Here is a 54,504-nt window from a genome sequence, read left to right as displayed (position 1 = left end):
AGAATGAAAGCAAATCACAACCTGCAATGCCTTTGCCCTGTCGCTAGGATTGTTGTTGTAAATATCAGTAGTTCAAAGAATGAAAGCAAATCACAACCGGCTCCGGTTTATGGTAAACAGGACGGCGGTTGTTGTAAATATCAGTAGTTCAAAGAACCGAGCTTGCGAGTTCATTCATACCTATAAAAATAAATAAAACATGAATAATGAAAGCAAATCACAACTTAAATACGGAACACGACCATCCTTAATTCGTTGTTGTAAATATCAGTAGTTCAAAGAACCGAGCTTGCGAGTTCATTCATACCTATAAAATAAATAAAAACATGAATAATGAAAGCAAATCACAACGGTAGAGTATAGCCATCACTATTAAATCCTGTTGTTGTAAATATCAGTAGTTCAAAGAACCGAGCTTGCGAGTTGATTCATACCTATAAAAATAAATAAAACATGAATAATGAAAGCTCCATAAAGCTTGTGGCCTTTAGCCAACAAAACATACAAAAAACTGCAGCAAATTAAGGTTAGCTTTCTGGTCTATTTTAATCAAAGGTTTCTTCATACTTTGTTTTATATTCACTCGGTCTTTACTCGGTGTTCACTCGCTACTCACTCGCTACTTACTCGCTAAACAAGTAAGTAAGTAATGAGTTAAATTTGAGTAAGCTTCTTCTAAATTACCTATAAGTTACAGAAAATGATTAACTTAGAATAACAGCATCAATTAACTCTTAAAAAAACTTTATCATGGCACGTATTATTAATGGCATTTTAGGTGGCTTTTCTGGCAAAGTAGGTACTGTGGTTGGCTATGCTTCAGGCAACCGTTATCACATGAGAGCGGCTCCAAGCGTTCCTAAAAAATTCACCTCGAAAGAACTGCTAAATCAACAAAAATTTAAAACGGTAAACGAGGCCTTAAAATCATTTAGAGCCTTGCTAAAGGTTGGCTTTAAAAATTATTATACAGCAACAGGTGGTTTAAGAGCAGCAGTTTCGTACACTTATAAAAATGCGCTAATACAGCAAGAAGGGAGTTTTATAATAGAGCCAACACTCCTTAAAATTAGCGGAGGCAAATTACCACAAGCGCTTAACCCTAAAATAAGCGCATTCACAAAAGACACTTTAACCATTACCTGGGAAAACCATGGACGTACCAACTTAAACGACCAATTGATTTTACTGGCTTACGATGCTGAAAAATTACAGGGCATGAGTTTAGTTTATGATGGTCCCCTAAGAAAAGTAGCGCAACTGAAGCTTACACTGCCTTTAGATTTACAGCACACATTGCTCCACGTATATATTGGATTCATTGCTGCCGATCGCTCTCAGCAATCTGACAGTCAATACTTGGGCAGCATTAATACATTTACTGGCTAAATCAGTTTATTCAAAAGGCAATTTAGCTTAAAACTGCGAAACTTATAAAAAAGGGCTAAAAAAAAATTCCGGTAGGAAACTACGCCTACCGGAAAATAAACCAAACAAACTATTTATGAAGAATACCCTCTTGCGAGGATGCTTTAGATCAATTTTATATTATTGTTATCACCATCTGTTTTAACAACATTTATATAACTGTATTTGTTTGCCTTTATTACAACATTGCTGCCAATATTTTACAATTATATCTTTCATGACGCTAACATGACCTTTTTGGCTGATAACAATAAAAAAGTGGCTGAAATTAATTATTAAACACTGCTGCTTTTACAAAAACAAGCCCATTCTTTAAGCCATTTTAACAACATAAAACTGACAAACAGCACTATTTAACAGACAGTGTACTATTTTTTAAACAAACACAAACAACTGAAAGTAAGATAGATAAAAAACACACCCCTATACTACCACACCTTTTTCAACACAAAGAACCAGTGTTGAAATTGGGTTTTAAAAATTTAATTGCTTGGCAAGCATGGGATGTGCTTAACCCGGTATGCAAGGCCCGGTAAAAAATCAACAAATTAAGAAACGGATATTTTTTAAAATAAACCTCAAAAATTTGAGCAGCAAATTGTATCTTTGCATCCCGACAGAGATGTTGGGATTTTTCGTTTTATAGCACAGGAATTCTCCCAGCTATCGGTCAATTTAGACTATCACTTTAGACTTTTTTTTAAAAACCCCACATGCCTAAAGACACTTCCATCAATTCAGTATTGATTATCGGATCTGGCCCTATTATTATCGGACAAGCCTGCGAATTTGATTACTCTGGTTCTCAAGCCGCTCTTTCTTTAAAAGAAGAAGGAATTAAGGTTTCGATTATTAACTCCAATCCGGCCACCATTATGACCGACAAGGTTATTGGTGACCATGTTTATTTAAAACCTTTGACATTAGATTCGATTGAAGAGATTTTAATTGAGCACAAAAACAACCCTGATTTACCTACTATTGATGCTGTATTGCCTACCATGGGCGGACAAACGGCATTAAACCTTTGCGTTGACGCCGAAGAAAGGGGTTTGTGGAAAAAGCACCAGGTTAGAATTATTGGCGTTGACGTTGCTGCCATTGACAAAACTGAAAACAGAGAATCGTTTCGTCAATTAATGGTTGATATAGGCGTAGGTGTTGCACCTTCGAAAATTGCCAACTCTTTCTTAGAAGGCAAAGAAGCGGCACAAGAAATAGGGTTTCCATTGGTAATTCGTCCTTCTTACACCCTTGGTGGTTCTGGCGGTGGTTTCGTTCACAAAAAAGAAGATTTTGATGCAGCCCTTAAACGCGGCTTAGAAGCTTCGCCAACCCACGAGGTTTTGGTAGAGCAAGCGGTTTTAGGCTGGAAAGAATACGAATTGGAGTTATTGCGTGATAGCAACGACAACGTGATTATCATTTGTTCTATCGAGAACTTTGATCCAATGGGTATCCACACCGGAGACTCGATCACTGTTGCACCTGCAATGACTTTATCTGATCGTTGCTACCAGGAAATGCGTAACCAAGCCATCAAAATGATGCGTGCCATTGGTAATTTTGCAGGTGGTTGTAACGTACAGTTTTCGGTAAACCCAGATAACGACGACATCATCGCTATCGAGATTAACCCACGTGTATCTCGTTCATCGGCCTTAGCGAGTAAAGCAACTGGTTATCCAATTGCTAAAATTGCCGCTAAATTGGCTATCGGTTACAACTTAGACGAAATCGAAAACCAAATTACCAAAACTACTTCGGCCTACTTTGAGCCAACTTTAGATTACGTAATTGTAAAAATCCCTCGTTTTAACTTCGATAAATTTAAAGGCGCTAACCTAGAACTAGGCTTACAGATGAAAGCTGTAGGCGAGGTAATGGGTATTGGCCGCAGCTTTATCGAGGCATTGCAAAAAGCTTGTCAGAGTTTAGAGATTGGCCGTGCCGGCATTGGTGCAGATGGCCGTCAAAAACGCGACATCGAAGAGATTATGCATGGCTTGCAGCATCCAAGCTGGAACCGTGTATTCTTGGTTAAAGATGCCATGAGTATGGGCGTGCCACTAGAATCTATCCGTAAGGTAACCAAGATTGACAAGTGGTTCTTAAATCAGATACAAGAACTGGTGGCTTTAGAAACAGAGTTGAAACGCTACTCGTTAACCAATATTCCAAGAGATTTCTTCTTCAATTTAAAGCAAAAAGGTTTCTCTGATATACAAATTGCCTACGTTTTAGGCAATGTAACCGAAGATGAGGTTTACAACCGCCGTAAAGAGCTAAATATTAGAAGAGCTTACAAAATGGTGGACACTTGTGCGGCAGAATTTGCTGCTCAAACCCCTTACTTCTACTCTACTTTTGAAGAAGCGCCACAACAAATTTCGTTGGTAACTGGCGAAGTTTTAGCTGATGGAGAGGAATTGGGCACTAACGAATCTGTTGTTTCTGATAAGAAAAAAGTAATTGTATTGGGTTCGGGCCCTAACCGTATTGGTCAGGGTATAGAGTTCGATTACTCGTGTGTACACGGCTTATTGGCAGCCAAAGAGAATGGTTTCGAGTCAATCATGATTAACTGTAACCCAGAAACGGTAAGTACCGATTTTAACATGGCCGATAAACTTTATTTCGAGCCTGTTTTCTGGGAGCACGTACGCGAAATTATCGATTTAGAGAACCCAATTGGTGTAATTGTTCAGTTAGGTGGTCAAACCGCCTTAAAAATGGCTGAAAAGCTGCATGAAAACAATATCCGCATCATTGGTACTTCTTACGAGAACATGGATATTGCCGAAGATCGTGGTAGTTTCTCAGATTTATTGAAAGAATTAGATATTCCTTATCCAAAATATGGTGTTGCCGAAAACGCTGAGGAAGCAATTAAAGTAGCTAACGAAGTGGGTTATCCGGTATTGGTACGCCCTAGTTATGTATTGGGCGGACAGGGCATGAGCATTGTAATTAACGACGAAGACTTAGAAAAAGCGGTAGTTAATTTATTAGGCGACCTACCTGGCAACCGTGTGTTAATTGACCACTTCTTAGACAGGGCCGAAGAAACTGAATCTGACTCGATTTGCGATGGCGATGACGTACACATTGTTGGTTTAATGGAACACATTGAGCCTGCGGGTATCCACTCGGGAGATTCAAGTGCCGTGTTACCTCCGTTCAGCTTATCTAACAAGGTAATTGCCGATATGGAAAACTACTCGAAAAAAATTGCAAAAGCTTTGAATGTAATTGGTTTATTAAATATCCAATTTGCGGTTAAAGACGAAAAAGTATATGTAATTGAGGCTAACCCACGTGCTTCGCGTACGGTGCCTTTTATTGCTAAGGCTTACGATGTACCTTACATTAATATTGCGGCCAGGGTAATGTTAGGCGTAAATAAACTGAAAGATTTCAATATTGAGCGCAAGCTAACTGGCTATGCCATTAAAGAGCCTGTGTTCTCTTATGAGAAATTCCCAGAGGTTGCCAAAGAATTAGGTCCAGAAATGAAATCTACTGGCGAAGCGATCCGTTTCATCAAAGATTTGGAAGATCCTTACTTCCGCAGCTTAGTGAAGGTTAAATCGCTGTATTTGTCGAAATAAGCGAAAAGCCCAAAGCTTAAATAGTATAAAAAAAGTCCCTTAGCGTAATGTTAAGGGACTTTTTTTATTGTTTTTTTGCCAAATACCGATCTATAATATTCCCGATATCTTCTACTTCATCATTTTCTTCTACAATGGGCAAATCGGTTTTATAATCAATACGCATCCATTTGTTATTCTTGTTCTTCAAAATTTGAAGATATTCATCGCCCATTCTAAAAATAGTGTAGGTATCATCCTCTTCGGGTATTACTTCGTAAATAAGTCCACGAAGTTTAAAGTGAAATGATTCTTCCATTGTTAAACCTCCTCTTCGTTATCTTCATCTTCTTCGGGCTCTTCTTTGTAGGCCACAATTAACCTCCCCAAGGCATTTACTTCTTCATCTTGTTCAAAAACTGGCGTACCCGTTTCTGCATCAAATTTAATCCATTGTTCGCCCTCATCTTTTTGAATTTGAACGTACTCTTTGCCGTCTTTATAAATGGTATAAATTTCATTTCCCTCTGGGAAAACTGCGTAATTGCTATTGTTAAGCTCTAAATCGAAAGGCTGCATTTTAAGTTAAAATTTAAGGTCAAAAATAAAAATATTTATCCTCGTAGGCATCGGCAAGGCTTTCCCTTTGGGCAGTATTTGGGCTTTTACGCCAAAAGATCTCTAATATCGTCTTTACTTAACGATTTAAAGAAGCTTTCTTCGGTGGTAATTAACGAGCTTGCCAACGATTTCTTACGTCGTTGCAGCGCTAAAATCTTTTCTTCTACGGTATCTTTTGATATAAATTTGTAGATGAATACCTTCTTATCTTGCCCAATACGATGTGTACGGTCAATGGCTTGTTGCTCTATGGCGGGGTTCCACCACGGGTCTAGAATAAACACATAATCGGCTTGGGTTAAGTTTAAACCTACCCCGCCTGCTTTCAACGAAATTAAAAACACCCTTAATGCTTCGTTTTGCTGAAAATCTGTAACCACCTCCCCTCTGTTTTTTGTGGCGCCATCTAAATAAGCGTAGCTAATTTGTTCTTTTTCGAGATGTTTCCTAAAAACAGCCAAATGCTTTACAAACTGTGAAAAAATGAGCACCTTATGTCCGCCTTTTAGCACGTTATCTAAAGTGTGCATTACATTTTCGAATTTACCAGAATCGGAAGTATATTCTTCGTCGATCATTACCGGGTGGTTGGCCAATTGGCGCAAGGCAGTTAAACCTTGCAAGAGCTGGATTTGTTTTTTTGCATAGGTACCGTTGTCCATGCTACTTAGCAAATCGTTACGGTAAGCAGATTTGGTTTTTTCGTAATACGCCGCTTGGTCTTCACTCATATCACAATAAAAAATGTGTTCGGTTTTAGGGGGCAGCTCAGAGGCTACTTGCTCTTTGGTTCTACGCAATACAAAGGGTTTAATAATGGCCTGTAATTTCTTCGCCTTCTCTTCGTCCTTACGTTTTTCTATAGCTTGCACGTATTCTTCATTAAAAAAAGCTTGCGTACCCAACAAACCGGGGTTTAGGAAAGTAAGCTGTGTCCATAAATCGCTTACAGAGTTTTCTATCGGCGTACCACTTAGCACCAACTTGTGCCTCGATTTTAATAGCCGTACTGCTTTAAAAGACTTAGAAGAGGGGTTTTTAATATTCTGGCTCTCATCAAGAATAATGTAGTTGAAATAAAACCCCTGCAACACATCGGCATCTACCCTAGTAATGCCATAAGTAGTAATTACCACATCGTACTTGCTAAAATGCGCTACGTCTTTATTTCTATTTGTTCCGGTATGGGCCAAAATTTTTAGTGATGGCGTAAATTTTTTTGCTTCGTTAAACCAGTTGTAAATTAAGGAAGTGGGCATAACAATGAGCGAGGTACTATTGCTCCCTTGCTGCGCCTCTTCTTCTTTCATTTTTTGTAGCATTGCCAAGGTTTGTATGGTTTTACCCAAACCCATATCGTCGGCTAGGCAGCCACCAAAATTATATTCGCGTAAAAAACTAAACCAATTGTAACCAGCTTTTTGGTAGTGGCGCAAATCGCCTTTAAAATTCACCGGCATCGAAAAATCATCGATCTGTTCAAAATCGTTCAGTTTTTGCAGTTTTCTATCAAGCGTAACGTTGGTAATGCTATCTTCTGCCAAATCATTAATTAAGCCAATATGGTATTTTTTAAGTTTTAGATTTTTTCCACCATCGGCCAAGCTAAATAAGCTGCTGTATTGTGTAAACCATTTTTCGGGAATAATGGCTATTTCGCCATCAGGCAAAACAAATTCTCTTTTTTTATGGAGTATATGCTGCTTTAGGGCAATAAATGGGATGGGATGAATACCAAAGTAAACAATGGCGTTAATGTCAAACCAATCATTATCCTGCTTAATTTCGAAATCTATTTTATTACTGCCCAACACAAACCGTTTGGCACTGTTAGCTTGTTCTACTTCAAAACCTTGCGCTGTTAATATATCAATATGCTCGTTTACCCAACTAATAATGGCGTAAGAAGCATCGTGGTTTTCTGCTAAAACTGGTAATTCTAAATGATGAAAAAGCGCACTGACTTTTTTTAACCCCAAATTGGTTAGAAAGTTAAATTGTTCTTTTTCCCAAGCTAGGTTTCGCTTAACACGGGCAAAGGTATAATTATCACCATTTTTATGCAGCCTAACGGTAACTTTATGTTCATTGCCCATGGCAAAGGAGTATTCGCCATAGTTAAAATAAAGCTGTATTTGCGATACGCCACTTTCTACGTAAATTACTTTTATGGTTGCTTTTGGCTCGTGTTTTTCGGTCTTAATGTCAAAACCTTCGGCATAAACGTGGTATTTTTCTATGAGCGGCGCTACAAACTTCTCAAAATAGGTTTCCTCAGTCGCTTTGGGTATGGTAATGTATCTTTTGTTGAGGAAAGGTGTCAGTTTTTTACCTTCAAAATCTTGCTCAAAAAAATACATTACATCGTTTAACAGCAACCAAGCTGGTTGGTTACAAATTACTTGTGCTTCTTTAAACATAAAATCTATACGCAGCCCCTGATACTTAAGGGTTGGAAAGTAACGGGTTTCCACTTCGTTTCTACGAAAATGAAACAAAATGGTCGTAGCTTCGGTAGCCAATTCTATTTTTCTTTCTGCGGGCCAGCCATCCTTATCCATTAAATATAAGCCGTCTTTGGTTTTCAGTATTTCTAAAACCTCTACCAGTTTTTTCTCTATTTTTGGCCTTACGCTATCGTAAAACTTCTGGTCGTAAAACTTGCTAAAAAACTCAAATGGCCTAATGGCTTTTTTGTAATATTTCTTAATGATGAAATCCTGCTCGGTTTCGTCCAAAATTTTAATGAGTTTAAAATCTAAATCGGTAAGATGTTTTGCAAACTCTTGCGCCGTGTGTGTAAACAAGCGCTGGTAGGTTAAGGAGAAATCGCCCTGCGGATTGAGCTGAACAATATGTGGTTCGATTAAATAGCCCAAATAATCGTGTTTACATAATGAATACACGATTTTGCAGGGTGCTGAACTATTTACTCGTAACATTGCTTAAAGAAAAAATTTATTAAAAGGTACGCTGATAAAAATCTTTAAACTTACGCCAAATAGTTGTTTTTTCAAAGCAAAAGCTAAGGCAATTTAGAGGTGTGCCAGTGTGTTTTAGTTGAAAAGAAGCTACGCTACATCTATCTAAGCAAGTCCCGCCATTGCCCATAGTCCTCATTTCGCTACGCTACTTTGCGGGCTATTTGGCGCTGTCGGGTTTAGCCGGCAAGTTTGCTACAAAAATTTACGGCATACCTTCTATATCAAAGGTTCCATTGGTGGCAGCAAAAACCGAAACTGCATTTACCAAGAAGCAACTCACAAATTTTCAAGAAAACGAGTAGCCACTACCCAATTACCCGAAAAAAGGGTGCCCGTTGGTCGAAAAATTACAGGCGTTGGTCTAAGGTTAACTGCTTGTGGTATAAAACGCTAAGTATGCATGCAACCTTTTTGTTTTCACACAGTCTTATATCCGTAAACATCCTGAAAAGGTTGACAATTAACAGAATATAAAAAGATAAAAATATTAAAATCATGAAAACTGCTATTAAAAATTTATTCGCCGTAGTACTAAGTGTAGCAAGCCTAACTACTTCGGCATTTGCAACAGATGCAAAAGAAAATGTTAAAAACACCAAAGAAAATAATTTCACCATATTGAAAGAGGTGAAAGGTATCAACAAGATTGTAGTATCGGGCAATGTGGAAGTGTTTGTAATGCAAGCACCAACCGAAAGTGTTAAAGTGTACGATAACTATTATGCTAAAAACGCGTTGGTACAGCAAAAAGAAGGCGTATTGCGCATCAGTTCTTTCGAAGCTACGCCTTTAACAGTAACCGTTTATGTACGCAACATCGCAGCTATTGAGGCTAGCGATAACGCAACAGTAAAAACTTACGGAAAAATTAACTTTTTAAGTTTAGAGGTGTTATTAAAAGACAAAGCAACTGCCGACATTAATGCCAACACCGTAAATCTTTTCACTTCGGTAAAAGACCAAGCAAGCTTAAAGCTAAGCGGCACTACAGAAGAGCTCTATGCTTTAATGGGTACTTCGGCAAAAATGACTACAGGCAACTTTGTAGCTGGCCATTCTGATGTTAAATCTATTGCTCCTGCTTATAGGGCACAAGCAAAGGTAGTGGCTAATACTTTAGCGGCAATTGCCACAAATAATGATATGTTTTTGACCAGATAGCACCACAACCCTCCGATATATCGGAACAAGCTCTAAAGGGGCTTTTGAAAAAATTAAAATAACAACTCCATCATATATTTAAAAAGAGCGCCCATATCAACGGGCGCTCTTTTATGCAACTTCGCAAGTCCCCTTTAGAGGATTTAGAGCCTGCTCCGATAAATCGGAGGGTTACAAATCAAACTTAATGCCCTGTGCTAACGGCAAAGTATCCGAATAATTAATGGTATTGGTTTGTCTGCGCATGTAAGCACGCCACGCGTCAGAGCCACTTTCTCTACCACCACCAGTTTCTTTTTCGCCACCAAAAGCGCCACCAATTTCTGCACCAGAAGTGCCTATGTTTACATTGGCAATACCACAATCAGAGCCTTGAGCCGATAAAAATAATTCGGCTTCACGCAAGTTTAAGGTCATAATAGCCGAAGATAAACCTTGTGGAACACCATTTTGCAAGGCAATTGCCTCTTCCAAATCATTGTACTTAATTAAATAAAGAATTGGGGCAAAAGTTTCGTGCTGTACAATTTCGTAATGATTTTCTACCTCGGCAATGCAAGGTTTAACGTAACAGCCAGAGCTATATTCATTGCCTGCTAACACACCACCTTCAACCACAAATCTACCGCCTTCGGCTTTGCATTTTTCTATAGCAGCTAAATAGGCTTTTACCGCATCTTTATCAATTAGCGGCCCTACATGGTTATTTTGGTCTAACGGATTACCAATGCGCAATTGCCCGTAAGCTTTTACCAATTTGGCTTTAAAAGTTTCGTAAACACTTTCGTGGATGATTAAACGGCGAGTGGTGGTACAACGTTGCCCAGCAGTGCCCACGGCGCCAAAAACCGCCCCAATTAACGACATGTCTAAATCAGCATCTTTAGAGATGATGATGGCATTGTTACCGCCCAACTCTAAAATAGTTTTGCCCAAACGGTTGGCCACTTGCATAGCCACAGCTTTGCCCATTCGGGTAGATCCCGTAGCCGAAATTAATGGCACACGCGTATCGGCACTTAACAGTTTACCAATTTCGGCATCGCCAATAATTAAGTTAGAAACTCCCTCTGGGATATCGTTTGCGGCAAAAACTTCTTCTGCTATGCGTTGGCAGGCAATGGCGGTAATGGGTGTTTTTTCTGATGGTTTCCAAATGCAAACATTGCCACACACCCAAGCTAATGCAGCATTCCAGCTCCAAACGGCAACAGGAAAGTTAAAGGCAGAAATAATGCCTACCACACCAAGCGGATGCCATTGTTCGTACATGCGGTGGCTAGGGCGTTCGCTGTGCATAGTTAGCCCATACAACTGTCTCGATAAACCTACTGCAAAATCGCAAATGTCTATCATTTCCTGCACTTCGCCCAAGCCTTCCTGCAAGCTTTTGCCCATTTCGTACGAAACTAAAGTACCCAGCGCATTTTTCTGTTTACGCAGCGCATCGCCAAACTGACGCACAATTTCTCCTCGCTTAGGTGCCGGCACTTTGCTCCAGTATGGATAGGCTTCTTGAGCAGTGCTAACTACATGGTCGTATTCTTTGGTCGAAGCCGCAAAAACCGAGGCTATTTTTTCGCCATCAACTGGCGACATGCTGTGAATGTGCGCACCATCGGCCGCGTGGCTCCATTTGCTGCCGGTACTGTACGAAGGGTTAAAGCCTGCAATACCTAATTGCGCTAAAATTGAACTAATATCTGGTTTCATATTTTTTTAAGCTGGTATATACAAATCAACAAAAAATAAAATTGAAAAAGAGTTTTTTCGATTGTTTTTTACCACAGCAACTGTTGCCTTTGTGGGATACATAGCAACTGTTAAAAATGGAGGGCTTATTTTACAGGAGGTGTTTGGCAAGGGTGTCAAAATATATTATGCGCAACCCATGGTCTATGTGCTTTCTTTATATGAAATTTAAACAGGCGTTTAAAATTTATGAAAATCCGAGAAAACCATCCAACAATTTAACCTACCAGTACAAGAGAAAAGAATTTTGCTATCTTTAATTGCAGTTTTCTTTTCTCCTTGTATCTATCAAATAAACAATTTTCCAAGTGTCACCAATTTTTACCAACTGAAAAGAGTTAACGCCGCAGTGGCTAAACTTGTCGCCAATAAAAAACCGATAATCTGTCCAAACACTGGCCAATTTATCGTCTATTAGAATTTTGGTAAAAACTATACGCTCATCTAAAACTACGTTACGTACTTGCGCAATGCTGGCAACAAAATCATTTAGCTTTTCTGTCCTTAACAAAGTTTTCCCTTCCTTATTCTTGGCAATGGTCTGTAAAATTGCGCCTTCATTAAAAACGGCTTTTATCAATGTGCTATCCGCTTTTCTCATCCCATCGAACAGTTGATTAATTGCCTTTTTAATAGCTTCTTCTTCATTATTTTGTTGTGCATGCAGTGTATTTACCGCTGTCGCCAACAGCATTAACAAAATGATACGTATTTTTTTCATGACTTTAGTCTTACCTTTTTAAAACTAAATATATCGAAATTTGTAATCATTAAAGAACATCCCTGTAAATTAGGGCTATCTCCATCCACACACTAATCTGCCTAAATCTTTTATTTATAAATATTTGAGTTGCCCATTGTGTGTATGTTGATAATTATTTTATTGCCCTATTTATAAATTAGCGTAAACTTATAGTGTAATACTAAGCAATTAGGGCTGTTCTTTTAAAGATGCGAAAAGATGGAAGAAGAATTTGATTTTGATTTTAATGAAGATGCGGAAAATTCTGTAAAGCGTTACGAAGAGATGATCCGTAACGAAGACCAGTACTTTTTTGATGCGCAGGCTTTTGAGTATATCATAGATAACTATATAGAAAAGAACGATCCGGTAAAGGCGTTGCAAGTAATTGATTTTGCGCTCAATCAGCACCCTTATGCTGCTGTTTTTTTAATTAAGCAGGCACAATTGCTGCTGTTTACCAACGAGATAAACAAGGCATTTGCCGCCCTCGATAAGGCAGAGATGTTAGAAGCTTCTGAAGCCGACATTTATGTACTTAGGGGCAATATCTACCAAAACATGGATCGCCACTCGGAAGCTTTGGAGAACTACGAAAGAGCCTTGGGCCTGGCAGAAACTACGGATGAGATTTTATTGCAAATGGCCTATGTTTACCAAAACATGCACGATTATGAGAATGCCATTGTCTATATCAAGCGCAGCTTAGAGCAAAATATGGAAAACAAAGACGGGCTTTACGAGCTGGCTTTTTGTTATGACATTTTAGATAAACAGGAAGAAAGCATTAAGTTTTATCAAGAATACATAGACAGCGACCCCTACTCTTATGCGGCTTGGTACAACTTAGCAAACTCTTTCCACAAGCTAGAACTTTACGAGAAATCTATCGACGCTTATGACTATGCCATTCTAATTAAAGAAAATTTTTCATCAGCCTATTTTAACAAAGGAAACGCTTTAGTACAGCTAGACAAATACGAAGAGGCCATTGAGGTTTACAAACAAACTTTTGAATACGAACCACCAAATGCAGACACCTATTGCGCCATTGGCGAATGCTACGAAAAGCTAGAGCAAATGGACGAAGCAAGGGCGTATTATAAAAAATCGGTTAAAATGGATCCTAAAATGGCCGATGCTTGGTTTGGTATTGGCGTTACCTTAAATTTTGAGGAGCGGTTTTTCGAATCACTGCATTTCTACAAAAAAGCACTAGAACTTGAAGATGAAAATGCCGATTTTTGGTTTGCCATGGCCGATGCCCATTATAAACTAGGCCAAATAAACGATTCGATTGAAGCTTACCACAAAGTGTTGGAATTTAACCCTTTAGACATAGAAGCTTGGCTAGATTTCTGTACCGTTTTGTATGAGCAGGGCAGACTGGTAGAAGCTGCCGAAACCATGTTAGAGGCAATTAAGAACAATCCGGATGCGGCAGAGCTTTACTACAGAACAGTTGCCTATTTATTTGCGCTGGGCAAGCCACAAGAGGGTATAGATTACCTACAAACTGCTTTACAAATAGACCCTGATAAACACTACATTTTATTTGAGTATTTGCCACAACTACAAAGCAATAGCGCTATTGTAGCCATAATTAACAATTACATTAAATAAAACGAAACTTAACCGCAATAAGTACCTAAAAAAAGGTAGAGTTTTTTAACTTTGCACCCGTTAAGACGCCCTCTGAGTAGGCTAACAATTATTCGAAAATGCCAACTTAACAATGAAAGCATAATATTGAAATAGATGAATTATACTTTAAACAACATTCCTGAACGTACAAGCAAACCACGCCAAAAAGGATTAACCATGGTGATGGACAAAGGCTTAAGTTTAAGGCAGGTTGAAGATTTTATAGAGGTTGCAGGAGTGCATACAGATATCGTGAAATTAGGTTGGGCAACATCGTTCGTAACCCCTAACTTAAAAGAAAAATTAGCATTATACCGCAGCGCAGGTATTCCCGTTTATTTTGGGGGCACTTTATTCGAAGCTTTCACCATTAGAAACCAATTTGAAGACTACCAAAGAGTATTGGAAAAATTTGGAATGGAATACGCCGAAGTTTCTGACGGCTCTATGGATATTAACCACGAAGAAAAGTGCGAATATATTGCCAAATTGGCCAAACAAGTAACCGTAATTTCTGAAGTTGGCTCTAAAGATGCCGCCAAGATTTTTGCGCCATACAAGTGGATACAGCTCATGAAAGCCGAAATAGAAGCAGGCTCCTGGAAAGTAATTGCCGAAGCAAGGGAAGGCGGAAATGTGGGCATTTACCGTGGTACTGGAGAGGTTAGAGAAGGCTTGGTTGACGAAATTTTAACACAAATACCAGATGAACGGATCATTTGGGAAGCCCCACAAAAAGAACAACAAGTGTGGTTCATCAAATTAATTGGATCTAATGTAAACTTAGGTAACATTGCCCCAGCAGAAGTAATTCCTTTAGAAACCATTCGCTTAGGCTTACGTGGCGACACCTTCGATTATTTCTTAAATAAATAAATTTAATACACCTTTGTTCAAATTTACGGGAGAGGTTCTTCAACCTATCCCCACAGAACAAAATTGGCTCTTCCAATAAGAACTGGAAGAGCAACGACTATATTTCTTTTATGAGAACTTTTGGTTTAATTGGCTTTCCGCTTTCCGCATCTTTTTCTAAACAATTTTTTGCAGATAAGTTTAAGAAAGAAAACATAGCAAATTGCAGGTACGAGCTTCACCCCATACCGCAGGCAAAAGATGTACTTGATTTAATTGAGGCAGATCCACTACTTTGCGGACTAAATGTAACTATACCCCACAAGGTAGCCGTAATGCCCTACTTAAGCGAACTAGATGAGGCCGCCGAGAAAATTGGTGCCGTAAACTGTATCCGTATAGACCAATCTGGAGAAAAACCAATTTTAAAAGGCTACAACACCGATGCCTACGGTTTTAAAGAATCGTTAAAACCACTATTAAAACCTCACCATATCAAGGCCTTAATATTTGGCGATGGCGGTGCGGCACAGGCCGTAAAATACATCTTTAACCAGCTGCAAATTCCTTTTATCTCGGTAGTTAGAAATGTACAGCCCAATGCCGTACTTTACTCTAGCGTAACTAAAGAAGTACTAGAAGAATATACCATTTTGGTAAACACTACTCCGTTGGGCATGCTTCCAAATACCGAATCGTTTCCCCCTATCCCGTACCAACACCTTAACCAAAAACATTTGGCCTACGATTTAGTTTATAACCCCGAAGAAACTGCATTTTTAACGAAAGCAAAAGCACAGGGCGCAACTATAAAGAACGGCTTAGAAATGCTACATTTACAAGCCGAGCGTTCTTGGGAAATTTGGAATGAGCAAATTTGATCATTAGCAGATGGCGATGATTAGACCATGTAAAGCACAAAGCCTATAATACAATACCGTATTTTCACATCATCACATAAGTATGAGTTTATTACTTCGTCTTTTTTGTTTGATATTGCTGGCAGCAACATTAGCCTCATGTAGTAATGAGAAAGTTGCTATGCCCAAGCCCAAAGGCTATTTCCGCATTAACTTTCCCGAAAAAAAATACCAACTTTTTGAGGGTGCCTGCCCTTATACTTTTAGTTATCCTACTTATACTCAAATAGCTGCCGATACCGATAAAAACGCACAACCTTGCTGGAAAAACTTAAACTTCACCCAGTTTAACGGGGTATTGCACCTTACTTACTACGATGTTTTTTCGGCAAAAACCTACAACGAGATGACCGAGAATGCCCGTAGCTTGGCCATGAAACATACCATTAAGGCCGATGCCATTGACCAACGCATCATCAACTATCCAGACAAGAAAGTTTATGGCATTTATTACAGTATAGAAGGCAATACGGCATCGTCAGTTCAGTTTTTTTTAACCGATAGCGTAAACCATTACTTGCGTGGTGCACTGTATTTCAACGAGCGTCCGCAATACGATTCCATACAGCCTGTTATTAAATTTATTAAACAAGATATTGATAAGCTGATCGAAACGTTTCAGTGGAAGAGGTAATTTAGGTTGAAATGTTGTAACGTTGTAAAATTGAAACGTTATAACTTTACAACTCTTTTAACGTTTCAACCTTAAAACAACATGATAAACATACAACAATTCACTTTTAACCCTTACCAAGAAAACACGTACGTTTTATTTGACGAAACTGGCGAGTGTGTAATTATAGATCCGGGAATGTACGAGGGTAGCGAACAAAATCGGTTGGTAAATTTTATTGCCGAAAAAGGATTAAAACCTGTTTTGTTGTTAAATACACATTGCCATATCGATCATGTGCTGGGCAACAAGTTTGTTTTCGACCAATGGGGTTTAAAACCGCAGTTTCATAAAGGCGAATTGCCCTTGTTGCACAGCGTGGTGAGCTATGCCCCACAAATGGGCTTTAAATACGAAGTATCGCCAGAGCCAGAAGTTTTTTTAGCAGAAACCGGAACAGTTACTTTTGGTAACAGTGAATTGGAGTTGGTTTTTGCGCCAGGCCATTCACCAGCACATTTATGCTTCTATGCCAAAGCAGAAAATTTTTTAATAGGTGGCGATGTGTTGTTCTTCCGCAGTATTGGCCGTACAGATTTGCCAGGCGGCAACCACCAGCAGTTAATAGAAAGCATTAAAACCAATGTATTTGCTTTGCCAGATGATTGTGAAGTATTCCCTGGACATGGTCCAAGCACCACCATTGGCTACGAAAAAGTGAATAACCCGTTTTTGGTGGGGTAGTTTATCGCTCCTCTATAATTTTAGCCTGGAGCTGATATTCGTCATTTTTATATAAAATCCATTTTTTGTTGTCTCTCTTAATAATCGAATAATTATCTTTATTATAAGCTTTGGGGAAAGTAGTTGCACCGAAATTAGGAATTTGGTTTACGTACCAGCCGAATGACTTTACCAATTTACCACTGTAATATTCTTTACCTAATATTTCAACAACAATAAAAAAGCCCTCTTCTGGTAGCCTAATACCTAGGTAAGAAATATCAACAGTAAACCATCGCTTCTTTTTAACATTTTGCACAATCATTGGCTCCATTAGTTCTAATCTTGGAAAGGTTTCTCCAGATTCTTTTTTATATAACCTTAACCTAAATGGCATTTCTATACCATCAGCACGGTCAAACATCCTAATATTAACCGCTTTGATGAAGCCCGTTTTTTTTATCTTTATTATTGATGTAAAGACCAAAGCTACTATTGTAATAAACCCCTACACTGGTAATAGTAAAGGCTTGTGTGCCAACAGTTATTTCTTTAAATTTATTTTTACTCTTTGAAATTTCAACCTCTTTAAGCCCATAACTCACTGGTGTAAGTTCAATTGTATTGCGTAAGTTTTTCTTGTTTTGAACGTAAAAACTGGATGTTTGATATCCCATACAACTCACAAAAATGCTGTCTCCTTCGTTAATTTTGTTTAGTGGAATATTGGCTAAACCATTGTTGCCAATTGGGTAATCTACTTTTTTGTTAATAGAAATGTTGGCCGTTTCTAAAGGTGTACCAGTGGTGAAGTCTATGATTTTTGGTTTCCAGTAAGCAATATTACCGTCTTGAGCAAAAGCGTAACTAATACTTACTAAAAGTATAAAAGCAACATGGCAGATACTGCATTTTTTCATGGGACAGGAATAAATAAACTTTAAAGAAAATACATGTTGACCATATTAGCAAATTTTATTCTTTAAGAACCTTGCGCCTTTAAACCTAAAGCATAACTCCCCTTTAGGGGTTGGGGGTTTTTCCCTATCTTTACCCACAGTGAACACCGCTATCTATATTGCCCGCAGGTACCTTTTTGCAAAAAAATCTACCAATGCCATCAACATCATTTCGGCAATTTCTATGCTGGGCGTAATGGTGGGCAGTGCGGCCTTAGTTATCATTCTATCTGTATTCAACGGTTTTGAGGAAACGGTGCTTAAAATGTTCAACAGCATTACGCCCCAAATTTTAGTGGCACCGGCCAAAGGCAAAACCTTTGATCCCAATACCACTTATTTTAACCAATTAAAAAAGGATAAAAAAATTTATTCTTTTACAGAAGTATTGGCAGAAAATGCCCTAGTAAGATATAATACCAAACAAACCCCAGCAGTTATAAAAGGTGTAAGCAGCGATTTTTTAAAAAACAAAAGTCTAGACACCATTATGCTCGATGGCACTTTTGTACTAGCAAACAAAATTGGCCAGCCCCAAGCGGTAGTAGGCTCGGCACTGCAAGCTTTTTTAGATACCAACCCTGCCGATCCGTTTGAGCAGCTGCAAGTTTTTTCTCCAAAAAAAGGTGCTACCGGAAATGCGGTTAACCCCATGGATGACTTTACCATGCTAAGCATTGCGCCCGCAGGTGTTTTTGAAGTACAGCAAGATTTTGATAACTTGTTAATTGTTCCGTTAAGCTTTGCCCGGGAGTTGTTGGGCGAGCCTAAAAATATATCGGCCATAGAAATTAATGTACAGCCAAACATAGACACCGAAAAGCTAAAAGCGAAAATGTCTGCAGATTTAGGCAGTAACTATGTAGTAAAAAACAGAATTGAACAAAACCAAACGCTCTACAACCTGCTCGGCTCAGAAAAATGGATGGTTTACATCATCCTTACCTTTATTTTAATTATTGCAATTTTTAACATTATTGGCTCGCTAACCATGTTGGTGATCGATAAACAAAAAGATATATCGGTATTAAGCAGTTTAGGAGCAGGAAAACGTTTAATTAGGCGAATTTTTTTAGCCGAAGGCATGATGATCACACTTATTGGTTGTATCTTTGGCATATTAATAGGATTAACTTTTTGCCTGCTACAACAAAAGTTTGGTTGGGTAAAAATGGGCGATGCAAATTTTATGTTTTCAAACGCTTACCCCATTGCTTTAAAATGGAAAGATTTTGTACTAGTTTTTGTTACTGTTGCCTTTTTTTCTTTCATCGCTTCAAGTTTGGCATCAAATTTAAGCATTAAGAAGATAGATCGTATTAATCAAGATCTTTAGCCTATGTATAGTGGTAGTAAATTAGTTGGTGTGTTATTATTTGCTATGGCCTTAATTTGGTCTTGTAGCAACAATAAAAATTCGGAGCAAGAAAAAGGCAAGTCTGTTACCTTAAAAGGCCTATATAGCTTTGGTCCAGAAGTAAAATCATTTACCGACTGCGATGAAAGCCGTGAGTATTGGGTAATAGACAGTGCTAAAAACTTAGAGCTAGCGTATAACAATTTAGGCTTCGAAAAACCATATACCCCTGTATATATAGAGGTAGAAGCACACTTGGTAAAATCAGATACTGCTACCATAACTGGTGGTTACGACTCTACAATGGTGGTCACTAAATTGCTCAAAATAAGCAAAGAAATCCCCGAAGGCCCTTGTAACCAGTAACTAAACCCAAGCTTTTACGCTCTTGAAAATCAATCATCGTGCTTTAACCAAACTTTTACAGCAAGCTTATTCGGCAGAAAAAGCAGCGGCCTTTGCCTACATTGGCCATGCCGAAAATGTAAATACTGCCGAACAAAAAGCAGCGGTAAAGCAAATTGAAATAGATGAATGGGAACACCGAAAAGAGGTACTAGAAATCATGAGGGAATACGAAATTCCTATCTCTAAATTTTACGAATTTAAATACCACATTATAGGCAAAACTATTTCGGGCCTATGTTATGTAATTGGTAGGTTTATGCCTTTTTTCTTTGCCGGAAAGCTAGAAAGCGGCAACGTATGCGAGTATTTTAGAATGCGCCAATACTTTAACAGCATTGGCATTTACAAACACGACCTTATTTTGTACGAAATGGGAATTAAGGAAAAAGAACATGAAGTTTACTTTTTAGCACAGGTAAAGGACGATAAATTGCTTCCTTTTTTTGAGAAAATATTTTCTTGGGGCGCAAATACCAGCTACAACAATGTTGATTTAAACCACAAGAAAGCGCCCGAAAACTCTGGCGATTATTGCAAAAAATAAGCCTATATTAACGTGAGTTTTAGATATTTTGCACTGTAAATCAAACGCTTAAGGCTATGTTGATTAAAAAAATAATTAGATAGAACCTTAAAAGCTAGTCCCGAATTAATTTCGGGAGACGAAACGCCAATTTACCGTCACCTCCGATACTCCGAGCAAGCGCTGAATTTATTTTGCTTCGCAGCTACTTCGTGGTCAGGGTCTGTTTAGCTAAATTAAGACCCAAAACTCACGTTAACTTAATGACATTGAGCGATAGTCTCAGTAAAAACTACTAAATTGACTTAAAATCGGCCTTTGTGGTAGCGATGTAATTGCATTAACTCTGGCTTCAAAGCAAAGGCGCAACCTATACCAATTGGTAGGTAGCCAATAATTTTCCCTTCATTTTGGTCGCTCACTTTTCAATAAAAAACGACCATAAATCACGTTAAATATCCTGTCCGTTAACCAAACAAATCACTGCTTAAATACCTATCTCCCCTATCGCATGCAATAAACACAATTAGGCCACTTGCTAATTCTTCAGCTAACTGCAAGGCACAATGAAAAGCACCGCCACTACTCATCCCGGCAAAAACACCCTCTCTTTTTGCCAATGCCCTTGCGGCAAATGTGGCATCTTGCTGCGAAACATCCATAATTCGATCTACCCTTTCAGGTTCATAAATTTTTGGCAAATATTCGATAGGCCAACGACGAATACCAGGAATAGACGAGTCCTCCGTAGGCTGACAACCTACAATTTGAATAGCGGGATTCTTTTCCTTTAAATACCTAGAATTGCCCATAATGCTGCCAGTAGTTCCCATACTACTTACAAAATGCGTAATTTTCCCTTCGGTTTCGCCCCAAATTTCTGGACCTGTGGTTTTATAATGCGCTAAATAATTATCAGGGTTAGCAAATTGATTTAACAAAAAATAGCCAGGCTTAGCACCTTTTTCCTCGGCATAATCTCTACAAATTTCTATAGAATCTAGTAAAGTTACCTTTGCGCCAAAGGCTTCCATGGTTAAAGTACGTTCTCTTGTAGAACTTGATGGCATGACCAATTCAATTTCAATACCGTAAATCGAGGCAATCATAGCTAAAGCAATGCCTGTATTTCCGCTGGTTGCTTCAATTAATTTCGTGTTTTGAGCCACTTCTCCCCGCTCCATTGCACTGCGTATCATATTTAACGCAGCCCTATCCTTTACACTTCCACCCGGATTATTCCCTTCTAGCTTAGCATAAATTTTAACATTGGGGTTGGTATTCAAATACCTTATTTCTGCCAAAGGGGTATTTCCAATACAATCTATAATGGTTTTCATATTTTTTTATAGTTTTACAGGTAATAACTGATTTAAGACGCTCCAACTTTTTTAACCATCGTCTAGTAAACTATCAACTATTCTTTTCCTTAATTTTAATTTCTGCCTGATGGTAAACTGTTGAGCCTTCTGGAATACTTTTAGTTAGCCAAACATTGCCACCAATAACACTATAATCGCCAACAAAAGTTTCTCCACCTAAAATGGTGGCACCAGAATAAATAATTACATGGTTGCCAATGGTGGGATGCCTTTTAGAACTAGATTTGGATTTATCTACACTTAGCGCACCTAAGGTAACGCCTTGATATAATTTCACATAATTTCCAATTACCGTGGTCTCACCTATTACCAAGCCTGTGCCATGGTCTATATACAAATATTCACCTATTTTGGCTGCCGGATGAATATCAATTCCCGTAGTAGTATGTGCATATTCGGTAATGATACGAGGAATATGCGGCACGCCCAACAAATGTAATTGATGCGCAAAACGATACATGGCAATGGCAAAAAATCCCGGATAGCACCTAATAATCTCGAACTCGCTTTTTGCCGCAGGGTCTCCCTCTACAATGGCCGTTAAATCTGTGGTTAGTTTCCTGTAAATTTCGGGTAAACAATCAAAAAAAGTCTCCGCAATCTCTCTATGCTCATTTTTACCACAACCTTTTGTAAATTTTAATATCAACTGCAACTCTTCTTTTAATTCAAAGAAAACGCCTTTTAATGCTTCTTGGTCATAATTGGTAGAAGCACCTCTCTCCGGAAAAATTAAGTTGAGCAGCGTTTGGGCCCAATGCGCAATAGTTTGGTTTGACGGTACTACTTGCTGCTGGTTTTGCCGTTGTATAATTGTATTTAAAAAATTTGTTTTCAAGGTTTTAAAAAAATAATATAGTAAGCTTACAAAGTTAGTATTTTATTCTGCTACAGTTGACATGCTAATATCAAATATATTACCGCTCCGATGGGTTATTTTAATACCGTATTTAAAAGTTGTTTAAATTTCACTCAACTCAAACACCTCCAAAAAAGCAAACCAAACAACACAAAAAACAACTGAAAATCAGATATATAAAAAAATATCAAAATATTATTTTGCATTAAAATAAAAAACTACCTATATTTGAAATATTATTTGGAAAGCCAAATAAAAATCAATTACCAATAGGTGTTGATTTATAAAGAAGTGGCGAGAGACAGGCTCACTGACCCACTGGCAACCCTCACAAAGAGAAGGTGCCAATTCCTGACCAACTAGCATGGTGCTTTTTGGAAATATAAATTAATAAGATGAAACTAATTAATTCAATTTCTTCAAGAAATACGTTTCCCCAATCGGTAGGTAAAAATACCTTTTACACTGCTATTAATTGTATTAGCATGCAATTTACCATGTGCATGTGCTACGGCATATAATTAATATCAAAATCTTCCATTTTGCAGCTTTATCCAAACTCGGAAGGTCCCACTAAAACGGGATACGCATTCTTACTATTATACAGCCAAAAGGCAAATCATAATTATATAAATCATTACCCCTAACTAAAAAAGAAAGAAACATGTCACAACAACATAAATTCGAAACATTACAAGTACACGCAGGCCAAGAAATAGATCCAGTAACAGGCTCTAGGGCAGTTCCTTTATATCAAACTACTTCGTACGGTTTTAAAAACTCTGAACACGGCGCTAATCTTTTTGCATTAAAAGAGTTTGGCAACATTTATACCCGCATCATGAACCCTACTACCGATGTTTTTGAAAAGCGTATTGCGGCCCTAGAAGGCGGTGTAGCAGCTTTGGCAGTAGCTTCTGGACAGGCAGCACAATTTATTGCACTAAACAACATTTTGCAAGCAGGCGATAATTTTGTTTCGTCGAGCCACTTGTACGGCGGTTCTTACAACCAGTTCAAGGTAGCTTTTAAGCGCTTGGGCATTACCGTAAAGTTTGCTGATGGCGACAACCCAGCAGATTTTGAGGCAAACATTGATGAAAACACTAAAGCTATTTATTTAGAAACCATTGGAAACCCATCGTTTAGCGTAATAGATTTCGAGCAAATTGCAACTATTGCGAAAAAGCACGACCTACCTTTAATTGTGGACAATACCTTCGGTGCTGCTGGCTTTCTATTTAAACCTATTGAACATGGTGCAAATGTGGTGGTAGAGTCGGCCACAAAATGGATTGGCGGGCATGGCACCAGCATTGGCGGTGTAATTGTTGATGGGGGCAACTACAATTGGGGCAATGGTAAATTCAGTCAATTCACCGAGCCATCAGAAGGCTACCATGGTTTAATTTTCAACGATGTTTTTGGACAAAATGGCCCATTTGGAAACATTCAGTTCATTATTAGAGCCCGTGTAGAAGGTTTAAGAGATTTTGGTGCCTCACAATCTCCATTTAATTCGTTTTTACTATTACAAGGTTTAGAAACCCTTTCGTTAAGAGTACAGCGCCATGTAGAAAATACTTTAGCACTAGCCAAATGGTTAGAAAACCATCCGGCAGTTGCCAAAGTAAATTACCCAGGTTTAGAGAGCAGCCCATACCATGCCAATGCTAAAAAATATTTATCTAATGGCTTTGGTGCTGTGCTAAGTTTCGAACTAAAAGGCAGTAAAGAAAACGCCATTAAAGTAGTAGATAACTTAAAGTTAGTAAGCCATTTAGCCAACCTAGGCGATGCTAAAACGTTAATTATACAACCAGCAGCTACTACGCACCAACAATTAAGCGATGCAGAACAATTGGCAGCCGGCGTTACACCTAGCTTATTAAGGGTAGCCGTAGGCATTGAGCACATCGACGACATTAAGGCAGATTTTGAACAAGCATTTGCTGCTTTAAATTAATTAACACATCTACCTATAGAAAAACACCAACATAACTACGCAAATGAGTACTTCATCAACATATAAACACCCTAAAATACTCAAATTAGAAAACGGAAAAAAACTTCGTAATCTCGAAATTGCATACCAAACTTTTGGCAAACTCAATGCAAAGAAAGACAACGTAGTTTGGGTTTGTCATGCCCTGACGGCAAATGCAGACGTACTAGATTGGTGGAAAGGTTTATTTGGCACCAAAGATTTGTTTAATCCCGATGAACATTTTATTATTTGCGCCAATATTTTGGGCTCTAACTACGGCACAACAAATCCATTAAGTACAAACCCTGTTACTGGCCAACCTTACTATTTGGCTTTCCCAGAGTTTACCATTAGAGATTTGGCCACCTTGCACCAACTATTGGCAGATCATTTAGGTATCGATAAAATTAAGGCGTTAATTGGTGGCTCCTTGGGCGGCCAACAAGCACTAGAATGGAGCATTAGCGGTAAAACCGAAATAGAAAATTTGATTTTAGTAGCTACCAATGCGGCCCATTCGCCTTGGGGAATTGCCTTTAACGAAAGCCAGCGTTTGGCTATTGCCACCGATAGAACTTTTTATGCCAATAAACCCGATGGCGGCCTAAAAGGACTAAAAACAGCCAGAAGCATTGCGCTATTGTCTTACAGAACTTACGAAGCCTACAACGAAACTCAACTAGAAAGTGTAAACGATAAAGTAACCGATTTTAGGGCTTCGTCTTATCAAAACTATCAAGGCGAAAAACTTTGTAAACGCTTTAACGCCTACAGTTATTGGTATTTAAGCAAAGCGATGGATAGCCACAATGTTGGCCGTGGCAGAAAAAGCATAGCCGATGCGTTGAAATTAGTAAAATCAAATACTTTGGTGATAGGTATTGAGAACGATATGCTCTTCCCTATTTCCGAACAACAGTTTTTAGCAAAACACATTAATGAGGCGCAATTTGCAAGCATCAAGTGTGCTTACGGACACGATGGCTTCTTAATAGAAACCGATAAATTAACGAACATTATCGGCAATTTTTTAAAAGAAAATGCCACCAAAAACAAAAAAGTAATTAAACTACAACACACCGCTTAGTATAAAGCAAAGGGCACAGGCATAAAGCGGAAGAAAAATGCTAATGCTTTATGCGCTATGCTAAAAATAAAGACACATGAGTAAGAAACTAAAAATAGGATTATTTGGATTTGGAGTTGTTGGACAAGGTCTTCATGACATTATCAAAGCTCAAAATCTTAATTTAGAAGTGGTAAAAATTGCCATTAAAAACCCCGAAAAGAAAAGAACTTTAGACGCACATCTTTTCACCACCTCTCACGATGAAATATTAAACAACCCAGAAATTAACACCATTGTAGAGCTTATTGACGATGCCGACGTGGCTTATCAAATTACCAAAAGAGCGTTAACAAGTGGTAAAAATGTAGTTTCGGCCAATAAAAAAATGATTGCTACCCATCTCGAAGAGTTAGTTCATTTACAAGAAAAGCACGGTACTTCTTTATTGTACGAAGGTTCGGTTTGTGGCAGTATTCCAATTATCAGAAATTTAGAAGAATACTACGATAACGAATTACTACATGGCATTAGTGGCATTTTTAACGGTTCTTCTAACTACATTCTTTCTAAAATATTTAACGAAGGTGCTAGTTACCAAGATGCACTAAAAGAAGCACAAGACCTAGGTTTTGCAGAAACAAACCCCATTTTAGATGTAGGTGGTTACGACCCGAAGTTTAAATTGGCCATTGCCACTGCCCATGCTTATGGTTTATTCATCAATCCTGATAAGATTCTTAACATTGGCATTCAAAATTTGAGCGATGCTGATATCCAATACGCAAAAGAAAAAAATTATAAAATTAAATTAGTGCCAACCGCAAGAAAAATAAGCACTAAACACATCATTGCTTTTGTATTGCCAAAATTTGTGAAGAGTGATGATTTCCTTTTCAACGTAGAGAACGAGTACAATGGCGTAACAGTACAGGCTGCTTTTGCAGATAAACAGTTTTTCTTTGGAAAAGGTGCCGGTGGGCATCCAACAGGCGCTGCCGTACTTTCTGATATTGCCGCACTTCGTTACGATTACCGTTACGAATACAAAAAATACCATCAAAAGAATGGCCTAATCCATACCGATAAAGTAAACTTAGAAGTTTACCTGCGTTACCAACACGAATATACCGTAGAAAAATTACAGGTTACAGATATTTCTGAGCGTTTCTCACGCAACGATTATAAGTATGTAATTGGGAATGTGAGCTTAAAGAGCTTGCTAGAAAATAAAGATATACTCGTAAACAAAGATGTTTTTATTGCCCAAACTGGCAGAATTACTTATAACGAACAAGATATTAAAGCTATAAGGGCAGAAGGAATATTAGCCAATTAAATTTTATATTGTTTTGTTTTGATACTAAAAACCCAGATGGATGTCTGGGTTTTTACGTTTTACGTGGATTTAACTATTAACTAAAGATTAATTAACTCAAGCATTAAAAACATTTGCCAAAACCTATTTTGTAACCGTTCCGCCAATCTTTAAATAATCATTCAAAGAAAACTGCATTTCTTTATTATTATAACCGAAGAAATACATCCTTAATATTAATTTTTGGTTAGCGTTTATATTTTGTAATTCTTTATAACCCGAGAGGTAAAGCTTAGATTGGGGCGTGCCTTTTTCGTCTATAACTCCTAAAGGAAAATCGTAGTTAGTTATTTCTTTAAAAGTTTTACCACCGTTTACACTAAAATGCCATTTGGTTTTCACTGTTTCATTTAGGTTTTTACCTAATTTTAAATCAATACTGGCTATGTTCAGTTTATAACCATCCGCTATAGAAAGTTCAATAGCTATAAACTGCTCATTATCTATTGCATTGGCTTTCACTTTCGTTGGTCGCAAAGCATTTAACAAAATTCTTCCAGCTCCTTTATGCTCAAGTTGTACACCTTTACCAGCATTAATTACCGCAGATTCTATTCCCTTTTCTATCCAACTAGATTTAATACTGTTTAAAGTATTTTCTGTCTTTTTCAGATCAAAAGTTAAAATATCCTTAGTTATCGTTAATGGATATAAGTCGGCAGGAGAATCGGAGAGCTTTACATTTCTAAAATTTTTTATACGATGAAAGGTAATCAAGTTAGCATCGTGATAACGAGCCCCATACCAGGAACTTCTGCTTACTAAAACAATGTCATTGCCTTCAAATTGCCAATCTGCATACTGGAAACCAAACACATCCCAAGTATTTAAAGGAGTACCCGCATTCCATTTCACAATATGATATTTTTCTTCCCAATTTTTTAAATCCTTAGAAGAATAAAGTGCTAATAAATTACGCTGATGCCAGTTTCCGTTATAAGTTTCTATAGATTTTTTATCGAAATAGGTAATTTTATTTACTGCTGTCCAATACAATTTAGATACAGGATCAAACCTAATGGTAAATTTTGTTTCTGCGCCAGGAAATAATACATATGCTGAAGGAGTACTGTCGAAAGATACCTTTTTACCATCATCAGAAACCGAAATTACAGCAGCCACTTCATGCCTCGGCTTGCCTGCCGCTGCCCCTTCCAATTCGTATTTTTGGTCTTTGCCCAGCCAAGTTTCCAAACGCATAAAGTCTATGAGTTTACCATTGGGCGCAACCACTACATTTCCTTCCAACCAATTTGGACGTTTGGCGTTAATCCATTTTTCCTCAAATCGTATAGAATTAGATCTTGTCCAACTCGAAGCTTTTAATAAATCGGCATCTACTGGCGCAGAAATTACCAACGCATGAAAGTCTCTATTTGGCTCATCACCAATTGTTTCTTCGTAAGCTCTCCAAATTCGTCCGTTATGTACCACAACAGGAACAGGCGCTGTATGATACCTACCTTTAAAGAGCAAACCATTATTTTCGTCCAAACCTTTTGTCCAACTATTGCCACCATCAGTAGATCTATAAATAATTATATCGCCAAAAGATTTACTTGTACCCATAATATAAAGCGCATCTTTATGTACAAAAAGACCACCCCAATGTCCAATATCAATTTTAGTTATAAACTTCCACGTCAGTCCTTTATCTGTGCTTTTATGTATGCCAATTCCCTTAGACATATCTTGCGATACTACATAACTGCCATCGGGCAATACCACAATGCTAGGCGAGTACATTCGCTCTTTAAAAGGATTTTTACTCTCTGCAACCACTATTCCAGGAAACTTCACTTGCGAAAAAGATGGAGCACCTACGAGTAAGAAAAAGGTTAAAGAAAAAAAAGTTCTAGCTAACGAATTAGCCATCATTATTGGTTTCATAAATTTCAAAATGGATAAACATCAAATATAACCAAACACATAGCTTCTGCCATTATGTTATCTTAGCCTATCAGAATAAGATATTAGCATAAACCAACAAGCTTCTTCACCTACTCTTAAATACGAATAGCATACTAATAAGCTGAGGGCAGTACTAGATATATAAAGGTATATTAGGGACAACGCACCAGTAAAGCTACAGTAAGGGCGAACTTGAGGTGGACTTAACGTGGATTTGAGGTGGACTTGTATAATATTGATGGATTTTGTTTTTAGGATGGGTGATCCTAAAATTGGAAGTAAAGTTAAATTACTAAAAAATTGCGACACAAGAATAAATAATTTCAAATTTGCTTTGGGATTTAAAGGGCTAAGAGTAACGTTATTTCTCACAACCTCAGTTAGATTATTATTCTATTGATTACCTGCTGTTCATTTTGCCAACGCACTTGTTCCGATTACAGATTTACAGATTGTTGTTGTTTTTAAGCAAAATTGAAGCGAAAGCTAATGGCTACAAAAAAGCTCCGCAAGAAACCCTGCGAAGCTCAATTTATATCATTCAAATAGTAGTATTAAGAAATTTCTCTGTTAATATCCCAGTTTTCTAAATAATCTGCCACACGGCGAACAAAAGAACCGCCCAATGCACCATCCACTACCCTATGGTCGTAAGATAACGATAAGAACATCATGTGCCTAATGGCAATCACATCTCCGTGTTCGGTTTCTAATACTGCAGGCTTCTTTTTAATAGCACCAACAGCTAAAATTGCCACTTGCGGTTGGTTAATTATTGGCGTTCCCATTACATTACCAAAAGAACCAACATTGGTTAAGGTAAATGTGCCATTCTGTGTTTCGTCTGGCTTTAATTTAGAAATACGGGCCCTATTGGCCAAATCGTTAACTGCTTTAGTTAAACCTAATAAATTTAATTGATCGGCATTTTTAATTACCGGTACAATTAAGTTTCCAGAAGGCAAAGCGGCAGCCATGCCAATATTAATATCTTTTTTCTTAATAATTTGTGTTCCGTTTACAGCAACATTAATCATCGGAAAATCTTTAATGGCCCTAGCAACGGCATCGACAAAAATTGGCGTAAAGGTAATTTTTTCGTTTTCACGCTGCTCAAAAGCTTTCTTCACTTTATTGCGCCAAAGTACCAAATTGGTTACATCGGCCTCAACAAATGAAGTAACGTGTGGCGAGGTATGCTTGCTCATTACCATGTGTTCGGCAATTAATTTTCGCATCCTGTCCATTTCTATAATTTCGTCGCCACCGCTTACACTTGTAGCCACTGGCGTTGCTTTTGGCTGCTCTTGTTGTTGAGGTGGTAATGAAGCGATAGGCTCTTTGGCTTTTGCCACACCGCCTTTTCTTTGTTGTATATAGCTCAGTAAATCTTCCTTAGTTAAGCGGCCTTCGCTCCCAGAACCTTTAATGCCATCTAGCTCTTCAACAGTAACTCCTTCTTCTTTAGCTATGTTTTTCACCAAAGGCGAGTAAAATCTATCTGAAGCTTTATCAGCTACATTAGTTTGAGGTGCCGTGTTTGCTGTAGGCAATTGACTAATACCCGGAATAGATTCTGCTACTGGTGCAGTGGTTACTTCCTCCACCTTTGTGGGTGGCTGTGGCGTTGGTACAGCTTCTGTTTGCGCACCATCTTCTAATTCTATAATGGCAATAACAGCACCTACTTGCACTACATCATCGGGCGAAAAAAGCTGTTTTACCAATTTTCCGGCTACTGGGGAAGGTACTTCAGAATCTACCTTATCTGTAGCAATTTCTAAAATAGTATCATCTAAACTAATATTATCGCCAGGTTGTTTAGTCCATTTAATAATGGTTGCTTCGGCAACACTCTCACCCATTTTTGGCAATAGCAATTCGTATTGAGCCATATTTTTTTAGTTAGTGTAAATTGTTTACGTTGGCAAAAATACGCTTTTTAATGCTTTACATTCAAATCTTGTTTCAACTGTAAAAAAAGCATCATTAAAGCGGCCATAGCCGAACGTTCTATATTTTGAACTCGTTTACTAGCAAAATTGTACAGTTTTGCTTTTAAGTCCTGTTTGTTTGCTACAGCTATCCATACGGTGCCTACTGGTTTTTCTTTAGTACCTCCATTTGGCCCAGCAATGCCCGTAACGGCTACGGCATAGTCTGTTTTAAAATTAGCAATAGCTCCTAAAGCCATTTCTTTGGCCGTTTGTTCGCTTACGGCACCATAGGTTGCTAAAGTTTTTTCCTTTACGTTTAATAAGCGTTGCTTTAACTCGTTAGCATAGGTTACCCCCCCTCCCTGAAATACCGCTGAAGAACCCGAATGTTGTGTAAATAAATGTGAAATATAACCGCCAGTACAACTTTCTGCTACCGAAAGTGTTAAGCCATGCTTTTCCATTAAATTCAGAATAGCTTTTTCAAAAGGTAAATCTTCGGTTATAACCACGTATTTTTCTATACGTTCAACAATTTTACGTGTATGAAGCATTACTTCTGCCAATAATGTAGCTTCGTTATCACCTGTAGCACTTAAGCGTAGCCTAACCTGCCCTAATTTGGGTAAATAGGCCAATTTAATGTATGATGGAAGCGCTTCTTCCAAGTCGGCAATCTGTTCTGCCAAAAACGATTCGCCCAACCCAGCAACAAGAATATTCTGATGAATAAGGATCGGTAGCTTAAAACGCTGTTTAATGCGTGGAATAATCTCATCTTCCATGAGGTATTTCATCTCAAAAGGAACACCGGGCATAGACACAATGATTTTACCATTATTTTCGAACCACATACAAGGTGCAGTGCCATTCTTGTTCATAATTACGGTGCAGCCCTCTGGCACTTCGGCTTGCTTTATGTTCACGTCAATCATTGGTCTATTCAGTTTTTCAAAAAACTGTTTTACATGTGCCAATGTTGGCTCGTCAATACGTAAAGGCATGCCAAAATACTTCGACAAGGTTTGTTTGGTAATGTCGTCTTTAGTTGGCCCTAAGCCTCCGGTAATTAGAATAATATCGGCCCGTCGCTGTGCTTCGTCTAAAGCATTGATAATATGTTGCGCTTCGTCCGAAATAGAACTGATCTGCTTTACTTTTACCCCAATCTCATTCAGCGCTGTAGCCATCCAAACAGAATTGGTATCTACAATTTGCCCGATTAGTATTTCGTCGCCTATGGTTATAATTTCTGCTAACACTTTGATTTAATTTTTTAGAAGTACGATTTACGATTTTTTGTTGAAACCACAAAAGACACAAAGAACACAAAACAGTTTTCGGACATCAGTCTTTTCCGACTTTACGGACTCCCTAATACCTTGTATAAAACCCTTTACGCTTGCTCAGTTTTAAATCTTGTAGTACAGATGCCTTTACTTTAATATCAATAGAATAACTTTGGTATGCGCCAAAAGGCACCCAACTGGCACTTAAATCCCAACAGTGCAGGTCTCTATAAATAGAAAATGATGTTTGGGATAGATTCTTAGCTTTAAAGTCATAGCCAGAAGTGTATTGTATCTTCCACTTTGGCGTCAAATTAAAATCGCCATTAAAGTTTAAGGTATTTGTAATAGATCTTGTTTCTGGCCGGCCTAAACTATTATTGTAATTAAAACTGTAAGAAAAAGAGAAGTTCCACGGAATGTTAAAATCAACAAAAGCATTAGGATCTCTGCTAATGGCATTTAATTGGTCTATTTGTTCTTGTGTTCTGGTTGATGGGGTATTCTGGTTATTTAGGTTATCTATATTTTCATTCCTTTTCTTAAAAGCTTCAGGGTTTAAGCTATAATCAAAAGAAAAATTTAGGCTAGTCATTCGTGGTAACTTACCATCTTTCCACACATACCTATCTATTTCTTGATAAGAATAAGTAGTGACCTTATTGACACCAGTACCTGTGGTATATTCTACCAAATCTACACTATATGGGCTAAATACACCACTAAAGTTAATGCCTAGTTTTTCGGTAAACTGCGAGCGGCCGCTAAAGTTTATTGGCGAAAGTTTTTTATTTACCCTAAACAGATCGTAACCGGTATTAAAAGTTAATCCTTGTAAAATGGCTAGTTTTCTTTCTCCAGTACCCGTTGTATCTTTTCTGTTGCGCACCTTTAGCTCTACGTTGTTATCTAACGAGAAGCCTACGCTTCCGCTCCTGTTTTGCGAAGGACCGCCATTCATAAACACCGAGTAGCGTACTGGGTTACCAAACTGATCTTTTACAAATTCGCCAGTTGGCACGCTCATGCCGGGTCTAATATCGTCGGTATAATATTCAGCAGGCAAGTAATAGCCATAGCTTTCTTTAGAGAAATCTGGTCGGTAGCTAAAACTAACGCTAGGAGTCATTACGTGTCGCATTGCCCTAATACTTCCGTCGCCTTTAAATTGTTTAACACCGTAAATTTTAGTTGACATAGAAGTGCTTAAACCATATTGCCCGCCACGCTTAAATCCATTTACAGTATCAGAACGTACTTCGTAGCCATTTCCAGCAGTACTTCTAATATACCTATTGCGCAAAGTTTTAAAATCCCACTTCTCATTATAATTTAAACTCGAAGAAAAATTTAGATACTTAAGTAAAGTAAATGGTAAACTAATGGGAACATTATGATCTACACTATTGGTAAAACTATTTAAGCCACTTTTAGAAAAGAGAATGTCTTCTTTTGTATTTACCCTATTGTAAGCACTCATACTGTAACCCACCGTTAAACGTTGGTACCACTTTGCTTCTCCCACTCTATTTTTAGAATCGAAAGGGCTAATGGTTGACATATTTAAGGCAATATCTGGCAAGGTTAAACTAATGGTTTTGCTTTCTGTTTCTTGCGAGTGCGTTAGTGCAGAAGTAAAGTTAAACAGTCCATCGCCAAATACCCTTCCATACGCAATACTAGAGCTCATGGTATTTTGAAGCATCCGCGTTTGATCGTAAGTACCGTTGCCCGCAGTAATGGAATTGTGGGCACTCGAACCTGCATTTACCGAAGCACTAAATGTAGTACCTGGCCTGGCATTGGCACCTTGACTATGGCTCCAGCCAATCATCACCGTTTTTCTGGGTTCGTACTCTGGTGTGCCTTCTAACCCATTACGGGTGCTCGAATAGCTTAAATTAACGTTGCCATTGTATTTATAACGTTTGGTATAATTAGAAACCAAGTTTAAATCGTAAGAGCCGTTGGTATATATGTTACCCATTAAGCGGGCATCCATATAATCATTAAATGCCATATAGTAACCACCTCCGGTTAACGAAAAACCTTTAGTGGCATCTTCTCCGGGTGTTGGCAAAATAAAACCAGAAGATTTCTTATTGGGTTTCGGAAAAAAGGCAAAAGGCAAACCAAGTGGCATCGGAATATCCTCAAACTTCATGTAAACTGGCCCCGCAATAATATGATTTTCTGTGGCAATGCCCTTAGAAATTTGTATGCCAAAGTGTGGATGTGGTAAATTACAAGTACTAAAGGTAGTACCATGCACATGAAACTCATTATCGGGCTGCATTTTTGTTTTACCTCCCGAAAAAAAACCACCTTCCTGCTCGGTAAATACACCGTTTACTATTCCTTTTCCAGTTTCTGTATTATAGCTCAATGAGTCGGCCATGGAAGAGCCCTGACCTTCAGTTTTAAAAATTGGGCGGCCATGATATTTGCCTTTGCTATCGTTTGTACCTCTGGCAAAAATTACTTTATTTTTATTGTCGAACCGAATAAATTCGGCATCTAACTCTAGTCCTTGGTATTTTATTCTAGCCCCGCCATAGAGGTATTGGATTTCGTTCTTACGGTCTAAAACAACCGAATCTTTGGCGTAATACTCTAGCTTCGAGTCTAGACTACTCTTTTTCATCACTTTTTTAGTAGTGTCTCTTTTGGCGCTATCTGTTTGTTGAACCACTGTTTGAAAAAAAACAGTTTTAGTAGATGCAAAAACTTTATTATCAGCCACTAAGGCCAAAAACACATAAAAAGCTAAAAAAATGAGTTTATTTAAAAGTTTCAAATTTGTACGTGAATGTTTATTTTGCAATAATCTTTATCACAAAACGTTCAAAATTAATGAAAAATATACCATTGACTAGGGCAAAACACATATCAATTATTTTAATTTCGGTGTTTTCTGTTTTTTTAACTGAAAATCAACTACTTGCACAAGAATACAAAATAAAAACAATTGTATTAGATGCCGGGCATGGCGGAAAAGATGGCGTTACACGAGGTGCCTACTCTACCGAAAAAGACGTAGCCCTAAAAACGGCTTTGCGTTTAGGCAAATTAATTGAAGAAAAGATGCACGATGTAAAAGTAGTTTATACCCGAACGGAGGATGTTTTTATTCCGTTATACGAAAGAATAGGATTAGCTAACCAAGTAAAAGCAGATCTTTTCATTTCTATACACTGTAACGATATGCCGGTATATAAACAACGTTACATTAGCGGCTATTCTCGAAACAAAAAAGGCAAAAAAGTTCCCATCTATAAAACTCGTTACGCAAAAAGCACTTCTACCAAAGGTACCGAAACATTTGTATCTGGTTCTGGAAGAATAGATGAACAAGATGAGGCCATTAAAAGGGAAAATGCTTCGATATTTTTAGAAGATAATTACAAAGAAAATTACGAAGGTTTTGACACTAGCGATCCAGAAAGTGCCATTATCTTGTCATTAATGAAAAACACCTTTAGAACGCAAAGTCTAAAATTTGCCAAATATATACAAGACGAATATGTATCGGTAGGCAGAATTAACAGAGGTGTGCAAGAAAAAAGTCTTGCTGTGCTAGCTAGGGCTGGTATGCCAGCAGTTTTAACCGAAATTGGGTTTATCTCTAATGCTGGCGAAGAAGACTACATGAACTCCGAAGCCGGGCAAATAGAAATTACTACCTGTTTATTAAAAGCTATTCAAGCATATAAAATGAGTGTAGAAATCTAATATTTTGTATTTTTGTCGAAAACACATTTAAATGCAACTGAAACACTATTTCCCATACCTCACTTTTTTAGTAACGTTATTTGTCTTTTCTAATGCTTTTGCCCAAGGATATAAAATTAAAACCATTGTAGTTGATGCTGGCCACGGAGGGGTTAAACCCGGCGCAAAAGGGGCCATTTCTTGGGAAAAAGATGTGGCTTTAAAAGTGGCGCTAAAGCTTGGTGCAAAGATACAGGAAGAACTTCCAACAATAAAAGTTATACAAACTCGTAAAACCGATGTTGATGTAGATTGGTACCGCAGAGCAGAAATAGCTAACGACGCCAAGGCCGATTTATTTATTTCTATACATTGCAACTCTATGCCTCCCGGAAATTCGCATGTGCGTGGTACCGAAACATTTGTTGGAGCATATAGACGTATCAACGAAATGGATGCCGGATTGAAAGAAAACGAAGAAATTATCAAAGATAAAAACTACAAGAAAAAAGCAGCTTACGATCCAGCAGATCCAGAAGAAGCTATTTTATTATCATTATATAAATCACTTTACCGCTCAAAAAGTTTAGCTTTGGCAAGCTATATCCAAAAAAACTACACCGAAGTAAACAAAAGAGTTAACAGAGGTGTTAAAGAGCAAGGATTACTTATTTTACAACGTGCGGCTATGCCATCGGTACTTACAGAGATAGGATTTATCTCTAATAGCGAAGAGGAAAAGTATATTAACTCTGAAGAAGGCCAAGAAGAAATAGTTACCGCCATTGTAAATGCCATTAAACAGTACAAAAAGGAAGTAGAGAATTAGAACATAACCACTGAATTACGTGAAAATAAAAAATGAAACTAAAGTAGGCATACTAGCTGCATTTGCTATTGCCCTGCTCATCATTGGATACAACTTTTTAAAAGGAAATAGCATTTTCTCTAATGAGACAATTTTGTATGCAAAATATTCTCAGGTAGATGGCTTAACGGTATCTAAACCTGTATTAATTAATGGTTATCAAATTGGCAGAGTAGCTGCCCTAGAATTACAGCCCGACGCTACCATTAAGGCCACACTGCACATCAACGGCAAATACGAAATACCTAAAAATACCCTGGCCCGCCTAGAAGGCACCGACCTATTGGGCAGTAAGGCTATTGTACTAACCTTGGGCAACGATAAAGACTTTGCCGAAGATGGCGATTTTTTAGAAACAAATGTAGCCAAGGGTTTAATGGAAACTTTCCAACCGGTACAAAAGAAAGCCGAGTTAATTATTACTAAAATGGACTCGATACTTACCAGCGTAAACACTATTTTAAACCCTAATCTACAGAAAAATATAGACCGCAGCTTTAACAGTATTGCAGGCACTTTAACTTCTTTAGAATCTACCTCTAAAAAGGTAGATGCCTTAGTGGGGTCCGAAAGCTCTAAATTATCGGCCATTTTAGCTAACGTAGAAGCTATTACCGCAAACTTTAAAAGAAATGGCACCAAAATAGACATGGTAATGAACAACCTTAACACCGTTACCGATAAAGTTGCCGCTTTAAATTTTGAACAAACGGTTAATAGCGCTAACAAAGCCATGTCCGATTTACAGTTAATAATAAGCGATGTTAAAAGCGGTAAAGGCACATTGGGAGCACTGCTAAACGACAAACAAATGTACGACAACCTAAATAATGCTTCTAAAAATTTAGATGCACTAATGATAGATTTAAAAGCTAACCCGAAACGTTATGTACATTTCTCTGTATTTGGCGGAGGCAATAAAACAGACAAATAACAAAGGGTTTAAAAAAGAAAAAAAACGAAGTAATTGAAAAGATTACTTCGTTTTTTTTACTCCTAAGCTATCTGTAAATACATCATTTAGAAGCAACTTACAACGGTGCAAAAGGAGTAAATTTATCCGTATTAAGATTTTTTATTGAACATTTATGTTTTTTAATGGTATTCAAGTTTGTTGCGCAGGTGCTTCGTAAAACAACTCGTAATAATACCCCTCTTTTCATTTCTGTTTCGATAAATCGGAGGGTTAAACCCACAAAAAAAGCCGGAAATCCACCGGCTTAGCATTAATATATTTGGTTGTAAAGAGAGTACTTATTTCATGTGTTTGTCCACATCGCCCACATAAACCTGACGTGGCCTGCCAATTGGCTCTTTGTTGGTTCTCATTTCTTTCCATTGCGCAATCCACCCAGGTAAACGACCCAATGCAAAAAGCACCGTAAACATTTCTGAAGGGAAGCCTAATGCCCTGTATATGATACCCGAGTAAAAATCTACATTTGGATATAACTTACGATCGATAAAATATTGGTCTGTTAAGGCTGCTTGTTCCAGTTTTTTGGCAATTTCCAATACCGGATCATTTATCCCTAGGCTTTCTAAAATATCATCGCAAGCTTTTTTAATGATTTTAGCTCTTGGATCAAAGTTTTTGTACACACGGTGGCCAAAACCCATCATACGGAAAGGATCGTTTTTATCTTTTGCCTTTGCTATCCATTTATCGGTATCGCCGCCGTCTGCCTTAATTTTTTCTAACATCTCTATTACCGCTTGGTTTGCACCACCATGCAGTGGCCCCCAAAGTGCCGAAATACCAGCAGAAATAGAAGCATAAAGGTTACAATCTGAAGAACCTACAATTCTTACTGTAGAAGTAGAGCAATTTTGCTCGTGGTCTGCATGAAGAATTAATAACTTATTCATTGCACTTACCACTTTCGGGTTTGGCTCGAAATCTTCGGTACGTTGACCAAAGGTCATCCATAAATAGTTAGTAATGTAATCGTATTTATTTTTAGGATAGATAAGCGGATGTCCTAAAGATTTTTTATAGATGAAAGCCACAATGGTGGTCATTTTGGCTAACATTTTAATAATGGTAAGATTTTTTTCTTCTTCGGTTTGGTTAGGCTCTAAGCTTTCTGGGTAAAAAGTAGAAAGCGAACATACCAACGAAGATAATTGTGCCATAGGATGTGATTTTGACGGATAACCATCAAAAAACTTTTTCATATCCTCATGAATTAGCGTATGCATGCTAATTTCTTTCTGAAATTTATCTAATGTTTCTTTACTAGGTAACTCTCCATAAATCAACAAATAAGCAACCTCTAAAAAAGATGCTTTTTCTGCCAATTCTTCAATAGGATACCCACGATACTTTAAAACGCCTTGTTCTCCATCTAAAAAAGTGATTGCGCTTTTAGTAGAACCCGTATTTTTATAACCAAAATCTAACGTGATATGACCTGTTAGATCTCTTAATTTTGAAATATCGATAGCCTTCTCTCCCTCCGTGCCTGTTATCACTGGAAACTCATAAGTCTGTCCGTCTATCTTAATTTCTGCAGTAGTTGACATATATTTAAATTTTTTATAATGATAAGTTTTATTTTCTAAGTATTAAAATCAAGATGGTAACAAATATATACTTGTTTTGTTATCTTACATATAAATAACAAGTTTATTTTTTAGCATTTATTTTTTCTGCTACCCTTCCACATTCCATCATCTCGTCGCCATAATAAGGGTTTTGGATTTTCTCCTCAGAAGCTAACCAATCGCCACCATCTCCATTATTGGCCATTGGACAATGCTGTACGTAAATAGTACCCGAAGTTAATTCGGCCTGTTTAAAAACTGGGATCAGTTCTACATTTAGGCCTGTAAATACAGCCCGTTGCGTTTTAATATCCGCAGCATCTGTTATTTTTTGGGCAATTAGTGCTGCATTTTCGCAACCTACCACGTCTTTTAGGGCCGTAGCTAATTCACTTGCATGCTGTTTTGCTTCTTCAAACTTAGTAGCTACCAACTGGTCTTTTAACCCAATATAAGCGCTATAAATGTGTTTTAGTTTTTCATCTTTAAAATCTAAAGCAGCTACGCTAACCGTATCGGCATTCACTAGGGCAGTACTATCTGCTGTTTCGGCTGTGGCAGATTTGTTGCCATTATTACACGCCAACAAAGCGGCCATGGCAAATAGGCCAAGATATTTATTTATTTGCATAAAATTATTTTATAGAATTGCACGTGTAGCACAATCCATTAACAACTTGTTTTGTTTTTTGCTCAAAATAACACTTATAATTCAAAAAACACAAAAAGCCCCGATAAAAATTACCGAGGCTTGATATTATTATATTGTGATTATAATTGATTACTAAACCAGTTTTTACAACTTAAATCCATAAGCCAAACGTAAACCTACGTAACCATTGTTAGCGCCGTCTTTAGAAAGGCCTTCGTACTTTGCACTTAAATCTAAACCGTTGTTCCAGGCATAACCAATAGCAGGCGAGTAAACAAATGAAGTACCTGCCCCTTTGTTAGTTCCAAACGCAGCACCAGCTTCTGCCAAGCCATAAGCACCTGCCCCTGTATCGCTAAAAAAGTATTTTAAACCTGCTTTTGCAGGAATATAACCTACACTACCGCCTCCAAAATCTTCTTTTATTTTTAGGGCAGTATAACCCGCAGTAATAGGAACAGATAACTGTCTATCTATATCAATTTGGTATCTTAAATCGGCGCCAAGTGCAAAGCTATAACCATCGGCTGTAGGAATACCTAGGTTTACACCAATTCCTAATTTCTGCCTAGACGGATTGGTAGGTTCTGAAGCAGTTTGAGCATTCGCATTTGTGATAAACATAGCTAACGCAGCCACTGCGGTCGCCATAAATTTGGTATGTCTTTTCATTGTTTTTTAAAATTTGATTTTACTACTTTAATTACAACAATTAATTGTAACCAAATGTTCAAACAACATGCCAATTGCTTTCAAAATCAAAAACAAAACAAACATCAGTAAATTGATTATCAACAAATTAAACGAACTAAAGCAAATGAAAAATTTAAGCTATAGGCTGCTAAGGGAATGTACTAAAAACTAAACATTTTTGTTACATTAGGTTAATTTACCATCCCAAATTTTTAGTTCTTTTAAACTAAAATGATAATTAGTAGTAACGCCTAAATGGACTCCATTTACCTCATCGCCTTCGCCGCTTTTTCTACGAAACTTTCTTTTGTTCGCTTCTTTTTGCCAAATAGGTCTTAACTCTGAAGCTAAACGATAATAAAATTGACTTTCATTACTCCCTAAAACACAAGGGCGGTTAAGTAATACCCAAAAAATAAAAATATGGATATGATGAGTTTGTTCTAACTCGAAATACCGTTTTAAGTCGCTTAAATTAAGCGCCACTGTTTCCGAAGGCTTTAAATTACTTTCGGGCAGTATTTTTTCTACTGTCATAAAGGTACGGCGCTGTACTTTTACTTCAATAAAAAAACGTTGACCGGCAGCGTTAAACACTTCTATATCGGGAAAGCCTTTTTGGGTAGTTTTATGAGCTTTAAATGGGGTGTATTGATTGATATGATCGATCAGTTGTTGTTCGTAGTGTTCAGAAAACTTAGAGTCGTTTTCGAAAATGTAGTTCATTTTACTTACACCATCGCAACGGGTTGGACAAACCTTGCAATTAAACACATGGGGCGCTATTTGCAAGTATTTTTCCATAGGCTTAATAGTTAGTAATTACCAAGTGCGTAACGCTCCTATCGTTTCGCCCTCTTACGTTATAGGTATAATTTTTCCCAAAAGTTACTATTTTTACTCGAGGATGTGTATAAATATCGCGAATAAAAGGAGTTTCTTTAATGACCACCATCCACTTTGCAGGGCAACTAACAAGAAAGTTAGCCAATCGTTTTTGGTCGGTTTTTGTAAAGGAGTTTTGGTCGTACTCAGAAAACTCACTATCGTAAGGCGGATCTAAGAAGATAAAATCTGTAGGTTTTAGCACTACCTTAGCCAATAACTCTTCAAAATCTTGATGATGTATTTCGGTTTTACTAAATAAATCTTGAACAGGCTTTGCAAAAATCAAATCGGCCTTTTGTTTAAAATTCTTTTTATTGTAAGCTATACCTCCGTACGGAATGTTAAACTCTCCTTTGGTATTAAACCTAAACATAGCGGCATAGCAAAATTCTCGCACAAAATACCAATTTGCGGCAGCCTTAGCATCAGAAAAAATTGGTTTAGCGGCATTACTGTTCATTAATTTACGGAAAAACAGATACATCCCGCTTTTAATACCTGTTTCAAAATGTGCTTTTAACTCGGCAACATTAAATATCCTACTTTCCTTTTTACAAATATGCTGTACTCTGCGAGCCTTATCTAGCAAACTATCTTTAAGGAAAGATTGGAACAAGGCAGAATCTACAATAAAGAGAGTATTACTTAAGGTTGGCTGTTCACTAATCAAAACCTGAAGGTTTTTTTCAATGCTTTCTGCCAGTAATTGATTGGTTTCTTTTACGAAGGCTATAAAATGGACCTCGCATTTTTCCCAAAGCACTGCCGAAAGGTTTTTAATTTCATCCCAAGCATGCACATAATTATAAAGCTCCTCTTTAAAAGTAGGCTGGCTTATTTGTTGGTAGAAACGAATGAGGTCGGCGCTTTTATCGTTAATGATAGCTGGAGTTTTAGGTTGTAGTGCAAAGAAAACACCGCCACCTCCAAAAAAGGGTTCAATATAACGTTCAAAAGATGGGATATAATTGTTAAATAAAGCAAATTCGCGGTACTTCCCTCCTGTCCATTTGATAATTGGCTTTATTTTTTTATCCATTGATGGTTTGTATTAAATTTTTTCGTCATTTAAAGTATAGTGAAAAACCTATTAAATAACAGTTACGAAGTAATAAATTCTTCCTAACATCGGAATGACGCTAATTGTACAAAAAACGAAGATGCAATAATTTTAATTAAAAATGTTGTCTTATTAAAGCTATAGCTTCATTTTTTACCGCGGCTCTATCTTCTTGGGCTGCTATCCAATTAATTTGCACGCCATCTTTCTCCATTTTCCTAAAAAAGGTCATCTGCCTTTTGGCAAATTGGCAAATGGCAATCCCTAAACGTTCTTTTAAGGTTTCGAAATCAATTTCATTATTAAGGTAAGCAACCACAAATTTATACTCTAAGCCATAAAAAATCAACATTTCTTGGCTTACCCCTCTAGACAACAGTGTTTCTACTTCTTCTATTAAACCGCTATGCAAACGCTGGTTTAATCTAGCCAAAATTTTAGTCCTACGTACCTCTACGTCATTGTATAGCCCAATAACCAATGGTTTTAACACAGGTCTTTCTTCTGCCTGATAATCATTTACAGTTAAATATTCGGCAATTTCTATGGCTCTTATTAAACGTTTCGACGAACTATAATCAGCGTGCTGTCTCCATACCAAAGGGAAGCTATTAAGCCTATCTTGTAAGGCAGTTTTATCCATTTGAACTAATTCTTTGCGCAATAGATCGTTTACGGGTATAGCGGTCAAATCATGGTTTTGCAACAGACTATGGATGTACATACCTGTGCCACCACACAATATCGGTAACTTTTTACGATGTTGGATATTGGCAAACGCATCGGAGAAATCGTTTTTAAAGGCATTTACTTGGTATCGTTCGCCTGCATTTTTAATATCGATAAGATGATAGGGAATTTGTTGTGCATCTATTTGATACTCTAACAAATCTTTACCCGTGCCTACATCCATCCCCTTAAAAACCTGTCTGCTATCGGCACTAATTATTTCGCCATTAAATACTTTAGCCAGTTGTACTGCCAAGGCGGTTTTTCCAACGGCAGTTGCACCCAATACAATTAACAGATTTTTATCAGACATTTAGGTATAGATGATATTTGAGATTTCCCGTATTAAATACTTTTAAAAAGCCTTTCTGGGTTAAAAAATCATCCAAATTTAGCACATTTTGCTCATCAAAGGCAGTTAATATTTTTTTGGGCAGCCTATGGGCATAATGGCGGTTCATTGTTTTAATATCTACATAGAAGAATACAGGAGCTGTAATTCCCGAAAAATCAAAACCAAGCTTATCATATCCTTTACCTAAAGACCAATCTCTATCGGCATAGGTCATTAAATCGTTTGCGGCAACCTGTTGCAAAAAATGCTTGGTTATTTTACCCAAGCCGCCAACTACGGTAAACCCCGCCTTGGTAGCAAACCGTATAAGTTCTGCTGATTTATAATGCGTGCCTTTACTTGGCATAGGTCTCGCTGCCGCAAAACAGGCAACGGCTAGCAATTCGTTATTAATTACCAAGCCTAAGTTATACTTTGTTTTAATATAACCTTGTAGGTGATGTGTTTCCAGAAAGCTCTTGGTTTGGGCAATATCTAAATCGATTACTGTTGCTTTTCTACCATGCAGGCTTTTGTTTAGCCCACAAAAAGAATGTATTCTACTTAAAACCTGCTGTCTTTTGTTTCTCCAAACATCTTCCCACAGGTTTACCAATAAAGCGCCCTTTTGTGCATATACCGCTTGTAACGATAGCAACTGTTCAGCCGAAAACACATTGTTAAGCGGAATTAGATTTACATAGACTTTTTCTCTAATAGCTACAATATAAAACGGATGGGTTTGCACAGTTGCTACGGCTTGGTAACAGCTTTGTACAGTTAAAAAAAAATCTTCCTGAAATAACGGATTTAAACCCACTCGTTTTGTTTATAAAATTTATAGCCGATAGCAAACGCCTCTGCCAGTTGCTCTATCAATATATCATCTAGTTTTTTAATATGAAAACACGATTTCCCTTTTAAAAGTTTCAGCAAAGCTGGATGCAGCAACTCTTTCACCTCCGGATTAGTGTAAATCAGCATAAAATGCAGCGTAACGTCAGCTTTCAGTATTTTTAATCCAGCAAAATAGATCTCGTTTCTTTTTTTACCTAACAAGGTTACGTTTTTCTCGCTCCAAAGGTCATAGGTCGTATCAGAATTTATTCTAGCAGTAAAGCCTAATGCTTCGTAAGGTTGCATGGCGGCCCTAATGGTTTGAAATATTTCTATCAAGTCGGTTTTCATCTTTTATCCTTTAATGATAAATTTTATTTAGCTGCAAAATACAAGCTTTTGCTAAACTAAACATCCTTAAATTGAAAATGTTCGTTTTAATAATAATAAAGGATATTTAATTTAAACCATAGCCTATTAGAACGGCTAAAACATCTTTTTATACCCCCCTATTTCTTGCTGTTACGTGAAGTAAAAAAGAGTGTTCACTTTATCAAACTCGGATGAAACTCGGATAAAACACACATGAAAGACAAATAAAACATACCTAATATCCCTGTTTAATCTCTATTTATAATGTGTTTGTTCTTAATTTAAATAAAAGAATAAAACATTCTTTTTTAAGATTAGTGCTTAAAATTTTTGAAACATATAATATATGCCACTAGCTTTTGGCAAGGACACCAATGTATATGGCTCATTTATTCGCACCCTCTCCAACAAATTGTATAAGTCATTTTCACCGTTAAACGAAGGCTTAATCAGCAAAATACGAAAGACAAACCCTTATGTGCTTGGTGTTTTTGTGATTAAAAATAAGGCTTATAGCACCTCAGCTTTTGCAAAATAAAAAGCGTTCCTATCTTAAAAGACAGGAACGCTCTCTACTGCATTTCTAACTAAATCTTAAACCAATTCTTATTGCTTTTTCTGTACTCTACCGCTTTTCCTATCCTCGGCCCTGCCAATTACATAACCAGCACCAGCCCCTGTTAAACCACCAATTATGGCACCACGACCGTCTTTTTTATCTATAAGCACTCCCGTTAGTGCACCTACACCAGCCCCAATGGCTGTACCCTTAGCGGCCGAACTCCATCCTTTTTTCTGTGCCTGTGTATTGGTTACGCCTGCCGAAGAGGTAGTTACGGTATTGCTACTACTGTAAGATCTTGCAGCACTACGCCTAGCTGCCGCTAGCTCTGCTTGGTGTTCAGCTTCTACCCGTTGTTTCTCGGCCAAAGCTTCGGCACGTTGAAAACTATCTAATTTAATGCTATCTCTATATGCTACTAAGGCTTGTTGTTTTTCTAAAGCTACTTGCTTTTCGCTTTTACCGCAAGAGGCCAAAACTGTTGCACCAATTGCAGCTACCATTAATATTTTTTTCATTATTTCTAGTTTTAATCTATAGAAGCAAACACATTTACATTAAAATAGTTTGCATTCTTTGCTTCTCTACCGCTATGCTTACTTTACCTGTTAGCTTTTGAAAAAACTGTGCCAAACCAAAACATTTGCTGCAATAAAGCCTACTCCTTAAAAGCATAAAAACGTCACTTAAGTATCATTATTCGGCTTTTTTAAAAAAGTAAAACCTGTTGATAAAAAATAAAAAAAGGTAAAATGACACTAAAAAAAGAAGCTTTATTGTTTGCTATTGACTACATTTTTTTTTTATGTAAAGCTTCTTATATAAAGGGAAATGATTTACGCTCAAATCCTTTAACAACCGATATATTGAATTTACACGGCAATCATGAAGATCTAATATTTAAACAACAAGCCACTTCTTAGGCAGTTGATGGCCTACAAAAAGCTCTCTAAGGCTAAACGATAGCCGTTTAGACCAAAGCCGGTAAGCACGCCTCTGCAATTGCGACCAGAATAAGATACGTGCCTAAACTCTTCTCTGGCATAAATATTTGAAATATGCACCTCTACTACTGGCGTTTTTATGGCAGCTATGGCATCGGCAATAGCAATAGAAGTGTGCGTATAGGCTGCTGCATTTAAAATAATGCCATCGTAAGAAAAACCCACCTCATGCAACTTGTTAATTAGTTCGCCTTCTATATTGCTCTGAAAATAATCTATCTGGATAATTGGATATTGTTCCCTTAATTTTTCAATATACCCTTCAATAGGCTCATTCCCATATATTGATGGTTCGCGTACGCCTAATAGGTTTAAGTTAGGCCCATTGATGATTTGAATTTTCATGATCGTTTTTTTGGCTATAATAAATTGAACAAGCTTATTTTTTGTAATATTGCTTTGCACAATGTTATAAAAAAAACAGCAATAAATGAATACGCAATCTTATTTAAAAGGATTTTCTGCTTACCTTAAGCTAGAGCGTTCGTTAGCTGCGAATAGCATTAATGCTTATTGCCAAGATGTAGAGAAACTATTCCAATACCTGGCTATTAACGAAAAAAACACCTCTTTAACTACCATAAGCCTACCAGATTTACGTGATTTTGTGGCTTGGTTAAATGAACTTGGCGCACAAGCCAGCACACAATCGCGTATTATTTCGGGTATAAAATCTTTTTTTCTTTATTTAGCACAAGAAAACATTATTACAAACGATCCGTCAGCACTGCTAGAAACCCCTAAAATTAGCAGAAAACTACCCGATACTTTAAGTGTACACGAAATTGATCTACTTATTGCTGCCATAGATGCATCTAAACCAGAAGGCATGAGAAATAAGGCCATTATTGAGGTACTTTACAGTTGTGGCCTAAGGGTTAGTGAACTGACAGATCTAAAAATATCTAACCTTTTTGAAGAAACAGAATTTTTGCGGGTAATTGGCAAAGGCAATAAAGAACGCATTGTGCCTATTGGTGCTACCGCCTTAAAGTTGGTAAAAATATACCTTACAGAAGTGAGGGTGCATCAAACCATAAAAAAGGGCAATGAAGATTTCATCTTCTTAAATCGTTTTGGCACCAAACTTTCTCGTATCGCTATCTTTAACCTTATAAAATCCTTGGCAGTGGCAGCAGGTATAACTAAAAGCATTAGTCCGCACACCTTACGCCACTCTTTTGCCACTCATTTAATTGAAGGCGGTGCCGATTTACGTGCCATACAAGACATGCTTGGACATGCCAGCATTACAACTACTGAGATTTATATGCACTTAGATAGAGATTACCTAAAGACGGTAATTACTGAATTTCATCCAAGGGCCTAAGAGTGAACAACCTATTAAAACTTGCTCATCAAAAAACTAATACCCAACCAAAGGTTAATATCTACTAGCTAATAACATCCGATATTTACCATTTATATCTTTTTTTAACTCAATGTTATTAAACGATTTAAGCTTTAACATATCTACCATTTCATTAGATAAAAACTCGTTAATTTCGAAAAACAAATGACCATGAGGTTTTAACGTTTTCAAAGCAAAATCTGCAATGGCTTCATGAAATACTAAAGGTTGTTCATTACTAACAAACAAGGCGGTATGTGGTTCGTTGTGCAGTACGTTAGTATGCATTTCTGGCTTCTCATTTTCCTTGATATATGGCGGATTACTAACAATCACGTCAAATTTTGGGTATTTTGATGAAGAAAGCTGAAGCATATCGTCTTCTACAAAGGCTATAGTTACTTTATTTAGTACCGCATTTTCTTTTGCTGTTGTTAATGCTTCCGAAGAAATATCTATAGCGGACACCTGTGCATTTGGCAAATGTTTTTTTAAGGCTATAGCAATACAACCACTGCCCGTACCTAAATCAAGTATAGTTGTTTCGGCATTAGAAGTATTTGAATTAGCAGCTATCGGAGAGTTGTATATGGATAAAATCCAGGCAACCAACTCTTCGGTTTCTGGTCGGGGTATTAAAACCGACGGATTTACCTTGAATTTTAAACCATAAAATTCGGTATATCCAAAAATATACTGTATTGGTTTTCCGCAACTTAAATCAAGCAATGTAGTATTTAGCTTTAACAAATCAACTTCATTAACGTTGGTCTGTTTATTAAGAATATAATCCGTTCTTTTATAACCCAGCAACTCCTCCAAAACTAGCAGAAATAATGAATGCGCTTCTTCCGAATCATATAATTCAACTAATTTTTCTTGGTATATCGTGGCTATTTCTACTAACTTCATCGTACAAAAGTAGTTAATAATACAGCTTTTGTTAATTATATTTTCAGGGCTAAATGAGAAAATAAAATCTATTTTTGCAGAGATGGAACATGAATTTTATATGCGTCGTTGTATTGAACTGGCCATTTTAGGCATGGGCAAAGTTAGCCCGAACCCTATGGTTGGCTGTGTAATTGTTCATAACAACACCATTATTGGCGAAGGTTACCATCAAAAAATTGGCCAAGCACATGCCGAAGTTAATGCAATTAAAAATGTGTTGGAGAACTATGGAAACGCCGCTGCCGATTTATTAAAAAATGCCACCGCTTATGTTACTTTAGAGCCTTGCGCACATTTTGGCAAAACACCTCCTTGCGCAGACTTATTGATAAAACATCAGTTAAAAAGGATAATTATTGGCAATACCGATCCATTTGAAGGTATAAATGGAAAAGGCATGGCCAAATTAAAGAACGCAGGAATTGAAGTTTTTGCGGGGGTACTAAAAGACGAATGTGAATTTATAAACAGGCGCTTTTTTACTCGAATTAAAGAACACAGGCCTTATTTTATCCTTAAGTGGGCACAAACGGCAAATGGTTTCTTTGCGCCTACCAACCAGTTGCAACAATGGATTTCTGGTCCAGAGGCAAAAGCACTTACCCATAAATGGCGCAGCGAAGAAGACGCTATTTTAGTAGGAAAAAACACCGTATTAGTTGATAATCCGCAATTGAACACCAGAGAGGTGGCAGGCAAAAACCCTATACGTATTGTTATCGATAAAAATTTAGACATTCCATTAGACTACCACATCCATAACAATACCGCCAAAACCATTATTTTTAACGAGGTAAAAACCGATGTGGTAAACAACATCCACTACGTGCAAATGGAAGACATACATTTTTACCTAGCGCAAAAAATAGCGTACCAGCTTTATTTAATGGATATACAAGCCGTAATTATTGAGGGGGGCGCACAAATACTTCAGCAGTTTATAGCGGCAAATTTATGGGACGAAGCTCGTATATTTACCAGCAAAACACAATGGACAAGTGGCATAGAAGCTCCAAAAATTAGCGGCGAAACTTTAGAGGAGCTTTTTATAGGTGACGACCAATTAAGGATAATTAAACGGATAAAAGCATGATTTATTTAGCACTAAGCATTGTGTGCAGCGTAACGGTAGGCGTGCTGTTTAAATTAGCCAAGCGTTACCAAATTAACATTATACAGGCCATTACTTGGAATTATCTGTTTGCCATTTGCTTAAGTCTGTTCTTTTTTAAACCAGCAGCAAACAGCTTAAGCATCAGTAATTTTTCGCCTATTTATTGGCTTTTAGGGATATTGATGCCAAGTCTTTTTATAGTACTTGGCTTAGCGGTACGCAACGCCGGTTTGGCTAGAACAGACATTGCACAACGTTTGTCGCTTTTTATCTCGTTAAGTGCAGCTTTTTTCTTTTTTAAGGAAAGTTTTGACCGTTATAAAGAAGTGGGCATTGTATTTGGTTTTGCAGCCATTATTTTTACCATGTACCGCAAAAGCGACCGTATGTCGAACAAAAAAAGTTGGCTGTACTTGTTATTGGTATTTCTTGGTTTTGGAGTGGTAGATGTGCTCTTTAAACTAGTTAGTCAATCAACTACGGTACCTTACACCACTTCGTTATTTTTCATTTACTGCATTGCCTTTACGTTATCGTTGCTGTATTTATTTTACCTTGTGATTAAAAAGAAAACCAAATTGCAGTTCATTAACTTTGTTTGTGGCTGTATTTTAGGGCTTTTTAACTTTGGTAACATTTTATTTTACCTTAAAGCGCACCAACAAATGGCCAACAATCCATCAACAGTGTTTGCCGCCATGAATATAGGCGTAATTATAATGGGTAGTTTAATTGGCATTTGGGTTTTCAACGAAAAACTAAGCAAATGGAACTACTTGGGCCTTGTATTGGCATTGATTGCAATTGTGCTTATCACTTTATCAAAAAATTATGCTGTTTAGCGATACCTACCAAACCATTTCAAGAGCAAGCGAAGGCATTTTTAGAGATAAAGGCAGTAAATTTATCGCCTACGCCTATCCTATTAACAACGAAGGCGAAATTAAGGACTTGCTAGCGAAGCTACGAGCAGAACATACTAAGGCCAGGCATTTCTGCTGGGCCTTGCGTTTAACGCCCGACAGGAGCGTACACAAGTTTAATGATGATGGCGAACCTTCTGGAACCGCCGGCAGGCCCATTTTAAATGCCTTATTGTCGGCCGATGTAACCAATATTTTAGTGGTGGTAGTTCGGTACTTTGGCGGTACTTTATTAGGTGTGCCTGGCTTAATTAACGCTTACAAGACTGCTACGGTTGAGGCGTTGAACGAAACTGAAATCACCTCTAAAACAGTAAATGACGTATATGAACTAGCGTTTGACTACCTCATGATGAACGATGTGATGCGTATAATTAAAGAAGAACAACTAAACATACTAAGCCAAGAGTTTGATTTGCAATGTACATTAAAGTTCGAAGTAAGAAAAGCTCACTTAAATCAAGTAATTAGCAAATTTGATAAAATTGAAGGTGTAAAAACCAAGTATATTGGCACGTTTTAACTTAATACAAACTACCTTTAACATAATATTCTTTAAATTTCCTTAAATTGTTGTACTAACATTTTTTAGCATGAAATTATCAGCAGCCGATTTAATTATTAATCCAGACGGAAGCATTTACCATTTAAACTTACTACCAGAAGATATTGCCGATACGGTAATTACCGTTGGCGATTTAGACCGTGTACCCGAAGTAAGTAAACATTTTGATCGTATTGAGCTAAAAAAGGGTAAACGTGAGTTTATTACACATACGGGCTATATTGGAAAAAAACGCATTACCGTGATCTCTACCGGAATTGGAACAGATAATATCGATATTGTTTTTAATGAACTAGATGCTTTAGTAAATATTGATTTTGATAGCCGAACCATCAAAAACGAACTAAAATCATTAAATATCATTAGAATTGGCACTTCTGGCGCAGTACAGCCAGACATTCCCATGGGAACCGTTTTGGCTTCGTCTTATGGTTTAGGTTTCGATGCGCTGATGCACTATTACGAGCAAAAATTATCGGAAAAAGAGGAGGAACTACTATCCGATATTAACACATATTTTAAAGACTTAGCTGGCATAAAACCATATTTAACGCAAGCCAACGAAAACCTGCTACAACAATTTGCGTACGACATGCCAACGGGAATTACCGCTACAGCACCTGGCTTTTATGCGCCACAAGGCCGACAAGTTAGGGCCAAAAATGCAGTGGCTAATTTTATAGGCAGGCTAAACAGTTTTAAAAGTGGCGCAAACCGCATTACCAACTTAGAAATGGAAACTGCCGGAATTTATGCACTGGCAAAAACATTGGGGCATAAAGCATTGTCTATTAATGCCATTTTAGCAAGCAGAGTAAATTTTGAGTTTAGCAATAATCCAAATGTTATTGTAAACAAAGCCATTACCACAATACTAGAAAGAATTTAGATTCAAAAATATGTACAGTTCCCATCACCTAGAACTATACCTTGCAAAAAAAGACCACTAATTATTTACCGCTATTTTATAAATGGTGGTTTGGTGATAAATCTCTTCAGGTTGTAAAACCGTAGATGGAAATGCTGGTATATTAATTGAGTTTGGCGCATGCTGTGTTTCTACACAAAAACCACTAAATGCTTGGTATGCTTTCCCATTTTTGCCATTTTCAACATCGTTATATTTAGCGGTATAAAAATGTGCAACTGGTTCTGTGGTATAAATTGATAAGGTTAAACCGCTTTCTTTGCTGCTGGTTTTGCTGGCTAATGTTAAATCGCCATAAGTTTTATCCAACACATAGCTTTGGTCGTAACCATTTTCTTCGTCCCAGCCCTCTCCTATGGCTTTCCCTTTTCTAAAATCGTGGTGTGTACCTTCTACAGGAATTAATTCGCCAGTTACCACAAAGTTAGAATCTTGCGCCAACCAATTAGAGGCGTTCATTTGGTGATGGTGCAACCTTACGTCCCCTTGGCTGGTAGCTAGGTTAAAATAACTATGGTGCGTTAAGTTAATTGGTGTAGCTTCGTCTGTATCTGCCGTGTAGGCTAACACCAATTCATCGTTTTCGGTGAGCGTAAACTTTAACTGTATTGCCAAATCTCCCGGAAATCCCTCTTCGCCATCTAAACTAAAATACTGAAACGTAACCGTAGCACTAGGTTCATCGGCAACAGCTATAATGTCCCAAACCTTTTTATCGAAACCGTTAACGCCACCATGCAAGCAATCGTTGCCATTGTTACGTGGCAATTGATAATGGGTGCCTGTTACACTAAACTCGCCATTTTTAATACGATTGGCATACCTGCCCACAATGGCACCTAAATACGGATAGTTAGACAAATAAGCTTCGCTGAGATAACCTTCGATGTCATCAAAACCCAATACAATATCTTGTATTTCGCCTTTCGCATTTTTAACCAAAAACTTGTTGATAATAGTGCCGTAATTAAACAATTTAACATATGTGCCTTTGGCGTTGCTAAGTTCTACAGCAATTATTTCTTTCTCAGCAACAAATATGCCCGTTGGTAGTTGATTAACTTTCATCTATTTATAAATTGGGTTTTAGAAACAAAGGATACGCTACAAGATTTACAGCTAACTGTAGTACATGTTTAGCAAATAGTTAAGCAGTAAGGGCTCAATTATTCTTATTGTAAGCCTTGTTTTTAGCATTACAATTATAGCTAAATATCATCATTTCTTAGCGATATGGAAACCAAATTATCGAAATATTACTAAAAAGACAAAGGCACAATTAAACTATAATTAACCGTCGTGCATTTGGGAGATTTAGCCACAGGTGCCAAAAGGATAAAAGTCTAGGGAAATTTAGAAACTGTTTAAATTTCCTAGGCGGGTGGTGACACCCGCCTACAGCCCATAGCTATAGTTTGGTGTCATCACCAAACCCAACCTGTAAAATATTAATATCATTTTTAAACAGTTTCTTAGAAAAAAACAAAAATCTGTGTATCTGTGGCTAAATACACAACAGGTTATAATTAATATATACTTAGCTTTACAAATCCTATTGAATATGCTATTATAAATGGCATAATTTCATTCATGTTACTAAAAAATGAAAAAACTAAAATTAGACGAATTAAACAGGGTTGATATAGACGGCTTTAAGGCACAAGAAAAACTCCCGGTAGTAATTATGTTAGACAATGTGCGCAGTATGCACAACGTTGGTTCTGTGTTTAGAACTGCTGATGGTTTTTCGGTTGAAAAAGTGGTATTATGCGGTATTACGGCTCAGCCTCCGCATCGTGAAATTGAAAAAACTGCCTTGGGTGCCACACAATCTGTAGATTGGGAACATATAGATGATACCTTAACAGCCATCGCTAAATATCGGCAGCTTGGCTACCAAATCATCGCTATAGAGCAAGCAGAACACAGTGTGATGCTGAATACCAACCAGCCCCTATTAACAGAAAAATATGTACTGATTTTTGGCAACGAAGTAAATGGCGTTAGCGATGAAGCCATGCAACAGATTGATAAATGTATCGAAATACCACAGTTCGGAACCAAACATTCGTTTAACATTGTAATTTCGGCGGGAATTGTACTGTGGGATTTTTTCGCCAAAATGAAACTTTAACTAATTAGCCAAGGCCTTACAAACAGCCAAACAAAATTATTATTCATTTTAAGAAGCTGTTTAAATTTCAATAAGAGTAAATACATAGGCGGGTGGAGACACCCGCCTACAGCCCATAGCCATAGTTTGGTATCACCACCAAACCCAGCCTGTAAAATATTAATATCACCCGTAGTGCATTATCAATAA

At 37.5% G+C, this 54,504-nt stretch carries 49 protein-coding genes and 1 riboswitch; of the genes, 24 read left to right on the top strand and 25 right to left on the bottom strand.

The genetic code is table 11. The features are described from left to right. The first annotated feature begins 750 nt into the window (after nt 1-750). Both B3I52_RS06180 and carB read left to right on the top strand, forming a co-directional pair. Nucleotides 751-1,389 (top strand): DUF6266 family protein, encoded by a 639-nt coding sequence (locus tag B3I52_RS06180; protein WP_293299566.1) that lies wholly within the window; start codon nt 751-753, stop codon nt 1,387-1,389. Between the two features lie 752 nt (nt 1,390-2,141). Continuing rightward, the gene (carB, locus tag B3I52_RS06175; protein ID WP_293299565.1) at nt 2,142-5,039 is read left to right on the top strand and encodes a carbamoyl-phosphate synthase large subunit; all 2,898 of its coding nucleotides are present in this window, start codon (nt 2,142-2,144) and stop codon (nt 5,037-5,039) included. 64 nt (nt 5,040-5,103) lie between these two features. Here the strand turns inward: carB and B3I52_RS06170 are convergent, their stop codons facing one another. From B3I52_RS06170 to B3I52_RS06160, 3 genes are all read right to left on the bottom strand, one after another. After that, entirely contained in the window at nt 5,104-5,337 is a 234-nt protein-coding gene (locus B3I52_RS06170; protein ID WP_293299564.1) for a hypothetical protein, read from the bottom strand. 2 nt (nt 5,338-5,339) lie between these two features. After that, entirely contained in the window at nt 5,340-5,597 is a 258-nt protein-coding gene (locus B3I52_RS06165; protein WP_293299563.1) for a hypothetical protein, read from the bottom strand. An 86-nt stretch (nt 5,598-5,683) separates the two neighbouring features. Next, nucleotides 5,684-8,581 carry a DEAD/DEAH box helicase gene (locus B3I52_RS06160; protein ID WP_293299562.1) on the bottom strand — a complete coding sequence of 966 codons (2,898 nt, stop codon included), beginning with the start codon at nt 8,579-8,581 and terminating at the stop codon, nt 5,684-5,686. A gap of 537 nt (nt 8,582-9,118) precedes the next feature. On the opposite strand from B3I52_RS06160, the gene B3I52_RS06155 reads away from it, so the two are divergent. Continuing rightward, the gene (locus B3I52_RS06155) at nt 9,119-9,784 is read left to right on the top strand and encodes a GIN domain-containing protein (RefSeq protein ID WP_293299561.1); all 666 of its coding nucleotides are present in this window, start codon (nt 9,119-9,121) and stop codon (nt 9,782-9,784) included. 171 nt (nt 9,785-9,955) lie between these two features. On the opposite strand, the gene B3I52_RS06150 is transcribed toward B3I52_RS06155, so the two are convergent. Together B3I52_RS06150 and B3I52_RS06145 are read right to left on the bottom strand one after the other, a co-directional pair. Further along, nucleotides 9,956-11,497 (bottom strand): aldehyde dehydrogenase family protein, encoded by a 1,542-nt coding sequence (locus tag B3I52_RS06150; protein WP_293299560.1) that lies wholly within the window; start codon nt 11,495-11,497, stop codon nt 9,956-9,958. 295 nt (nt 11,498-11,792) lie between these two features. Beyond that, complete coding sequence (locus B3I52_RS06145; protein ID WP_293299559.1) at nt 11,793-12,257, bottom strand: nuclear transport factor 2 family protein; 465 nt, start codon at nt 12,255-12,257, stop codon at nt 11,793-11,795. A 240-nt stretch (nt 12,258-12,497) separates the two neighbouring features. Between B3I52_RS06145 and B3I52_RS06140 the strand changes: the two genes are divergently transcribed. The 5 genes from B3I52_RS06140 (at nt 12,498) to B3I52_RS06120 (ending at nt 17,054) form a co-directional block, all read left to right on the top strand. Further along, nucleotides 12,498-13,901 (top strand): tetratricopeptide repeat protein, encoded by a 1,404-nt coding sequence (locus tag B3I52_RS06140; RefSeq protein WP_293299558.1) that lies wholly within the window; start codon nt 12,498-12,500, stop codon nt 13,899-13,901. Nucleotides 13,902-14,036: 135 nt separating this feature from the next. Further along, the gene (locus B3I52_RS06135; protein ID WP_293299557.1) at nt 14,037-14,798 is read left to right on the top strand and encodes a phosphosulfolactate synthase; all 762 of its coding nucleotides are present in this window, start codon (nt 14,037-14,039) and stop codon (nt 14,796-14,798) included. Between the two features lie 110 nt (nt 14,799-14,908). Further along, on the top strand, nt 14,909-15,658 hold the full coding sequence (locus B3I52_RS06130; protein ID WP_293299556.1) for a shikimate dehydrogenase family protein: 750 nt from the start codon (nt 14,909-14,911) through the stop codon (nt 15,656-15,658). Nucleotides 15,659-15,740: 82 nt separating this feature from the next. Beyond that, nucleotides 15,741-16,331, top strand: a complete 591-nt coding sequence (gene gldD / locus B3I52_RS06125; protein WP_293299555.1) for a gliding motility lipoprotein GldD — start codon at nt 15,741-15,743, stop codon at nt 16,329-16,331. Nucleotides 16,332-16,412: 81 nt separating this feature from the next. Beyond that, nucleotides 16,413-17,054, top strand: coding sequence for an MBL fold metallo-hydrolase (locus B3I52_RS06120; RefSeq protein ID WP_293299554.1), 642 nt, complete (start codon nt 16,413-16,415; stop codon nt 17,052-17,054). Between the two features lies 1 nt (nt 17,055). On the opposite strand, the gene B3I52_RS06115 is transcribed toward B3I52_RS06120, so the two are convergent. Both B3I52_RS06115 and B3I52_RS06110 read right to left on the bottom strand, forming a co-directional pair. Continuing rightward, the gene (locus B3I52_RS06115) at nt 17,056-17,457 is read right to left on the bottom strand and encodes a hypothetical protein (RefSeq protein ID WP_293299553.1); all 402 of its coding nucleotides are present in this window, start codon (nt 17,455-17,457) and stop codon (nt 17,056-17,058) included. A 7-nt stretch (nt 17,458-17,464) separates the two neighbouring features. Beyond that, nucleotides 17,465-17,953 (bottom strand): hypothetical protein, encoded by a 489-nt coding sequence (locus B3I52_RS06110; protein WP_293299552.1) that lies wholly within the window; start codon nt 17,951-17,953, stop codon nt 17,465-17,467. A gap of 139 nt (nt 17,954-18,092) precedes the next feature. Here B3I52_RS06110 and B3I52_RS06105 point away from each other — a divergent pair, with 139 nt between their 5' ends. From B3I52_RS06105 to B3I52_RS06095, 3 genes are read left to right on the top strand one after another with little or no spacing between them, the layout of a single operon-like run. Then, complete coding sequence (locus B3I52_RS06105; protein ID WP_293299551.1) at nt 18,093-19,328, top strand: FtsX-like permease family protein; 1,236 nt, start codon at nt 18,093-18,095, stop codon at nt 19,326-19,328. Nucleotides 19,329-19,331: 3 nt separating this feature from the next. Then, nucleotides 19,332-19,715, top strand: coding sequence for a hypothetical protein (locus B3I52_RS06100; RefSeq protein ID WP_293299550.1), 384 nt, complete (start codon nt 19,332-19,334; stop codon nt 19,713-19,715). A 22-nt stretch (nt 19,716-19,737) separates the two neighbouring features. Next, nucleotides 19,738-20,301 carry a ferritin-like domain-containing protein gene (locus B3I52_RS06095; protein ID WP_293299549.1) on the top strand — a complete coding sequence of 188 codons (564 nt, stop codon included), beginning with the start codon at nt 19,738-19,740 and terminating at the stop codon, nt 20,299-20,301. A 446-nt stretch (nt 20,302-20,747) separates the two neighbouring features. On the opposite strand, the gene cysM is transcribed toward B3I52_RS06095, so the two are convergent. Together cysM and B3I52_RS06085 are read right to left on the bottom strand one after the other, a co-directional pair. Further along, the gene (cysM, locus tag B3I52_RS06090) at nt 20,748-21,620 is read right to left on the bottom strand and encodes a cysteine synthase CysM (protein WP_293299548.1); all 873 of its coding nucleotides are present in this window, start codon (nt 21,618-21,620) and stop codon (nt 20,748-20,750) included. Nucleotides 21,621-21,693: 73 nt separating this feature from the next. Then, nucleotides 21,694-22,500 carry a serine O-acetyltransferase gene (locus B3I52_RS06085; protein WP_293299547.1) on the bottom strand — a complete coding sequence of 269 codons (807 nt, stop codon included), beginning with the start codon at nt 22,498-22,500 and terminating at the stop codon, nt 21,694-21,696. A 299-nt stretch (nt 22,501-22,799) separates the two neighbouring features. Further along, nucleotides 22,800-22,910, top strand: a riboswitch (SAM riboswitch). A gap of 275 nt (nt 22,911-23,185) precedes the next feature. On the opposite strand from B3I52_RS06085, the gene B3I52_RS06080 reads away from it, so the two are divergent. The 3 genes from B3I52_RS06080 (at nt 23,186) to B3I52_RS06070 (ending at nt 26,913) form a co-directional block, all read left to right on the top strand. Next, the gene (locus tag B3I52_RS06080) at nt 23,186-24,487 is read left to right on the top strand and encodes an O-acetylhomoserine aminocarboxypropyltransferase/cysteine synthase family protein (RefSeq protein ID WP_293299546.1); all 1,302 of its coding nucleotides are present in this window, start codon (nt 23,186-23,188) and stop codon (nt 24,485-24,487) included. A 43-nt stretch (nt 24,488-24,530) separates the two neighbouring features. Then, nucleotides 24,531-25,595, top strand: a complete 1,065-nt coding sequence (locus B3I52_RS06075) for a homoserine O-acetyltransferase family protein (RefSeq protein ID WP_293299545.1) — start codon at nt 24,531-24,533, stop codon at nt 25,593-25,595. Nucleotides 25,596-25,671: 76 nt separating this feature from the next. After that, nucleotides 25,672-26,913, top strand: a complete 1,242-nt coding sequence (locus tag B3I52_RS06070; protein ID WP_293299544.1) for a homoserine dehydrogenase — start codon at nt 25,672-25,674, stop codon at nt 26,911-26,913. Between the two features lie 123 nt (nt 26,914-27,036). On the opposite strand, the gene B3I52_RS06065 is transcribed toward B3I52_RS06070, so the two are convergent. From B3I52_RS06065 to B3I52_RS06050, 4 genes are all read right to left on the bottom strand, one after another. Further along, nucleotides 27,037-28,842: a sialidase family protein gene (locus B3I52_RS06065; RefSeq protein WP_293299543.1), complete on the bottom strand. Its 1,806-nt coding sequence runs from the start codon at nt 28,840-28,842 to the stop codon at nt 27,037-27,039. Nucleotides 28,843-29,417: 575 nt separating this feature from the next. Then, a complete protein-coding gene (locus B3I52_RS06060) occupies nt 29,418-30,758 on the bottom strand; it encodes a dihydrolipoamide acetyltransferase family protein (protein WP_293299542.1) in 1,341 nt (446 codons plus the stop codon). Between the two features lie 47 nt (nt 30,759-30,805). Beyond that, nucleotides 30,806-32,062 (bottom strand): competence/damage-inducible protein A, encoded by a 1,257-nt coding sequence (locus B3I52_RS06055; RefSeq protein WP_293299541.1) that lies wholly within the window; start codon nt 32,060-32,062, stop codon nt 30,806-30,808. 112 nt (nt 32,063-32,174) lie between these two features. Beyond that, on the bottom strand, nt 32,175-34,886 hold the full coding sequence (locus B3I52_RS06050; protein ID WP_293299540.1) for a putative LPS assembly protein LptD: 2,712 nt from the start codon (nt 34,884-34,886) through the stop codon (nt 32,175-32,177). Nucleotides 34,887-34,942: 56 nt separating this feature from the next. Between B3I52_RS06050 and B3I52_RS06045 the strand changes: the two genes are divergently transcribed. Genes B3I52_RS06045 through B3I52_RS06035 form a run of 3 tightly spaced genes read left to right on the top strand, consistent with a single transcriptional unit; the run spans nt 34,943 to nt 37,602 of the window. After that, nucleotides 34,943-35,821 carry an N-acetylmuramoyl-L-alanine amidase family protein gene (locus B3I52_RS06045; protein WP_293299539.1) on the top strand — a complete coding sequence of 293 codons (879 nt, stop codon included), beginning with the start codon at nt 34,943-34,945 and terminating at the stop codon, nt 35,819-35,821. Nucleotides 35,822-35,852: 31 nt separating this feature from the next. Then, nucleotides 35,853-36,629, top strand: coding sequence for an N-acetylmuramoyl-L-alanine amidase family protein (locus tag B3I52_RS06040; RefSeq protein WP_293299538.1), 777 nt, complete (start codon nt 35,853-35,855; stop codon nt 36,627-36,629). A gap of 19 nt (nt 36,630-36,648) precedes the next feature. Then, nucleotides 36,649-37,602, top strand: a complete 954-nt coding sequence (locus B3I52_RS06035; protein ID WP_293299537.1) for an MlaD family protein — start codon at nt 36,649-36,651, stop codon at nt 37,600-37,602. Between the two features lie 320 nt (nt 37,603-37,922). Here B3I52_RS06035 and B3I52_RS06030 read toward each other — a convergent pair whose 3' ends face one another. The 9 genes from B3I52_RS06030 to B3I52_RS05990 all read right to left on the bottom strand — a co-directional run bounded on the left by B3I52_RS06030 (nt 37,923) and on the right by B3I52_RS05990 (nt 45,860). After that, the gene (locus tag B3I52_RS06030; RefSeq protein WP_293299536.1) at nt 37,923-39,194 is read right to left on the bottom strand and encodes a citrate synthase; all 1,272 of its coding nucleotides are present in this window, start codon (nt 39,192-39,194) and stop codon (nt 37,923-37,925) included. A gap of 103 nt (nt 39,195-39,297) precedes the next feature. Then, nucleotides 39,298-39,846, bottom strand: a complete 549-nt coding sequence (locus tag B3I52_RS06025) for a DUF3347 domain-containing protein (protein ID WP_293299535.1) — start codon at nt 39,844-39,846, stop codon at nt 39,298-39,300. Between the two features lie 165 nt (nt 39,847-40,011). Further along, entirely contained in the window at nt 40,012-40,539 is a 528-nt protein-coding gene (locus tag B3I52_RS06020) for an outer membrane beta-barrel protein (RefSeq protein ID WP_293299534.1), read from the bottom strand. Between the two features lie 207 nt (nt 40,540-40,746). Continuing rightward, entirely contained in the window at nt 40,747-41,364 is a 618-nt protein-coding gene (locus tag B3I52_RS06015; protein WP_293299533.1) for a hypothetical protein, read from the bottom strand. A 4-nt stretch (nt 41,365-41,368) separates the two neighbouring features. Continuing rightward, nucleotides 41,369-42,487, bottom strand: coding sequence for a DNA adenine methylase (locus tag B3I52_RS06010; RefSeq protein WP_293299532.1), 1,119 nt, complete (start codon nt 42,485-42,487; stop codon nt 41,369-41,371). A gap of 136 nt (nt 42,488-42,623) precedes the next feature. After that, nucleotides 42,624-43,550 carry a tRNA (adenosine(37)-N6)-dimethylallyltransferase MiaA gene (miaA, locus tag B3I52_RS06005; protein ID WP_293299531.1) on the bottom strand — a complete coding sequence of 309 codons (927 nt, stop codon included), beginning with the start codon at nt 43,548-43,550 and terminating at the stop codon, nt 42,624-42,626. Then, a complete protein-coding gene (locus B3I52_RS06000) occupies nt 43,543-44,391 on the bottom strand; it encodes a hypothetical protein (protein WP_293299530.1) in 849 nt (282 codons plus the stop codon). Before B3I52_RS06000 ends, miaA begins: the two co-directional genes overlap by 8 nt. Continuing rightward, nucleotides 44,382-44,759: a hypothetical protein gene (locus B3I52_RS05995; RefSeq protein ID WP_293299529.1), complete on the bottom strand. Its 378-nt coding sequence runs from the start codon at nt 44,757-44,759 to the stop codon at nt 44,382-44,384. The genes B3I52_RS06000 and B3I52_RS05995 overlap by 10 nt, the downstream gene beginning before the upstream one ends. 627 nt (nt 44,760-45,386) lie before the next feature. Then, nucleotides 45,387-45,860: a YMGG-like glycine zipper-containing protein gene (locus B3I52_RS05990; protein WP_293299528.1), complete on the bottom strand. Its 474-nt coding sequence runs from the start codon at nt 45,858-45,860 to the stop codon at nt 45,387-45,389. Between the two features lie 234 nt (nt 45,861-46,094). On the opposite strand from B3I52_RS05990, the gene B3I52_RS05985 reads away from it, so the two are divergent. After that, complete coding sequence (locus tag B3I52_RS05985; RefSeq protein ID WP_293299527.1) at nt 46,095-46,265, top strand: hypothetical protein; 171 nt, start codon at nt 46,095-46,097, stop codon at nt 46,263-46,265. Nucleotides 46,266-46,277: 12 nt separating this feature from the next. Here B3I52_RS05985 and aroQ read toward each other — a convergent pair whose 3' ends face one another. Beyond that, nucleotides 46,278-46,691 (bottom strand): type II 3-dehydroquinate dehydratase, encoded by a 414-nt coding sequence (gene aroQ, locus B3I52_RS05980; RefSeq protein ID WP_293299526.1) that lies wholly within the window; start codon nt 46,689-46,691, stop codon nt 46,278-46,280. 85 nt (nt 46,692-46,776) lie between these two features. Between aroQ and xerD the strand changes: the two genes are divergently transcribed. Beyond that, nucleotides 46,777-47,676 carry a site-specific tyrosine recombinase XerD gene (gene xerD, locus B3I52_RS05975; RefSeq protein ID WP_293299525.1) on the top strand — a complete coding sequence of 300 codons (900 nt, stop codon included), beginning with the start codon at nt 46,777-46,779 and terminating at the stop codon, nt 47,674-47,676. Nucleotides 47,677-47,730: 54 nt separating this feature from the next. Here the strand turns inward: xerD and prmC are convergent, their stop codons facing one another. Further along, the gene (gene prmC / locus B3I52_RS05970; protein WP_293299524.1) at nt 47,731-48,609 is read right to left on the bottom strand and encodes a peptide chain release factor N(5)-glutamine methyltransferase; all 879 of its coding nucleotides are present in this window, start codon (nt 48,607-48,609) and stop codon (nt 47,731-47,733) included. An 82-nt stretch (nt 48,610-48,691) separates the two neighbouring features. Here prmC and ribD point away from each other — a divergent pair, with 82 nt between their 5' ends. From ribD to B3I52_RS05950, 4 genes are all read left to right on the top strand, one after another. Continuing rightward, nucleotides 48,692-49,744 carry a bifunctional diaminohydroxyphosphoribosylaminopyrimidine deaminase/5-amino-6-(5-phosphoribosylamino)uracil reductase RibD gene (gene ribD / locus B3I52_RS05965; protein WP_293299523.1) on the top strand — a complete coding sequence of 351 codons (1,053 nt, stop codon included), beginning with the start codon at nt 48,692-48,694 and terminating at the stop codon, nt 49,742-49,744. Continuing rightward, nucleotides 49,741-50,607: an EamA/RhaT family transporter gene (locus tag B3I52_RS05960; protein ID WP_293299522.1), complete on the top strand. Its 867-nt coding sequence runs from the start codon at nt 49,741-49,743 to the stop codon at nt 50,605-50,607. The genes ribD and B3I52_RS05960 overlap by 4 nt, the downstream gene beginning before the upstream one ends. Further along, complete coding sequence (locus tag B3I52_RS05955) at nt 50,597-51,211, top strand: IMPACT family protein (protein WP_293299521.1); 615 nt, start codon at nt 50,597-50,599, stop codon at nt 51,209-51,211. The genes B3I52_RS05960 and B3I52_RS05955 overlap by 11 nt, the downstream gene beginning before the upstream one ends. A gap of 70 nt (nt 51,212-51,281) precedes the next feature. Continuing rightward, the gene (locus B3I52_RS05950) at nt 51,282-52,142 is read left to right on the top strand and encodes a nucleoside phosphorylase (protein WP_293299520.1); all 861 of its coding nucleotides are present in this window, start codon (nt 51,282-51,284) and stop codon (nt 52,140-52,142) included. Nucleotides 52,143-52,199: 57 nt separating this feature from the next. Here B3I52_RS05950 and B3I52_RS05945 read toward each other — a convergent pair whose 3' ends face one another. Further along, the gene (locus B3I52_RS05945; RefSeq protein WP_293299519.1) at nt 52,200-53,249 is read right to left on the bottom strand and encodes an aldose epimerase family protein; all 1,050 of its coding nucleotides are present in this window, start codon (nt 53,247-53,249) and stop codon (nt 52,200-52,202) included. 535 nt (nt 53,250-53,784) lie between these two features. Between B3I52_RS05945 and B3I52_RS05940 the strand changes: the two genes are divergently transcribed. Beyond that, on the top strand, nt 53,785-54,315 hold the full coding sequence (locus tag B3I52_RS05940; protein WP_293299518.1) for an RNA methyltransferase: 531 nt from the start codon (nt 53,785-53,787) through the stop codon (nt 54,313-54,315). Nucleotides 54,316-54,504: the final 189 nt, after the last annotated feature.

Origin of the sequence: Pedobacter sp. UBA4863 (assembly GCF_002399615.1) — a bacterium.
Classification (GTDB): domain Bacteria; phylum Bacteroidota; class Bacteroidia; order Sphingobacteriales; family Sphingobacteriaceae; genus Pedobacter.
The sequence above is the reverse complement of the archived record's forward strand: the minus strand, read 5'-3'. Positions and strand labels throughout refer to the sequence as shown.

Bases quoted from the DNA above. Each gene is read 5' to 3' on its own strand.
- B3I52_RS06180 (WP_293299566.1), top strand. From the start codon at position 751: ATGGCACGTATTATTAATGGCATTTTAGGTGGCTTTTCTGGCAAAGTA.
- carB (WP_293299565.1), top strand. From the start codon at position 2,142: ATGCCTAAAGACACTTCCATCAATTCAGTATTGATTATCGGATCTGGC.
- B3I52_RS06170 (WP_293299564.1), bottom strand. From the start codon at position 5,337: ATGGAAGAATCATTTCACTTTAAACTTCGTGGACTTATTTACGAAGTA.
- B3I52_RS06165 (WP_293299563.1), bottom strand. From the start codon at position 5,597: ATGCAGCCTTTCGATTTAGAGCTTAACAATAGCAATTACGCAGTTTTC.
- B3I52_RS06160 (WP_293299562.1), bottom strand. From the start codon at position 8,581: ATGTTACGAGTAAATAGTTCAGCACCCTGCAAAATCGTGTATTCATTA.
- B3I52_RS06155 (WP_293299561.1), top strand. From the start codon at position 9,119: ATGAAAACTGCTATTAAAAATTTATTCGCCGTAGTACTAAGTGTAGCA.
- B3I52_RS06150 (WP_293299560.1), bottom strand. From the start codon at position 11,497: ATGAAACCAGATATTAGTTCAATTTTAGCGCAATTAGGTATTGCAGGC.
- B3I52_RS06145 (WP_293299559.1), bottom strand. From the start codon at position 12,257: ATGAAAAAAATACGTATCATTTTGTTAATGCTGTTGGCGACAGCGGTA.
- B3I52_RS06140 (WP_293299558.1), top strand. From the start codon at position 12,498: ATGGAAGAAGAATTTGATTTTGATTTTAATGAAGATGCGGAAAATTCT.
- B3I52_RS06135 (WP_293299557.1), top strand. From the start codon at position 14,037: ATGAATTATACTTTAAACAACATTCCTGAACGTACAAGCAAACCACGC.
- B3I52_RS06130 (WP_293299556.1), top strand. From the start codon at position 14,909: ATGAGAACTTTTGGTTTAATTGGCTTTCCGCTTTCCGCATCTTTTTCT.
- gldD (WP_293299555.1), top strand. From the start codon at position 15,741: ATGAGTTTATTACTTCGTCTTTTTTGTTTGATATTGCTGGCAGCAACA.
- B3I52_RS06120 (WP_293299554.1), top strand. From the start codon at position 16,413: ATGATAAACATACAACAATTCACTTTTAACCCTTACCAAGAAAACACG.
- B3I52_RS06115 (WP_293299553.1), bottom strand. From the start codon at position 17,457: ATGTTTGACCGTGCTGATGGTATAGAAATGCCATTTAGGTTAAGGTTA.
- B3I52_RS06110 (WP_293299552.1), bottom strand. From the start codon at position 17,953: ATGAAAAAATGCAGTATCTGCCATGTTGCTTTTATACTTTTAGTAAGT.
- B3I52_RS06100 (WP_293299550.1), top strand. From the start codon at position 19,332: ATGTATAGTGGTAGTAAATTAGTTGGTGTGTTATTATTTGCTATGGCC.
- cysM (WP_293299548.1), bottom strand. From the start codon at position 21,620: ATGAAAACCATTATAGATTGTATTGGAAATACCCCTTTGGCAGAAATA.
- B3I52_RS06080 (WP_293299546.1), top strand. From the start codon at position 23,186: ATGTCACAACAACATAAATTCGAAACATTACAAGTACACGCAGGCCAA.
- B3I52_RS06075 (WP_293299545.1), top strand. From the start codon at position 24,531: ATGAGTACTTCATCAACATATAAACACCCTAAAATACTCAAATTAGAA.
- B3I52_RS06070 (WP_293299544.1), top strand. From the start codon at position 25,672: ATGAGTAAGAAACTAAAAATAGGATTATTTGGATTTGGAGTTGTTGGA.
- B3I52_RS06065 (WP_293299543.1), bottom strand. From the start codon at position 28,842: ATGAAACCAATAATGATGGCTAATTCGTTAGCTAGAACTTTTTTTTCT.
- B3I52_RS06060 (WP_293299542.1), bottom strand. From the start codon at position 30,758: ATGGCTCAATACGAATTGCTATTGCCAAAAATGGGTGAGAGTGTTGCC.
- B3I52_RS06045 (WP_293299539.1), top strand. From the start codon at position 34,943: ATGAAAAATATACCATTGACTAGGGCAAAACACATATCAATTATTTTA.
- B3I52_RS06040 (WP_293299538.1), top strand. From the start codon at position 35,853: ATGCAACTGAAACACTATTTCCCATACCTCACTTTTTTAGTAACGTTA.
- B3I52_RS06030 (WP_293299536.1), bottom strand. From the start codon at position 39,194: ATGTCAACTACTGCAGAAATTAAGATAGACGGACAGACTTATGAGTTT.
- B3I52_RS06025 (WP_293299535.1), bottom strand. From the start codon at position 39,846: ATGCAAATAAATAAATATCTTGGCCTATTTGCCATGGCCGCTTTGTTG.
- B3I52_RS06020 (WP_293299534.1), bottom strand. From the start codon at position 40,539: ATGAAAAGACATACCAAATTTATGGCGACCGCAGTGGCTGCGTTAGCT.
- B3I52_RS06015 (WP_293299533.1), bottom strand. From the start codon at position 41,364: ATGGAAAAATACTTGCAAATAGCGCCCCATGTGTTTAATTGCAAGGTT.
- B3I52_RS06010 (WP_293299532.1), bottom strand. From the start codon at position 42,487: ATGGATAAAAAAATAAAGCCAATTATCAAATGGACAGGAGGGAAGTAC.
- miaA (WP_293299531.1), bottom strand. From the start codon at position 43,550: ATGTCTGATAAAAATCTGTTAATTGTATTGGGTGCAACTGCCGTTGGA.
- B3I52_RS05995 (WP_293299529.1), bottom strand. From the start codon at position 44,759: ATGAAAACCGACTTGATAGAAATATTTCAAACCATTAGGGCCGCCATG.
- B3I52_RS05990 (WP_293299528.1), bottom strand. From the start codon at position 45,860: ATGAAAAAAATATTAATGGTAGCTGCAATTGGTGCAACAGTTTTGGCC.
- B3I52_RS05985 (WP_293299527.1), top strand. From the start codon at position 46,095: ATGACACTAAAAAAAGAAGCTTTATTGTTTGCTATTGACTACATTTTT.
- aroQ (WP_293299526.1), bottom strand. From the start codon at position 46,691: ATGAAAATTCAAATCATCAATGGGCCTAACTTAAACCTATTAGGCGTA.
- xerD (WP_293299525.1), top strand. From the start codon at position 46,777: ATGAATACGCAATCTTATTTAAAAGGATTTTCTGCTTACCTTAAGCTA.
- prmC (WP_293299524.1), bottom strand. From the start codon at position 48,609: ATGAAGTTAGTAGAAATAGCCACGATATACCAAGAAAAATTAGTTGAA.
- ribD (WP_293299523.1), top strand. From the start codon at position 48,692: ATGGAACATGAATTTTATATGCGTCGTTGTATTGAACTGGCCATTTTA.
- B3I52_RS05960 (WP_293299522.1), top strand. From the start codon at position 49,741: ATGATTTATTTAGCACTAAGCATTGTGTGCAGCGTAACGGTAGGCGTG.
- B3I52_RS05955 (WP_293299521.1), top strand. From the start codon at position 50,597: ATGCTGTTTAGCGATACCTACCAAACCATTTCAAGAGCAAGCGAAGGC.
- B3I52_RS05950 (WP_293299520.1), top strand. From the start codon at position 51,282: ATGAAATTATCAGCAGCCGATTTAATTATTAATCCAGACGGAAGCATT.
- B3I52_RS05945 (WP_293299519.1), bottom strand. From the start codon at position 53,249: ATGAAAGTTAATCAACTACCAACGGGCATATTTGTTGCTGAGAAAGAA.
- B3I52_RS05940 (WP_293299518.1), top strand. From the start codon at position 53,785: ATGAAAAAACTAAAATTAGACGAATTAAACAGGGTTGATATAGACGGC.